This window comes from Frankia sp. CcI49, from assembly GCF_001983215.1.
Taxonomy (GTDB): Bacteria; Actinomycetota; Actinomycetes; order Frankiales; family Frankiaceae; genus Parafrankia; species Parafrankia irregularis.
Genome location: NZ_MOWP01000029.1, coordinates 115,344 through 173,014, shown reverse-complemented (window position 1 = coordinate 173,014; position 57,671 = coordinate 115,344). Strand labels below are relative to the sequence as shown.

42 protein-coding genes (2 of these 42 cut by a window edge) are annotated in these 57,671 nt (G+C 70.8%); 12 read left to right on the top strand and 30 right to left on the bottom strand.

The features are described from left to right. From CcI49_RS26805 to CcI49_RS26775, 7 genes are all read right to left on the bottom strand, one after another. Nucleotides 1-408, bottom strand: partial view of a TIR domain-containing protein gene (locus CcI49_RS26805; protein ID WP_076830479.1) — the 5' end (the start) only. 5,943 nt of this gene lie to the left of the window's left edge; only the first 408 of its 6,351 coding nucleotides appear in the window; the start codon lies at nucleotides 406-408; its stop codon lies beyond the left edge, outside the window. A 222-nt stretch (nucleotides 409-630) separates the two neighbouring features. Then, a complete protein-coding gene (locus CcI49_RS26800) occupies nucleotides 631-1,803 on the bottom strand; it encodes an acyl-CoA dehydrogenase family protein (RefSeq protein WP_235497534.1) in 1,173 nt (390 codons plus the stop codon). Nucleotides 1,804-1,805: 2 nt separating this feature from the next. Next, on the bottom strand, nucleotides 1,806-2,666 hold the full coding sequence (locus tag CcI49_RS26795; RefSeq protein WP_076830476.1) for an STM4011 family radical SAM protein: 861 nt from the start codon (nucleotides 2,664-2,666) through the stop codon (nucleotides 1,806-1,808). After that, complete coding sequence (locus CcI49_RS26790; RefSeq protein WP_076830473.1) at nucleotides 2,666-3,961, bottom strand: STM4012 family radical SAM protein; 1,296 nt, start codon at nucleotides 3,959-3,961, stop codon at nucleotides 2,666-2,668. The genes CcI49_RS26795 and CcI49_RS26790 overlap by 1 nt, the downstream gene beginning before the upstream one ends. After that, the gene (locus tag CcI49_RS26785) at nucleotides 3,958-4,758 is read right to left on the bottom strand and encodes an STM4013/SEN3800 family hydrolase (protein WP_076830470.1); all 801 of its coding nucleotides are present in this window, start codon (nucleotides 4,756-4,758) and stop codon (nucleotides 3,958-3,960) included. Before CcI49_RS26785 ends, CcI49_RS26790 begins: the two co-directional genes overlap by 4 nt. Before the next feature lie 21 nt (nucleotides 4,759-4,779). After that, nucleotides 4,780-5,859 (bottom strand): STM4014 family protein, encoded by a 1,080-nt coding sequence (locus CcI49_RS26780; RefSeq protein WP_076830467.1) that lies wholly within the window; start codon nucleotides 5,857-5,859, stop codon nucleotides 4,780-4,782. After that, the gene (locus tag CcI49_RS26775) at nucleotides 5,856-6,821 is read right to left on the bottom strand and encodes an STM4015 family protein (RefSeq protein ID WP_076830464.1); all 966 of its coding nucleotides are present in this window, start codon (nucleotides 6,819-6,821) and stop codon (nucleotides 5,856-5,858) included. Before CcI49_RS26775 ends, CcI49_RS26780 begins: the two co-directional genes overlap by 4 nt. Nucleotides 6,822-7,321: 500 nt before the next feature. Between CcI49_RS26775 and CcI49_RS43595 the strand changes: the two genes are divergently transcribed. After that, on the top strand, nucleotides 7,322-8,401 hold the full coding sequence (locus tag CcI49_RS43595) for an expansin EXLX1 family cellulose-binding protein (protein ID WP_241840252.1): 1,080 nt from the start codon (nucleotides 7,322-7,324) through the stop codon (nucleotides 8,399-8,401). A gap of 362 nt (nucleotides 8,402-8,763) precedes the next feature. On the opposite strand, the gene CcI49_RS26765 is transcribed toward CcI49_RS43595, so the two are convergent. Together CcI49_RS26765 and CcI49_RS26760 are read right to left on the bottom strand one after the other, a co-directional pair. Next, the gene (locus CcI49_RS26765; RefSeq protein ID WP_241840251.1) at nucleotides 8,764-9,972 is read right to left on the bottom strand and encodes an ABC transporter substrate-binding protein; all 1,209 of its coding nucleotides are present in this window, start codon (nucleotides 9,970-9,972) and stop codon (nucleotides 8,764-8,766) included. 89 nt (nucleotides 9,973-10,061) lie between these two features. Beyond that, entirely contained in the window at nucleotides 10,062-10,838 is a 777-nt protein-coding gene (locus tag CcI49_RS26760; protein WP_116437510.1) for an ATP-binding cassette domain-containing protein, read from the bottom strand. A 233-nt stretch (nucleotides 10,839-11,071) separates the two neighbouring features. On the opposite strand from CcI49_RS26760, the gene CcI49_RS26755 reads away from it, so the two are divergent. Further along, nucleotides 11,072-13,759, top strand: a complete 2,688-nt coding sequence (locus CcI49_RS26755; RefSeq protein WP_076830457.1) for an ATP-binding cassette domain-containing protein — start codon at nucleotides 11,072-11,074, stop codon at nucleotides 13,757-13,759. Nucleotides 13,760-13,980: 221 nt separating this feature from the next. Next, nucleotides 13,981-15,240: a hypothetical protein gene (locus CcI49_RS26750; protein ID WP_076830454.1), complete on the top strand. Its 1,260-nt coding sequence runs from the start codon at nucleotides 13,981-13,983 to the stop codon at nucleotides 15,238-15,240. A 123-nt stretch (nucleotides 15,241-15,363) separates the two neighbouring features. Here CcI49_RS26750 and CcI49_RS26745 read toward each other — a convergent pair whose 3' ends face one another. Together CcI49_RS26745 and CcI49_RS26740 are read right to left on the bottom strand one after the other, a co-directional pair. Continuing rightward, nucleotides 15,364-16,236, bottom strand: coding sequence for a hypothetical protein (locus CcI49_RS26745; RefSeq protein ID WP_076830451.1), 873 nt, complete (start codon nucleotides 16,234-16,236; stop codon nucleotides 15,364-15,366). 233 nt (nucleotides 16,237-16,469) lie between these two features. After that, nucleotides 16,470-17,636 carry an alkaline phosphatase PhoX gene (locus tag CcI49_RS26740; protein WP_054564506.1) on the bottom strand — a complete coding sequence of 389 codons (1,167 nt, stop codon included), beginning with the start codon at nucleotides 17,634-17,636 and terminating at the stop codon, nucleotides 16,470-16,472. Between the two features lie 668 nt (nucleotides 17,637-18,304). Here CcI49_RS26740 and idi point away from each other — a divergent pair. Then, nucleotides 18,305-18,955, top strand: a complete 651-nt coding sequence (gene idi / locus CcI49_RS26735) for an isopentenyl-diphosphate Delta-isomerase (RefSeq protein WP_054564507.1) — start codon at nucleotides 18,305-18,307, stop codon at nucleotides 18,953-18,955. A 76-nt stretch (nucleotides 18,956-19,031) separates the two neighbouring features. Here idi and CcI49_RS26730 read toward each other — a convergent pair whose 3' ends face one another. Continuing rightward, a complete protein-coding gene (locus tag CcI49_RS26730) occupies nucleotides 19,032-19,520 on the bottom strand; it encodes a hypothetical protein (RefSeq protein WP_083749740.1) in 489 nt (162 codons plus the stop codon). Between the two features lie 367 nt (nucleotides 19,521-19,887). On the opposite strand from CcI49_RS26730, the gene CcI49_RS26725 reads away from it, so the two are divergent. After that, nucleotides 19,888-21,093, top strand: coding sequence for an acyl-CoA dehydrogenase family protein (locus CcI49_RS26725; RefSeq protein WP_198955636.1), 1,206 nt, complete (start codon nucleotides 19,888-19,890; stop codon nucleotides 21,091-21,093). A gap of 155 nt (nucleotides 21,094-21,248) precedes the next feature. Next, on the top strand, nucleotides 21,249-22,481 hold the full coding sequence (locus CcI49_RS26720) for an acyl-CoA dehydrogenase family protein (protein WP_076830445.1): 1,233 nt from the start codon (nucleotides 21,249-21,251) through the stop codon (nucleotides 22,479-22,481). Nucleotides 22,482-22,518: 37 nt separating this feature from the next. Here CcI49_RS26720 and CcI49_RS26715 read toward each other — a convergent pair whose 3' ends face one another. From CcI49_RS26715 to CcI49_RS26695, 5 genes are all read right to left on the bottom strand, one after another. After that, nucleotides 22,519-23,037, bottom strand: coding sequence for a DUF3592 domain-containing protein (locus CcI49_RS26715; protein ID WP_131831188.1), 519 nt, complete (start codon nucleotides 23,035-23,037; stop codon nucleotides 22,519-22,521). 207 nt (nucleotides 23,038-23,244) lie between these two features. Beyond that, nucleotides 23,245-24,324 carry an acetamidase/formamidase family protein gene (locus CcI49_RS26710; protein WP_054564511.1) on the bottom strand — a complete coding sequence of 360 codons (1,080 nt, stop codon included), beginning with the start codon at nucleotides 24,322-24,324 and terminating at the stop codon, nucleotides 23,245-23,247. 115 nt (nucleotides 24,325-24,439) lie between these two features. Then, nucleotides 24,440-25,231: a ferredoxin reductase gene (locus CcI49_RS26705; RefSeq protein ID WP_054564512.1), complete on the bottom strand. Its 792-nt coding sequence runs from the start codon at nucleotides 25,229-25,231 to the stop codon at nucleotides 24,440-24,442. Continuing rightward, nucleotides 25,201-25,800, bottom strand: a complete 600-nt coding sequence (locus tag CcI49_RS26700) for a sulfite oxidase-like oxidoreductase (protein WP_076830439.1) — start codon at nucleotides 25,798-25,800, stop codon at nucleotides 25,201-25,203. The genes CcI49_RS26705 and CcI49_RS26700 overlap by 31 nt, the downstream gene beginning before the upstream one ends. 477 nt (nucleotides 25,801-26,277) lie before the next feature. Continuing rightward, nucleotides 26,278-27,558, bottom strand: coding sequence for an ABC transporter substrate-binding protein (locus tag CcI49_RS26695; protein ID WP_076830435.1), 1,281 nt, complete (start codon nucleotides 27,556-27,558; stop codon nucleotides 26,278-26,280). Between the two features lie 363 nt (nucleotides 27,559-27,921). Between CcI49_RS26695 and CcI49_RS26690 the strand changes: the two genes are divergently transcribed. Next, nucleotides 27,922-30,285 carry an ABC transporter ATP-binding protein gene (locus CcI49_RS26690; RefSeq protein ID WP_076830431.1) on the top strand — a complete coding sequence of 788 codons (2,364 nt, stop codon included), beginning with the start codon at nucleotides 27,922-27,924 and terminating at the stop codon, nucleotides 30,283-30,285. Here CcI49_RS26690 and CcI49_RS26685 read toward each other — a convergent pair. The 3 genes from CcI49_RS26685 to CcI49_RS26675 all read right to left on the bottom strand — a co-directional run bounded on the left by CcI49_RS26685 (nucleotide 30,254) and on the right by CcI49_RS26675 (nucleotide 34,907). Then, nucleotides 30,254-32,860, bottom strand: coding sequence for an ATP-binding domain-containing protein (locus CcI49_RS26685; RefSeq protein WP_076830429.1), 2,607 nt, complete (start codon nucleotides 32,858-32,860; stop codon nucleotides 30,254-30,256). The two genes, CcI49_RS26690 and CcI49_RS26685, sit on opposite strands and share 32 nt — an antisense overlap. Before the next feature lie 335 nt (nucleotides 32,861-33,195). Then, on the bottom strand, nucleotides 33,196-33,864 hold the full coding sequence (locus CcI49_RS26680; RefSeq protein WP_054564517.1) for a hypothetical protein: 669 nt from the start codon (nucleotides 33,862-33,864) through the stop codon (nucleotides 33,196-33,198). An 83-nt stretch (nucleotides 33,865-33,947) separates the two neighbouring features. After that, nucleotides 33,948-34,907: an alpha/beta hydrolase gene (locus CcI49_RS26675; protein ID WP_198955635.1), complete on the bottom strand. Its 960-nt coding sequence runs from the start codon at nucleotides 34,905-34,907 to the stop codon at nucleotides 33,948-33,950. 165 nt (nucleotides 34,908-35,072) lie between these two features. Between CcI49_RS26675 and CcI49_RS26670 the strand changes: the two genes are divergently transcribed. After that, nucleotides 35,073-36,284, top strand: coding sequence for an acyl-CoA dehydrogenase family protein (locus CcI49_RS26670; protein ID WP_054564518.1), 1,212 nt, complete (start codon nucleotides 35,073-35,075; stop codon nucleotides 36,282-36,284). Nucleotides 36,285-36,319: 35 nt separating this feature from the next. Here the strand turns inward: CcI49_RS26670 and CcI49_RS26665 are convergent, their stop codons facing one another. The 3 genes from CcI49_RS26665 to CcI49_RS26660 form a co-directional block, all read right to left on the bottom strand. After that, nucleotides 36,320-37,057, bottom strand: coding sequence for a class I SAM-dependent methyltransferase (locus CcI49_RS26665; RefSeq protein WP_076830425.1), 738 nt, complete (start codon nucleotides 37,055-37,057; stop codon nucleotides 36,320-36,322). Between the two features lie 9 nt (nucleotides 37,058-37,066). After that, nucleotides 37,067-38,281 (bottom strand): hypothetical protein, encoded by a 1,215-nt coding sequence (locus CcI49_RS41660; RefSeq protein ID WP_131831187.1) that lies wholly within the window; start codon nucleotides 38,279-38,281, stop codon nucleotides 37,067-37,069. Nucleotides 38,282-38,348: 67 nt separating this feature from the next. Beyond that, nucleotides 38,349-39,017, bottom strand: a complete 669-nt coding sequence (locus CcI49_RS26660) for a phosphoribosylanthranilate isomerase (protein WP_076830422.1) — start codon at nucleotides 39,015-39,017, stop codon at nucleotides 38,349-38,351. Between the two features lie 1,924 nt (nucleotides 39,018-40,941). Between CcI49_RS26660 and CcI49_RS26655 the strand changes: the two genes are divergently transcribed. Both CcI49_RS26655 and CcI49_RS26650 read left to right on the top strand, forming a co-directional pair. Further along, nucleotides 40,942-42,669: a DUF6461 domain-containing protein gene (locus tag CcI49_RS26655; protein ID WP_131831186.1), complete on the top strand. Its 1,728-nt coding sequence runs from the start codon at nucleotides 40,942-40,944 to the stop codon at nucleotides 42,667-42,669. Nucleotides 42,670-43,111: 442 nt separating this feature from the next. Next, nucleotides 43,112-45,292, top strand: a complete 2,181-nt coding sequence (locus tag CcI49_RS26650) for a protein kinase (protein WP_076830418.1) — start codon at nucleotides 43,112-43,114, stop codon at nucleotides 45,290-45,292. Here CcI49_RS26650 and CcI49_RS26645 read toward each other — a convergent pair. The 6 genes from CcI49_RS26645 to CcI49_RS26620 all read right to left on the bottom strand — a co-directional run bounded on the left by CcI49_RS26645 (nucleotide 45,210) and on the right by CcI49_RS26620 (nucleotide 54,478). Next, nucleotides 45,210-46,040, bottom strand: coding sequence for a hypothetical protein (locus CcI49_RS26645; RefSeq protein WP_076830415.1), 831 nt, complete (start codon nucleotides 46,038-46,040; stop codon nucleotides 45,210-45,212). The genes CcI49_RS26650 and CcI49_RS26645 overlap by 83 nt on opposite strands. A 332-nt stretch (nucleotides 46,041-46,372) precedes the next feature. Then, nucleotides 46,373-48,898, bottom strand: coding sequence for an ATP-binding cassette domain-containing protein (locus CcI49_RS26640; protein WP_054564522.1), 2,526 nt, complete (start codon nucleotides 48,896-48,898; stop codon nucleotides 46,373-46,375). A gap of 606 nt (nucleotides 48,899-49,504) precedes the next feature. After that, nucleotides 49,505-51,046, bottom strand: coding sequence for a DUF2993 domain-containing protein (locus CcI49_RS26635; protein ID WP_076830411.1), 1,542 nt, complete (start codon nucleotides 51,044-51,046; stop codon nucleotides 49,505-49,507). A gap of 324 nt (nucleotides 51,047-51,370) precedes the next feature. After that, a complete protein-coding gene (locus CcI49_RS26630) occupies nucleotides 51,371-52,210 on the bottom strand; it encodes an SDR family NAD(P)-dependent oxidoreductase (protein ID WP_076830408.1) in 840 nt (279 codons plus the stop codon). A gap of 46 nt (nucleotides 52,211-52,256) precedes the next feature. After that, complete coding sequence (locus CcI49_RS26625) at nucleotides 52,257-52,664, bottom strand: hypothetical protein (protein ID WP_076830405.1); 408 nt, start codon at nucleotides 52,662-52,664, stop codon at nucleotides 52,257-52,259. A 104-nt stretch (nucleotides 52,665-52,768) separates the two neighbouring features. Beyond that, nucleotides 52,769-54,478 carry an FAD-binding oxidoreductase gene (locus CcI49_RS26620; protein ID WP_076830402.1) on the bottom strand — a complete coding sequence of 570 codons (1,710 nt, stop codon included), beginning with the start codon at nucleotides 54,476-54,478 and terminating at the stop codon, nucleotides 52,769-52,771. 153 nt (nucleotides 54,479-54,631) lie between these two features. On the opposite strand from CcI49_RS26620, the gene CcI49_RS26615 reads away from it, so the two are divergent. Together CcI49_RS26615 and CcI49_RS26610 are read left to right on the top strand one after the other, a co-directional pair. Beyond that, complete coding sequence (locus CcI49_RS26615; protein WP_076830399.1) at nucleotides 54,632-55,372, top strand: TetR/AcrR family transcriptional regulator; 741 nt, start codon at nucleotides 54,632-54,634, stop codon at nucleotides 55,370-55,372. Then, nucleotides 55,369-57,039: a glycerol-3-phosphate dehydrogenase/oxidase gene (locus CcI49_RS26610; protein WP_076830395.1), complete on the top strand. Its 1,671-nt coding sequence runs from the start codon at nucleotides 55,369-55,371 to the stop codon at nucleotides 57,037-57,039. Before CcI49_RS26615 ends, CcI49_RS26610 begins: the two co-directional genes overlap by 4 nt. A 153-nt stretch (nucleotides 57,040-57,192) precedes the next feature. Here the strand turns inward: CcI49_RS26610 and CcI49_RS26605 are convergent, their stop codons facing one another. Continuing rightward, nucleotides 57,193-57,671, bottom strand: partial view of an acyl-CoA dehydrogenase family protein gene (locus CcI49_RS26605; RefSeq protein WP_076830392.1) — the final stretch only. 742 nt of this gene lie beyond the right edge of the window; the window shows 479 of its 1,221 coding nt (coding positions 743-1,221); its start codon lies beyond the right edge, outside the window; it ends in the stop codon at nucleotides 57,193-57,195.

Sequence of the window (57,671 nt, the reverse complement as noted above, 5' to 3'; positions counted from 1 at the left end):
TGCCGGTTTTACGTCACGGTGCACCAGGCCCCGTCTGTGAGCGAACTCAAGCGCGCCGGCCAGCGCCAACGCGACCGCACACGACCAGCGTGTCGACGTCGACCCTCTGCGAAGCCTGGAACGCAGATCCCCACCTGGCAGCAGCTCCATGATGATGAGCGCTGCGTCGTCCATGGACACGAGGTCGTAGACCTCGACGATGTGGGGGTGGCGCAGCTGCACAAGGGCGAAAGCCTCCGTCTCCGCCGCTCTCTCCCACCCCTCACTGACCGGCACCACCTTGACCGCGACCTTGCGGCGCAGCCGATCCGTCGCCGCGATGACCGTGCCAACTGCGCCTTGGCCGAACAGGTCACCCAGCTCATAGCCAGGTAGTGCCTCCTGAACATCAGCCCAGTCGAAATCCACAACAGCTACCGCCGCCCTACGTCGCTCACAGACTTCTCCGTACCAGCATCCCAGCCCGCCGAGCCGCAATTCTCGCAGGGCGGCAGCTCGTCAACAGGCCGGGCTTCTGCAGAAGCCTCGGAGCAGGGATGGCGCAGCTCGTCGGATGCCCTTTCCCGGAGCACAAGAACGCCTCCCATCGCCGTAATAGCGCCTGCGCCCCGTCGGCCTCTCGACGATTCCCTACTGGCCGAGCAGTCGGCGGCCCGCCGCCAGCAGCGCGGTGTCTTCCTGCGGCGGGTGGACCCGCACGCACAGGACGTCCCTCAGCAGACGCTCGAACGGGAGATGCCTGGTCAGGCCCGGGTTGCCCAGCACTGCGACCGCGGTTTCGACCGCGGCGATCGCCGACCGCGCGATCTGGACCTTCACCAACGGCAGCTGCGGCAGGTGGGCCGTCTCGCCGGCCTCGGCCCGCAGCTGCACCCCGAACAGGAGCGTCTCGGCCTGCGCGATCTGCGCGTCGATCTCTCCGGCCGCCGCCTGGATCCGCTCAGTCGTCGCGATCGGACGCCCGAGCGCGGCCGGCACCCGCTCCCGCGCGAACCGCGTGAACGCACTGCGGGCGGCCCGCGCCACCCCGACGTAGATCGCCGAATAGGCGAAGTTCGCCAGGGTGGTCATCGTCGACGGATCCCGGTACACACCGTCGGGCCCGCGCGGGATCTCGATGAACGCGTCGGCCGGCAGCCGGACGTCGACGTACTCCACATCGTGGGTGTTCGACGCCCGCAGGCCCAGATGGTCCCAGCTGTCACTCCAGCTGATGCCGGGCAGCTCCGCCGGGACGATCACCTGGCCGACCCGGGGCCGCCGCGGGTCACCGCCGGGTTCGTCCGCCACCACCCACACCACGTGGTACGACAGCGCCGCGCCGCCGGTGGCGTACGTCTTGCGGCCGTTGAGCACCCAGCCACCGTCGGGGTGGCGGCTCGCCGTGGTCCTCGGCAGCCCACCGCGGGACGGTGACCCCAGCTCCGGCTCCGACCGGACGGCATTGGCCAACGCCGGCCCCTGGACGCTGCGCCGCAACAGGTCGGCGTAGTAGTCCACCGGCCAGCTGTCGGCCGTCGCCTGCCGCTGATGGACGATGAGGTTGTTGGCCACGAGCAGCCCGACGGAGGCATCCCCCTCCCCGAGCGCGACCAGGATGCGCACGGTCTCCAACGCCCCGAGACCCGGACCGCCGTAGCGGGCGGCAACGGTCGCCGTCAGCAGCCCGGCCTGATGCGCCGCCTCCAACCCGCGCACCGGAATCGCCCCCGTGCGGTCATACTCCGCCGCGTAACCGGCGATCTGGGCCGTCACGGCCGCCAACGCCTCCGGCGAGAGGTCGGGCACGACCAGGTCAGGCACCCCTACATCATCGCGCCCTGAGGCCAGAGGGCGGGGATGCGTTCCAGGACTCCGCCGGCGAAGGTCCGGTACAGATCAAGCGTCTCCAGATGGACGTAGCCGATGTGGCAGTCGCAGACGTCCAGAGGGCACGGCCGGGGCCRCAGCGCCGGGCGGAACGAGCCGTCGTACAGATTCCCCAGCACGGCCGGGACGAAGTGGCAGYGCCGGACCGTGCCGGTGCCGTCCACGGACACGACGGTCTCGCCGGTGCGACAGGGCAGGCCACGGCTGGGGTGCGGGGTGCGGCTGTAGGCGAACAGCGGGTCGATCTGAGCCCAGTCGGCGGCCTCGCTGTCGGTGTAGGTGTGGCCGCTGGCCGCGTTCACCCACAGGTACACGTGCCGGGGCAGATCGGCGCGCAGGCGGCGGGCGGCGTCCAGGTGCTCGGGCTGGCCCACGATGCCGGCGCTGAAACGCACCCCGCGGGCGGCCAGGTCGACGCAGCGGCCGAGGAATCGTTCGTAGGGCACCTGGCTCGGGTGGTACGTGGCCCACAGCGCGAGCCGGGACGGATCAGCTTCGCTCGCCCAGTCGACGCGGTGGCTGAGGTTGGTCTGGATCGCGACGCGCTCGACGTGCGGGAGGTGGCTGAGCTCCACCAGCGCCCGCCGATACCAGGAGCGGGTGAGGCCTTCGCCCCACGGTGTGAACAGCACCGAGACGCCGTGCTTCTGCTCCCGGACCCAGCCGGTGAAACGCTCCAGCGCCGCCCGGTCCGCCCGCAGCTGCGCCGGGGTGTCGCGGCGCTTCGCGAACGGGCAGTAGGAGCAGTCGTAGTCGCAGCTGGCGAGCGGTCCGCGGTAGAGGATGGTCAGCTGCATCAGCGTGGGGTGTAGCTGGCCATCAGGGTCTTGACCCGGGGTGAGAAGAGCGCCGGGCCCAGGGCGTCGGAGTGGGCGAGGCCGTCGGGGGTCAGTCGGAGGCTGGTCGGGGTCTGCTCCAACCAGCCGCGGTCGGCGAAGGCGGTGAGGTCGAAGTCCGCGGTCACGTCGGTGTGGAAACGCTCCCGGTAGGCGATGCGGTCCAGGCCCTCGGCCTGCAGCAACGACTGGATCAGATGGCGCCGACGGCGCTCGTCGCCGGTGAGGGTGAAACCGACCCGGGCAGTGGTGAAGTCCGTCTCGTGCAGGTAGTCGTCCAGGATCGCACGCACCTGCCGGGTGCCCACCGCGTATTCGAACGAGTAGTGCAGATCCGAGGTGTAGGAGCGGGCTCCGCAGCCCAGGCCGACCATACCGTCGGTCTGGCAGCAGTACGCCAGCCCAGACGCGCTGTGCGGGGCGGGCTGTTCGTCGGTCGGGCGGCGGAACATCCGCATGGAGACCTGCTCGTAGCCGTGGGCCAGCAGGTGGTCTCGGCCGAGGCGGTACAGCCGGATGCGCAGGTCGTCCCAGTCGGTCTCGCGCCGGGCCAGGCCGGTCAGGGGACGGATGTACAGCGGGTACAGGTAGAGCTCCTCCGGGCGCCAGCCCAGTGCCGCGTCCAGGGAATGCAGCCAGGTGGCCGCGGTCTGGCCGTCGATGCCGTAGATGAGGTCGATGTTCAGCGTGGGGAAGCCGGCTCGGCGGATGCGTTCCAGGGCCGCCTCGACCTCGGCCCGCCGCTGGGGTCTCCCGGCCGCGCGGGCCTCGGCGTCCAGGAAGCTCTGCACGCCGATCGAGATGCGGGTGGTGCCACGTTCACGCAGGACGGTGAGACGGTCGGCGGTCGCGGTGGCCGGCGAGGTCTCCACCCCGAACGGGACGCTGCCCAGCGGTGCGAGGCGGGCGCTGATGTCGCAGAGCCGTTCCAGCTCGGGGGCGGCCAGGTAGGTGGGTGTGCCGCCACCGAAGGCGACGGTGGCGAACGCGGCGTCGCCCAGTGCGCCCGTGACCGCCGCGRCCTGGCGTTCGAGCGCGTCCAGGTAGGCACCCGTGAACTCCTCGGACGCCCCCGTGCGGGTGAACAGGTTGCAGAAGCCACAGCGCATCTCGCACAGCGGGACGTGCAGGTAGAGGAACAGCGCGGACCGGTCCTGCGCGGCCCACACGTCCCGCAGCGGGGGGCGGGGCGACAGCGGGCGGTAGGCCGTCTTGTGCGGGTACGCGTAGACGTACTGCTGGTATGGACCGATCATGCCAGCACGAACTCCCCGTATGGGACGGTCCAGACGACCTCGTGGCCGAGGCGGTGGCCGTGATGGCCGTCCTCGCCATACGCGGTCCCGTGGTCCGAGCAGACGATCACGAAGCAGGGGCGGCGCATCAGCGCGAACAGGCGGCCGAGCTGCCGGTCGACGTGGCACAGCGCCGCGGCGTGGGAGTCACGCGAGTCGCCCTGGTCGCGGGTGGCACCGGCCAGGTAGAACCAGTTGGGCTGGTGCAGCGCGGCCACGTTGAGCAGCAGGAACAGCCGCCGGTCGGGAGGAAGGCTTCGCATCACCTCGCCGACCCGGTCGATCTGGTGGGCCAGCGAGTCGGGGTCGGTCACGCCGAACCGGGGCTCCCAGTGGCTTTCGGTGAACAGGCCCGGCAGCACTGAGCCGAGCGGGCTGAGCTTGTTGAAGAAGCCCACACCGCCCACGCAGACAGTGTGATAGCCGATCTTCGCCAGGCCGGCCGGGAGGGCCGGGGCGTCGAACACCCAGGTGCCGGGTGCGGTGGTCTCGCTGCCGGGGAACCGCGCGGCGAACAGGCGCGGGTGTGGGCCGGGCCGCGCCGGGGTCGGCAGGAAGCCGGCGAGCATGGCGGCGTGTGCCGCGTAGGTGAAGCTGCCCGGGGTGTGGCGGCGTTCCCAGCGGCCGCCGGGCAGCAGGCCGCGGAGGGTGGGTGTCCGCCCGGCGGCGGCGAGTTCGGCCGCGACGTCGTAGCGCAGGGTGTCGAGCGTGACCAGCAGCAGATCGTGGGTGCCGACGGCCTCTTTCATGTCACGCATGCCGCCGTCGCCCCCGGCTGCTCATGCCGCCACCGCGTGTGCCGCCAGGGCCGCATGTACCTGAGCCGCGTAGGTGCCCAGGCCTTCGGCCCAGGTGCCCGGCAGCCCGGTGATGCCGGGCAGCAGATCGCCGAACGCGTTGACCTCACCGACCGCGACCCGCCGCCAGCCGATCTGCACAAGCAGGTCGACACCGACCATGAGGCTGCCGGGAAAGCACGCGGCGGCCCGCGCACACACGTCGAGCGCGCGCTCCCAACCGGTGGAGCCGAGGGCGTCGCGCACCGCGCTCACCGATCCCCGCGCCCCGCCGAGGTGCAGGTTGGTCATCGGGGAGCGGCTTGTCCGCACGACCACATGAGTCGGCTCGCCGGCGATCACCACCACCCGCAGGTCGAGGACACGCCCGCCGAGCGCGGCCTTGGGCAGCCACCGCTCCACGTGCAGCCCGTCCGGCGCCAGCTCGTCGATCAGCTGGGCCACCTCAGGCTCGGTCTCGTAGGCCCGGACCCGCAGCGCGTTGACGAGGCCGGTGCCGATGCGCGCGGCGGAGGTGACGGCTCTGACCCGCCCGCCGCGCGCGGCCCGCAGCGCCACGACGCCGGATGCGGACGAGCCGTGCGCCGGTTTGACGAACACCTGGCTCATGCCCGCCTGCGCCATCCGCGCCCGCAGGTCGGCATAGTCCTGGACGGGTGGCAGTGCCTCGGGGACGGGCACGCCCGCCGACCGCAGCCGGGCGTGGCAGCGCCTCTTGTCGCACATCACGGCGATCTCGTCGACGTCGCCGAGCGGCCGGGCGCCCGAAGCCGTGGCCGCGGCGGCGACGCGCCCCAGCCCCGCGGTGAAGGACGCGTACCACCGCGCGCCCCCGCCCACCCGGGTCGGATCACCGGGCCCACGCAGCAGTCTGTCCACCTCGGGGTCATCTCCCGGTGAGTCGATCCGCAGCAGCGAGCCGGGCACGATCCGCGGCTCGCCGCCGTGCAGCACCTGTGCCCAGCCGACGACCCGGGGTGCGGCCAGGCCCGCCGAGCGGCACGCGGCCGTGAACAGTTCGGTGCGCCGGTCGCCCGGGGCCCCCACCACGGTGAACATCATTCGGAGACCGCGGTGTAGAACCAGTCGTCCTCCGCCTCCTCCTGCTGACCGAGGTCGATCTCGACGCCGGGCAACGCGGCGCCGACACGGTTCATCGCGGCGTCGGTCAGGAAGTGATGGTGCAGGTCGAGCCGCTCGAGATGGGTGAGCGGCTGGCCGGACAGCAACGACTCGGCTCCCCGGTCGGTGAGGGTGCCCAGGGCCAGGCTGAGCGACGTCAGCCGCGCGACGATCGGCGCGCCCGCGACAGCCGCGGCGACCTCGTCCGCGATCTGGGCGTTCTCCAGCCCCAGATGCCGCAGGGCGGGCAGCCGCTCGCCGCCCAGGATCCCGGCGAGGTCGGCCACGGTCGCGTCACCGCCGTAGTTGTCGGTACCCAGCCACAGATCGAGGCGCTCCAGGGCGGGCAGGTCACTCCCGCCGACGGCCCGCACCACCGAGGCGGGCAGCCCGCCCGTCTCGAAGCGCAGCGTCCTCAGCGTGCCGCTGCGGACGGGGCTCAGCGCCAGCCCGTCGCTCCCGCGGACCCCCAGGTACTCCAGCGCGGGAAAGGCGCCGAACAGGCGGGTGACATCGGACTGCTCGATCCAGGAGATCTCCGCCTCCTCCAGCACGATGTCGCCCAGGAACAGCGCGCGCAGCGCGGGCAACCGGTCGGCCGCACCCACCAGCAGGTCCACCGGGTCGACGGTGTTCTTCGTGTCGTAGGACGCACCCCAGTAGCCGATGACCAGATGGGTCACCTCCGCGGGCGGGACCTCCGCCAGGAACTTCCCGAAGACGTCGCCGAAGCCGGGGCCCTCGAACCAGGTTCTGACCCGCCAGGCGACGTCACCGGTCGAGGCTCGCGTGCCCGGGTCGCCTGACCCGAAGTACCGATCCGACGACTCGCCTTCGTGCTCGTGCCGAAAATCGACCACCGGCCTGCCGGCGAGCTCGGTGAGATGCTCGTTGATGGTCATCTGGCCCCCTTCGCGGTGACTGTCGGGAACCGTCCTATCAGCTGCCACCGACTTGATCGGGCCGCCGGCCGCCCCGGCAGACCCGTCTGAGGCTCGAAGCCGAGGTCACGGGCACAGTCCCGCGGACACTCAGGACACAGGATGATCCGGGAGACGGCGAGATGTGGCGCCACACCGCTGGCCCGGCCACAGCCGCCCGGCCCGCACCGAGGCGGCGGTGCGCGGCGCCGCGACACGGCCGGCGGTGATGACGGCGGGTCCGGAACGCACCGGGTTTCCGTAGAAATGCCGAGCTCGTGGACGTCCTCGCCCGGCAGCGGGGGCCCACCGCCAGCTGAACACGACCCGCACCAAAATTCTCACCCAACGCGCCAGCCTGGGCACCGATGGTGCTCGACGGGGTGGATGCGGCAGGCTATTGTTCCGATCTCGGGAGGGGTCCCATCGCGTCGAGTCGTCTCGAATCGTCTCGACACCGCGGTCACGGAGGTTCCTCCCTGATGCTGCTTTCGTCCCCCTCCCCCTCTCCTTCCCGTGCTGCCGCGGCGCTTCTTCGCCGGGCCGTGATCGGCACGGCGACGACGGCGGGTGTCGCCGTCATGATCACCGGGTGCTGGCCCCTCGGCGACGGCGCTTCCGGCCGTCCCCTGGCCGCCGCCACCGCTGCTCCTGCTACCGGCACCGCGGCCGAGGTGCCGTCTTCGGGCTTCGGTGGGCACGCGCCGACGACCACGCCCGGCGACTCGGCGGGGGCCACGGGCGCGGTGCCGGGCTCCGATCCGGCGCTCGGTTCGGGGCAGCCGGCAGCGCCACCGGCCGGTTCCACGGCGACCGGTTCGACCGGCGGGCGGCCCCCCTCGTCCCCCGGCAGCGGTACCGGTACCGCCATCGCCACCTCGACACCGGCGGCGGCAGCACCGGCGCAACCGCCGGCCCCGCCACCGGCGCAGCCGCTCGCCGCCCCGGCTTCCGGGCGGATCCAGCCGGGCACCGTCTACCGGGGCCGCGCGACGCACTACGGCGCGGACGGCGGGGGCAACTGCATGTTCGACCGGCTGAACGACCCGGCGATGCCGGTGGTGGCGATGAACGAGGCCGACTACGAGACCGCACGCGCCTGCGGCGCCTACATCCAGGTCACCGGCCCCGGGGGAAGCGTGGTCGTCAAGGTCACCGACCGCTGCCCCGAATGCGCCCCGGGGCAGCTCGACCTGAGCGAGCAGGCGTTCGCCCGCATCGCCGGCGGCGTGCCGGGGCTGGTGGACGTCACCTGGCGCCTGGACAGCCCGTCGGGCCTCGGAGCCGTGCAGTACAAGGTGAAGGAGGGTTCGTCGGCCTACTGGCTCGCCCTCCAGGTCCGTCAGCACCGCAACCTGGTCGCCTCGCTGGAGGTGCGGGTCAACGGGGTGTGGACGCCGCTGCGGCGCGAGATGTGGAACTACTTCATCGCGCCGAACGGGCTCGGGCCGGGACCGTTCACGGTACGGATCACCGATGTCTTCGGTGAGCGGCTCGTCCACACCGTCAACCTGTCGCCGGGTACGACCCAGCAGGCCACCGGCCAGTTCGCCCAGCACTGAGTCCTGTCACAGATTGCGGCCGGGATCTGGTGATGATCTCCGATGACCCCGACGGGCGCCGCTGCCGGGCAAGATCTGCCCCATCGAGAATCCCGCACCGCCGCGCAGCACTGCCCTTTCACCTTGAAATGGACAAAGGGGGCGTCGATGCACCTGGCGACCCGCAAGAAAGAAGGGTTCTGGTTGTCGGCACGACCTGAATCGTTCACTCTTGCGACTCGCCAAACCGGGCAATCGGGTGCTCGGATGTCCGGCCGCGGTGGTGCAAGCGGCAGCCCCGGCCCTCCGCCGCGGTCGGCGCCCGGAAGGCGGGTACGACCCGCTTTCCCAGCGCCGACCCGGCGGTTCGCGCCGGCGTCACCTCAGGAGGACGGGGTGAGCTCCTTGCCGGTGCCGAACTCGCGGAGCTTGCCGTCCCAGGTGATCTTGCCGTCCTTCACGTGGGCGGTGGTGTAGGCCGGGTTGTAGATCGCGGCGTAGGGCAGCGTGCTCTTGGCGGTGAAGTCGACGGGTGCGGTCAGCCCACCGGTCTCGACCTTGTTCAGCTTCTTGATCCCGGCCAGGATGGACGCTCTGTCCACGGTCTGGACCGAGGACGCCACCTGCGCGAAGATCTTCACGCCGAGCCAGCTGTTGAGGCTGAGCTCGTCCACCTTCCCGTCGGGCTCATAGGCCTTGATGTCCTCGTTGAACTGCTTTCCATACGGGGTGGAGGTGTCCCAGGCCGGCGGGAGAACCAGGCCGATCGTGGCCGGGCCGTCGGCGCCCATGGTCTTGAGCTGATCCTGGTCGAAGGCGCTGCCCGCGAACGCGACCGTTCCCTCGTACCCGGTGGCGCGCAGCGCCTTGACGGCCACGCTCGTCTGCGCGGCGAAGGTCAGCCACACCACCGCGTCCGGGGAGTTCTGGGTGGCCTGCTGGGCCGGTGCGCTCAGATCCGCCGTGGACGGAGCGAGCTGGACGTTGTTGACCACCTCGACACCCGCTTTGCTGAAGACGTCGTTGACGGTCTTGCGGATGACGTCGGCAGTGGGGATGTCCAGGGTGACCAGGCCGATGCGCTTGGCCCCGCTCTTCACGACGTCCTGTGCCAGGCCGTGGAAGCCGACGACGACCGCGCCGTTGACGTTGAAGGCGAGCGAGTTGGTGAGGTCGAAGCCCGACACCGGGTACTGCCCGATGATCGGCATCTGGGCGGCCTCGATCTGGGCCTTGGTGGCGTCGTGGTAGTTGTCGGACCCGCCGGCGATCGCGACGATGTCCTTGTCGGCGAGGATCTCGCGGTAGCAGTTCGCCGAGTCGGTCGCGTTCTGGTGGTTGTCGCAGAGCTTCAGCTCGAGGGGCCGGCCGTCGATCCCGCCGTTCTTGTTGATCGCCGCCACCGCTGCCCGGGCACCCGTGGCGTACTCGGGGTTGCTGCTGACCCCGCCGCTCAGGCCCCCGATGGCGGCGATCTTGATCGGCTGACCGGTGAGGCCGCCGGATAAGTCGGCCTTCTCCTCGTCGTCTCCTCCGCCGCCGCAACCGGCCAGCACCGCCACGAGTGACAGCGCCGCCGCGAACGCGGCCACGGGCGTCCTCGCGCTTCTTCCGAGCATTCCTATCCCCATTCTTGTGGACGAGCGAGGTGGTTCAGCAGAGATGGTTCGGGTGAGGTGCTTCAGGAGAGGTAGAGGGCGGCCAGGCCGTCGAGGTCGGTGAGCCACCTGCTCGCGGGGCTTTCATCGACAATCTCGCCGCGGCGCATCACATAGGCCCGGTCCGCTCGGCTCAGCACTGACCGTGCGTTCTGCTCGACGACGACCACCGCGACGCCACGGTCGGCCGTCTCCCGCACGGTGTCAAGTAGGCGTTCACGTACCAGTGGAGCGAGGCCGAGCGACAGCTCGTCGATCAGCAGCAGCCGCGGAGCTCGGGCGAGCGCCAGCGCGAGGGCGAGCATCTGCTGCTCGCCACCCGACAGCAGCGCGGCGCGGTGCCGGGAGCGGTCCGCGAGCGCCGGGAACAGCTCGATCGACTCCGCGCCGCCCCGGACGAGCCGCAGCGACTGCCGGACGGTCAGCCCCGGGAAGACATGGCGCTCCTCGCCCATGAAGGACACGCCCCGGCGGGCACGCCGATAGACGGGAACCCGGTTGCACGGCTCCCCGAACAGGCGGATCTCCCCGCTCGTCGGCCTGCTGTACCCGGCCAGCGTGCGCAGCAGGGTGGTCTTGCCCGCGCCGTTCGGGCCGAGCAGCGCCACCACCTCGCCGGGGCGCACCTCGATGTCGATGTCGCGTAGAACCGGCACCCGCCCGTAGCCGGCCGACAGCCCGCGCGCCTCGATCGCGGCCGAAAGTCCGGACTGCGCCGAATCCGCCTGGGACTTCTCGGGAATCGTCGACACGCCACCGCGGCCGCCGCTGCGGCCGCCACCCGGGCCACCATCACCCATCCGTCATCCTCCGCACTCTGAGAGTAAGTGGCAGCGCCGACACCAAATAGCCCGCGGAAAGGGCCTGCCGGGCCGTCGACGTCCGCCCACCGCCGCATCCCACGGGGTCTTGCGAGTGAATGCTCACGACCTTACGCTGCCAAACAGGGGTCCGCAATGGCCTTCGTGGTGGCCGGCCGGCCGAATGCGCGCGGCCGGCCGGCCACCACTCGTTCCTGAGCTCTGGGGGTGTCATGGATCCGCGGACCATCCTGCAGTTCGCGTTATTAGGCCTCGGCGTCGGCGGCGTCTACGCGGTCAGCGCGGTCGGAATCGTCGCGATACACCGTGGGTCGCGAACAATCAACTTCGCGCACGGCGGCATCGCGCTGTGGGGCGCGCTTCTCTTCTACTGGATGCGCGACAGTCACGACGTACCAAGCATTCCTGCGGCGGTGCTGACCCTGCTGGCGGCGGCGGTGTTCGGCGCCGGGGTCTACCTGCTCGTCATACGATTCGTCCGGCACCGGACGCAGCTGTCCCGCATGGTGGCGACCCTCGGTCTGCTCGGGCTGCTGATCGGCCTGGCGCACACCGTGTTCGAGAACGCCCCGCGGGTGCCCGACAGCGCCTTCCCCTCCGGCGGGGTGGACGTGTTCGACCAGAAGATCCCGTACGAACGGATCATCATCTTCCTGATCGCCGTGGTGGTCGTCCTGGGGCTGGCGGCCTGGTCGGCGAGCGCCCGGCTGCCGCTCATGACCAGGGCGATGGCGGAACACGAGTCCGCCGCCCAGGCACTCGGCGCGTCACCGCACCTGTTGGGCAGCCTCAACTGGGCGCTCGGCTCGGCGCTGGCCGCGGCGAGCGGCATCCTCGTCGCGCCCATCGTGGGGCAGTTCGACACCGCGATGCTCCAGGTGATGGCGTTCGCGCTGGCCGCGGCCCTGCTCGGGCGATTCGACAGCTTCGGGCTGGCACTGGCCGGCGGTGCCGCGCTCGGCGTGGGCGAGAGCGTGGTGACGCACCTGGTGGCGGAGCATGTGCCGAGCCAGTTCCAGCTGGGCTGGCCGCAGACGGTGCCGTTCGTCGCCGTCATGGCGATCCTCGTGCTGCGCCGGGACGGCGCGAGCAACCGGCTGCCCGCGGTGCCCGCGGCTCCGGTCGCTGCCGGGCTGTTCCGGCCCGTCCCGGCGGTGATCGCGCTTGCCGGGGCGGTCGCCGTGCTGCTGTTCGGCAGCGCCCAGTGGCAGGACGCGGCGATCCTCTCCGTGGTCTTCGGAATCCTGGTGCTGTCGCTGGTCGTCCTGATCGGCTACGCCAACCAGATCAGCCTGGCGCAGATGACCGTGGCCGGCCTCGGCGCCTACGCCGCGGTCCGCCTCGATCTGGACATCCATCTGCCGTTCGTGCTCGCCCCGGTCGCCGGTGCCGTGGTGGGAGCCGTCGCCGGCCTCGTCGTCGGCCTTCCCGCGCTGCGGGTCCGGGGCATCAACCTCGCCATCCTCACCATGGGCCTGGCCGTCGCGGTCTCCGGAGTGCTCTTCGACAGCACCCACTACACCGGCGGCATCGCCGGTTCGCAGCCACACCCCCCGACGCTCTTCGGCCTCGACGTGGACGCGGCGCGCCATCCCGACCGGTACGGGCTCGTCGCGCTGTTCTGGCTGGTGGTCGCGGCCGGCGTGGTGGTCGCCGTCCGGCGTTCAGGGCTCGGGCGCCGGCTGCTCGTCGTGCGGACCAACGAACGCGCCGCCGCGTCCGTCGGGATCAGCGTCGCGCGGGCCAAGCTGTCCGCCTTCGTGATCTCCTCGGCGATGGYCGGCGCCGCCGGCGTGCTGCTCGGCTTCCGCAGTTCCTCGGTCACGTTCACCCAGTTCTCGTTCCTGGAGTCGATCAACCTGGTGAGCCTCGCCGTCATCGCCGGCGTCACGGCGGTCAGCGGCGGTCTGCTCGGTGGGGTGCTCGCTTTCGGCGGCCTGGTCTACCTGGTCATCGCCAAGCTGCACATCGGCTTCGTCACGGACAACTACGCGACGATCTTCGGTGCGGCGCTGGTCGTCACGGTGCTCCTGCACGAGAACGGCGTGGCCTGGCGGCGCAGCTTCCAGCATGACCCGGCACCGATCCCGTCGGGTGAACAGCCGGCGCGGGCCGGTACCGCACTGGTCACCGCGGACGTCTCGGTGCGCTTCGGTGGTGTCGCGGCCGTCAGCGACGTTTCCCTTCGTGCCCTGCCCGGTACGGTGACCGGCCTGGTCGGCCCGAACGGCGCCGGCAAGACGACCCTGCTCGACGCGATCGGCGGCTTCGCGGCCACCAGCGGCGGCCAGGTGCTGCTCGGCGACCGGACCCTCGACGCGGACGGCGCCGACGCGCGGGCCCGCGGCGGCCTGGGCCGGGTCTTCCAGGCCGGCGAGCTGTTCGAGGACCTGACCGTCGCGCAGAACCTGCGCGTCGCGGCCGAGAACGCGGGCGGTACTGACGGGCGGCTGACCGCACCGGCCCGGGCCGCGCTGGAGCGCTTCGGGCTGACCGAGGACCTGCCGCGACTGCCCACCGAGCTCCCGATGGCGAAACGTCGCCTCGTCGGCATCGTGCGTGCGCTGGCCAGCAATCCCGCGGTGGTGCTCCTCGACGAACCGGGGGCCGGCCTGTCCATCACCGAGATCAGCCAGCTGGCCGCCCACCTGCGCGACCTCGCCCACGACTGCGGGCTCACCGTGCTGGTCGTCGACCACGACATGGCGCTGGTGATGTCGGCCTGCGACCGGATAGTCGTGCTGCATCAGGGACGGGTCCTCGCCGAGGGCACCCCGGCGGAGATCCAGGCCGACGCCACGGTCCGGGAGGCGTACCTGGGCGACCCGACGGACCCGGCATCGGCATCGGCATCGGCATCGGCATCGGCGGATGCGATACCGGATCCGTCCCTGGCCTGAGCTGCCCGGCCGGGTGACCCCCGGACGGGGTCACCCGGCGTTGCCTGTCGGGCTGTCGGCGTTTGACGGGGCTGCTGGCGATCGCCACTCGACTCTCTACGGAGAGAGTTCAAATGGACACACTGCGCCACTAGGCTACCGATGGTCACGGGTTCGCGACACCGCAAGAGCCGGGCCGGTCATTCGCCGCATCCACGAGACAGGTAAGGAACCGGTGCAGTATGTCCACTTCTGTCGTCGACGTCTGGGGCCAGCTCGCCCCGCAGGCCCGTTCCTCGTTCCCCCCGGCACCGGAGCCGCACGATGAATGGCCCCTTTCCGGCGGAACTGCCTGGGTGTACTACAGCCCGCTGAACCGTAGGCAGCTGATCAGACCCGTGATCCTGTCCGACGGCTTCTCGGGCGGGGCCAGCAACCTTGACCAGCTCTGGAACGGTCTGGAGGAAAACGGCGACTTCCGCTTCGTCAGCGAACTGCATGCGATCGGGCGCGACGTGATCATCCTCGGCTACGAGGACCGGACGGCATCGATCACAGCCAACGCCGACACTGCCATCGACTCCATCCGCCGGGCCATCGCCGAGCGCGTGGGCCAAGCCAGGCTGACCGTGGGGGGCTTCAGCATGGGCGGGCTGGTCACCCGATACGCCCTGGCCAAGATGGAGCAGGACCCCGGGCTCCCCGATCACGAGACCGCCGTCCACCTCTCCTACGACTCCCCCCACCACGGCGGATGGCTCCCGGTCTCCCTCCAGGCCTTCACACATTTCGCCGCGGACAACTGGGGGGACAACCCCCAGCTGGGGCCCATCCTCCGCCAGCTCTCCGGCCTGCTCAACAGCCCCGCCGCGCGGCAGATGGCACGCTGGCACATCGCGAAGGTCGGCGACGCCCCCGGGCAGGCGCCGGAGCGGTTGGCGTTCCTCAAGGAGCTCGACGAGCTCGGAGGATGGCCGCGCAACGTCCGCAGGATCGGTGTCGCGAACGGAGTGAGCACCGGCGTCGGGAACGGCATCAAGGCCGGCGCGACAGCCGTGCGGGGTGACGGCCAGACCCTGCGTGACACCTGGCTGAAGGCCCAGGACAGCGGCGATCAGATCGTCGCCAACCTGCAGACGGTCGACGGCAGGCCCACGCCGGTGCGCACCAGCGGACTCCCCGACATCGACGGCGCCCCGGGCGGCCTGTTCACCTTGCCGTCCGCCGCGGGAGACGCCGGCAGCTTCGGCCTGGTGGCCGCGCTCATGGCGCTCCTCGGCAACACCGTCGATCCGGACGTCATCAGTACGTCCTGCTTCATCCCCAGCATCAGCGCCGTCGCGGCCGGCGACATCGCCGACTCGGGCGCGCTCTACCGTCCGATCACCGCGGACAGCAGCGCGCTTGACGCCTTCACGTGCGCCAGCCGCAACGAAGGGCACACCACGATGACCCAGGAACTCGGTGAGTGGATCATGAACGAGATCGCCGCATCCGAATGACCGCCCGGGTGGGCGCGGGCGTTGCCCCAGCGGCCCCGCCCACCCCAGCTCGCCGTCGTAGACGTCCGGACCGCCGGAGGAGCGGGACCGCGGATTGCCGGCGGGCGTGGTCGCGGTCGTGGGTCAGCTGCCGGGGAACGCGCCGGGGTCGACGGAGCTCGTCGACGCGTTGCCGCTGATGACGCCGTACAGAGTCAGCTCGTAACTCGTGTACCGGTCATATGAGAGCGTCTCGTCGAACTTGCTGAAGTCGCAGTCGCGGGTGAAGCGGGCGTTCACGTCGTCCCAGTCGGTCCCGACCGTGTAGAAGACCTCGTAGGTCCCGTCGGGGATCTCGTCGGCGGTCGCCGAACCGCCGGCCTGGACAAACACGTTGCGGATGACCTCGGTGCCCTGGGTCAGCTTCACCACCGCGTCCGCGTCCGACGACGCGTTGACGGTCAGCTCCCCGCCGCCGCCACCGCGCCCGCCGGGCAGGCTGCCGTTCGCGGGACGACGGGTCTGGTCCGGCGTGCCGACGGGAAGGAACGCGCCGACCGTGAAGGCACGGCCCGAGTCGGCGGTGGTCAGCTCCTGCGCCGCCTGGCGCACCTGGTTGGCGCCGTCGGCGCTGGCCGCCCTCGGCAGCCCGGAACCACCCGTGCACAGCTTCTTGTCCTGCGCGTCCTGGGACAGCGAGGTGAGGTCTCCGGCCAGCTCGTCGAGCGCCGTGCGCAGCTTCCCGTGTGCGGCGTCGACGGTCTCCGGCGGGCGCACCTGCGCGAGCTTGTCGGCCTGGCTGGTCAGGCTCGTGGCGGTGGCGGTGAGCGCCTTCGACAGGTCCTCGGGGGTCAGCGCCGCCCCGACGCCGTCGAAGGCGGGATCGAGCGACTTGTCCAGATCCGTCAGAACACCCTGGTAGGCGTCGGGTGTCAGCCGCGGTTCGTCGGAGCCGCACGCGACGAGGCCGGAGGCGAGAACCGGGAGCAGGACCAGCAGGAAGGTGTGGCGTCGCACCGTTGGAACCCCTCTATGTGCAATACGGGCACCGAGAGGATAGTTCCGGTCACCTTCCGCAGATGAATTTGTCACGTTTTCGACACATCAGGCCACGAAAGGTGGCATCGCCGGGACAGCTGATCCGTCCCGGCCAGATCGGAGAACACCGGGGGACGACGGTGCCGCGCGGCCGGCGTGGCACGGCACCGTCGTCAGATCACGGGGTCAGATCACGGGGTCAGATCACGGGCTCAGGTCCGGAACGGCCCGGTCACCTCGAAGGTGATGCCACCGGAGGAGGAGCCGGTGGTGCCGCGCTGGGAGGAGAAGTAGAGCCGGGTGCCGTCCGGGGAGAACGCCGGCCCGGTGATCTCCGACGAGCCGTGGCCGGACAGGCGCAGGATCGGCGCGACGACCTCGGTCGGCGTGATGATGCAGATCTCCAGGTTGCCGCCGTCCTCGGCGACGTACAGGTCGCCGTAGCTGGAACCGGTGATGTTGTCCACGCCGGTCAGCGGCGCGGTGCCGCCGGTCACCAGCGAGTCGTCGTAGGTCAGCTCGAACGCGTTGGTGGCGCAGTTCAGCTTCCATACCCGGTTGTCACCCTTGGTGGTCCACCACACGGTGTTGTTCGCGTAGTGGACGCCCTCGCCGCCGTTGAAGTGCTTAGCGGCGGAGACCTGGTTGCGGGTCGCGGTCGGCGAGCCGTCCGGGTCGGGGACGGTCTGCCAGGTCGCGGTGCCCGAGGTGGCCGACGCCGAGGCGCACAGCACCTCCAGGGTTCCGCTCGACAGGTTGCCCCAGGTCGTCGGGCGGAACCGGTAGAAGCAGCCGCTCGTGTTGTCCTCCGTCAGGTAGATCACCTGGCGGACGGGGTCGCAGGCCGCGGCCTCGTGGGTGAAGCGGCCCATGGCCGGCCGGGCGACAGCGGTGGCGCCGGTCGCCGGGTAGGTCTCCCACACCCGCCCGGTGGAGGTCTCCTCGCAGGACAGCCAGGTGCCCCACGGGGTGGCGCCACCGGCGCAGTTGCTGCTCGTGCCGGAAAGGATGCGCTGGGCCGAGGTGACGGTCCCGGACGAGTTGAAGCGCAGTACCGAGGCGCCGCCGGAGCTGCTGCCGACCTCCGAGTTCGACACGTACATCCAGCCGGTGCCATTCGCGTAGCAGGCCCCGCCGTCCGGAGCGTTGTGCCAGGTGTAGCTCGTCCCGCTCACCGTCTGGCCGGACCTCGCGACAATTCTGCTGGTGAATCCGGACGGCAGCAGAACACCATTGGCATCCGCCGCGAGCAGAGCCCCGTAAGGGCTCGTTCCGGGCTGCGCGGGGGCCGCCATGGCGACCTCCAAAGCAGTTCCGGAGAAGGCCATAACGCCCGCACCGACAAATGCGGAACGTATGAATGACCGCCGGTCGACCATCGATCCTCCTGGATTTTGGGCAGCGATTGTTCACGAACTCCGGGCCGCCCGAGGGACGATAGTCACCCCGCAATCACGCCACCAGCCACCGTCTGGTGAACATTCGGCGCCCCCAACGAAAATCCGCTGAAACATCACGCTAATCACCAGCACACACCGAGTTCACCTACTCCGCGGGACCGAGGTGGGGTCGAGGCGCCGGCGCGAGCCACGAAACCGTGCCGGCGACCGACTGTCTTCCACCCGACACCCCCCTTCCCAGCTGGCACCAGGGCCACGGAGGGGAAGGACAGGCCGCCGAGACGCGCCGGCGCGCGCCGGCGCGTCTCGGCGGTAGCCGGGTGCCACGCCGCCGCCGGAACACAGCTCCGGAAGGCCGACGAGTCGCCGTGAGTGCAGGTACGGTCACCAGCGCAAGCTCGATGTCTCGGTCGGCAACAACCCGGGCACCACAGCGGAAGGCGATTCGGGACAGGTCGGCACGAGCCCCGCGGAATGAGGCCGCCGCACCGGCGGCGAAACGCTGGCGCACGGCAGCCGGACCGCCACCGGAACCATAATTGGCGCGAACCCTCACCCGACGTCGGTGCGGAAAATCACGCGCCCTCACAGCATGACCTGGATAACATGCCCCCATGGCTACCGCGAATCATCCTGGTTCCCAGGACATGATTTCTCGTCCACGTGACTCACACAGGTCGGGCGGGGCGGCAGTAAAGGCGCCGGAACTCGTCATCCTGCTCAGCCCGTCCGGCGACATCATCGGTACCACCCCAAAAGCCACCGTCCACGGGCCGCAGACTCCACTGCACCTCGCGTTCTCCTCCTACGTGTTCGACGACCTCGACCGTCTTCTCGTCACGCGGCGAGCGCTGGAGAAGACCACCTGGCCGGGCGTCCTCACCAACACCTGTTGTGGGCACCCCGCCCCCGGCGAGGATTTCCGCGAGGCCATCACACGCCGGCTTGTGCAGGAACTCGGCCTGCGGGTGGGGCGCATCGACCTGGCGCTGCCGAAGTTCCGCTACCGCTGCGTGATGGACGACGGAACGGTTGAGAACGAAATCTGCCCGGTGTTCTTCACCCGCACTTCCGGACCTTTCCAGATCAACCCCGAAGAAGTGGCTGAGGCATTCTGGTTCCCCTGGTCGAACTTCGTCGAGGACGTCATGAGCGGCGCACTCGCGATCTCGCCCTGGGCGCGGCTTCAGGTCGAGCAGCTCCGCGCGCTGGGCCCCTCACCGCGGAACTGGCCGTCCGCTCCCGACGAGGAGCTGCCCGCGGCCGCCCGCCAGAACACCGCAAGCCTCGCCAGCTGACGACGGACAGCGGTCGGGGTCGGGGTCGGGGTCGGGTGCCATGGTCAACCCGACCCCGACCGGCGTCGGATCAGGCTCAGTCGAACTGGACATTGCGGATGAAGCACCGCAGGTCGTCCCCATCCGGGGCACCGGCGACCGACCAGTCGGCGGATGCGCCCACCTGCACGTCCGGCACCTCGACGACCTTCGTGTCGACAACCGTGCTGTGGTCGTCGGTCACGAAATCAACGACGATCCGGTAGGCACGCGGCTGCCTGCCCTGGTTCCTCACCAGGCCACCGAAAAGCCAGGCGCCGTTGTCGCGGTCACAGCTGCCTGCGACGACATCCGTGCGAGCGCCCTTCTTCGGGTCGTGACTCGGCACCGCCGCGGCGGGAAGAGGCCTGCTGTGCGGCACCGCGGACGTGTCGCGCCCGGGCACGGACACGGACGCGGAAGACGGGCTCCCGCTGGCACAGCCGGCCAGCGCACCGACCGTGAGGACACCGGCCACCGCGGTCGACCCGGTCCGCACCAGGCGCACCCGGGCCGATGGCCGCCGCCTCCCGCCAGGCCCGCTCATCCGTTGCTCCCCACCTCCGCCGCGCGCGGCGTCGCCCATCCGGGGACCCGGGTCGTTCAGGTCTCCCGGAGGGGCATTGCGCGACCAAACGCCAGCACTCAGAGTGATGAAATGTCGATCATTTCGTGACAGCGCCGGCTGGCTGAGGATCAGTGCCATCCCGGCGGCGGGAGCTTTCCGCCGCCGGGCGCCGGCTCAGCTGGCGATCAGCCTCACAGCGTCACGAGTTCCTCTTCGTGTTTCCCGGGTGTCCCTTCGGCCGCACGGCAGGTGACGGCGGGCAACGCCGAGGCCACGGCCCGGTTGGCACCGATTGCCGCTCTGCGGCGGACCGGTTAGGTTCCGGGCTGGCGGAGAGGAGCGCGCGGTGTCCCAGACCATGACAGCGCAGGGCCTGACCAGCATCGTCGATGATCTCCTGGCCACACATCCACCGGCGGCCACGGACCCGCGCACGTTCCTGGGCGCCCGGTTCGACGCCGGCCTCGCCTGGGTCTGGGTCGGCCGCGACGACGGTGGCCGCGACGCCGATCCGGCGCTACAGCCGCTCGTCGAGGCACGGCTGGCCGCTGCCGGCGCCCCGGCCCCGTTTCGATACAACCCCATCGGCATCGGGATGACCGGGCCCACCCTGCTCTCCCACGGGACGGCGCAGCAGCGCACCGCCTACCTACGCCCGCTGTTCACCGGCGAAGAGGTGTGGAGCCAGCTGTTCAGCGAGCCATCCGCCGGGTCCGACGTCGCCGGCCTCGCCACCCGGGCCCGACGCGACGGCGCCGGCGGCGACTGGATCATCGACGGGCAGAAGGTCTGGACGTCCTTCGCCCACCTCGCTCGCCGCGGCCTGCTCCTCGCGCGGACCGACCCGAGCGTGCCGAAGCACGCCGGGCTCACCGCGTTCGTGGTCGACATGGCCGCGCCCGGCGTCGAGGTGCGTCCGCTGCGGCAGATGACCGGCGAGGCCGAGTTCAACGAGGTCTTCTTCACCGAGGTCCAGGTTCGGGACGCGGATCGGCTCGGCGCGGTCGGTGACGGATGGCGGGTCGCGACCACCACCCTCATGAACGAGCGTGTCTCGCTCGGTGGCGCCCTCGGCCGCGGCGACTCCGGGCCAGGGGCGGCCCTGCTGGCCGCCTACCGTGAGGCGACCGACCGGGGCGACGGCAACGCGGTGCGCAGGGACGAAGCGGTGCGTCTGTGGATCGAGGCAAACGTCAACGCGCTGACCGCCGCCCGGGCCGCGGCGGGCGGCGCCCGCGGGCGCCCCGGGCCCGAAGGATCGGTGCTGAAGCTGACCGGCACCGAGCACAGCAAGCGCGCGGCGGCCTACCTGCTCGACCTGCTGGGCAACGCGGGCGCGCTCATCCCGGAGTACCGGATGGCACGCCCGGACCTGCCGCTCGGCGGCGACGGCCCGCGTGACGCCGCCCAGATGTTCCTGCGCTCCCGAGCGAACACCATCGAGGGCGGAACGTCTCAGATCCTGCGCAACATCCTGGGTGAGCGGGTGCTGGGCCTGCCTGGCGATGTCCGTGTCGACAAGGGCGTGCCCTGGCGCGACGTCCCCCGCTGACCTCAGCCCTCACGGGCACCCCCGCTGACCGTGACGCCCTCGGCCTGCCGCGGCCGCCTCGGCGACCCCTGCCGACCCGCGCCCGACACCGAGCCCCGACCGAACCCCGAACCCGACCCGACCCGACGAACTCATCAGACCTGTGGAGGAGCACCGTGGGCCTCGTGTTCTCCGACGAGCAGGAGGAACTGCGCCGCACCGTGCGGTCCTTCCTCGAACGCACCTCGCCCGAGTCCGAGGTCCGTCGCCTGATGGAGACCTCCGACGGCTACGACCCGGCGGTCTGGCGCCAGATGGCCGAGCAGCTCGGGCTGCAGGGACTGCACGTGCCCGAGGAGTACGGCGGCTCCGGCTCCGGATTCGTCGAGCTCGGGATCGTTCTGGAGGAGATGGGCGCGTTCCTGCTGTGCGCGCCGTTCCTCGCCTCCGCGGTGCTCGCGACCGGCGCCCTGCTGGACGCGGCTGACCCGGCCGCCCGCGCGGAGCTGCTCCCCGGGCTCGTCGACGGCTCGTCCATCGGCACACTCGCCTTCGCCGGCCCGACCGGGCGCCTGGACACCACACCATCACCATCACCGGCACCGGCACCGGCACCGGCAACGACGGAAGGCGGCGGAACCACCGGGGTCGCAGGGACCGCGGGAGCCGAGGGGGCGGCGGGGCACGGCGAGCCGCTGATCGTCGCCACCCGTTCCGGTTCCGGCGACGGTGGCTACACACTGCGTGGGACCAGGCATTTCGTTCTCGACGGCGCAGTGGCCGATCTCCTCCTGGTCACCGCCTGGGCCGACGGGGGCCTGTCGCTCTTCGCGGTCAGCGGTGACGCGCCGGGGCTGGTCCGGTCACCGCTGCCGGTGATGGACCTGACCCGCAAACAGGCCGATCTGACGTTCAGCGGGACGCCGGCCCGGCTGATCGGAGCCGAAGGGGACGCCGGGCCACTGCTGACCCGAGTGCTGCGGCTCGCCTGCGTGGCGTTGGCGAACGAAAGCGCCGGCGGTGCCAGGGCCGTCCTGGCGCAGGCCGTGCGGCACGCCCGCGAGCGCGTCCAGTTCGGCCGGCCGATCGGAAGCTTCCAGGCCGTGAAACACAGCTGCGCCGACATGCTGGTCGCGGTCGAAGGCTCCCGGTCGGCCGCGTACCACGCGGCGCAGGTCGCCGCGTCCGGTGACGCCCGGTTGCTGGCCCGCGCCGCAGCGATGGCGAAGGCCTACGTCGGCGAGGCGTACTTCTCGGCCGCCGCGGAGAACATTCAGATCCACGGCGGCATCGGCTTCACCTGGGAGCATCCGGCGCACCTGTACTTCAAGCGGGCGAAGACCTCGGAGCTGCTGTTCGGCGACCCGGTGCATCACCGGGGCCTGCTGGCCGACGAGCTTGAGATCTAGCGGGAGTCATCGCCTGCCGGCAGCTGTGCCAGCAGTGTCAGTACGACGCGGGCAGGACGGTGAGAATCGGCGGTGCGTCGAGGTCGTCGGGCGGGTCGAGGAAGGACAGCTCGGGGACCGGCAGCCCGACGGCATCTCCCAGACCCATGAGACCCGTGCCGATCAGAACCAGCCCCAGCCCGACGGCAAGCGGCGACGTGGCCGCGACGAGCAGCAGGTCGCGCCGGTCCGGGACCGCCGCGTGCGAAGGGTCGCCGGGCCGGTAGACCACCGTCACGAGGCTGCCGACGGCAAGCTCCCGGCCCACCGAACTGCAGGCCTTCACCACCCGCCGCTCACCAGCGCCGGTCACGAAGCTCACCCACGGGGTGCAGGCGACGGAATCGGTATCCCGCTCGACATCGACCCCGACGACCAGCGCCTCGGCTACAAAACCCCGGCGGCGCAGCCGCCGCATCTCGAAGTAAAGCCGGAACGCCCTGGACGTCGTGACGAGCACCGCAATCCCGAAAAGAATCGCGAGAACGCTGCCCGGCGGACTTCCAAAAAATTCCATATTGAGCCCTTTCCATCTCACGGCGCATGGTCAGGGGCACCGGGGTCCCGAGCCGACGACGAAAGGGCTCATTCCCGATGATGCTCCCGGTCCGGAGGCCGTGACCGGTGTCTGGGCGTCAGGTGTTTGGCAGTCGGCCGGGGGACAACTGTCGGATGCTTCTCCTCGCACCCACCAGGTGGCGGGCCCGATCCGGCGCGGCGGCGTTTACCAGGCGGGGAAGTCGCGCTTGCGGATCAGGCAGTGCACGCCCTTCACGTCGTCGACCACCTGGCTCACCATGAAGTCGGCGGCGGCGGAAAGATAGCTGTAGGCGACCATCACCGGCACGTCCCGAACCTGGCTGAGCACCCGCAGCGCCTCCCGGACCGCCAGCCGCATGGCCTCGTCCAGGTCGGTGTGCAGGCCGACGGCGATCCAGTGCTCGGGCGTCTCACCGAACGGCCCACCCACCCCCGCGCCGAACGGTGCCGCCTCGTCACCGGTCAGCACGGTGAGGCGCACGGTGGTCCGCAGCGATGCCTCCAACGCCGTCAGGGAGACCTCCCCGTGCCCCTGGGCGAAATGCGGATCCCCGGTGTAGAAGCCCGCGCCGGGGACCTGGACCGGCAGGTAAAGGGCCGTTCCGGTGACGAGGTCGCGAACATCGAGGTTGCCGCCGAACGGGCCGGGCGGAACCGTGTTGAGCGCCTTCTCCCCCACCGGGGTGACGCCGGTGAGGCCCATGAACGGCGCGATGGGGAAGGAGATCTGCCGCCCCGCGCCGTACCGCATCACCGCCCGGCCGGTCGCCACGTCCACGTCGCAGAACTGGCTGTAGCGGTCGGTGAGGACGCCGTCGTCGTCGATGGGCAGCTCACCGGGCAGCGCGCCCCGGCCGTGCCGACTGGAGACGAGCCCGTAGGGAACCCGCGGGATCAGCTGCAGGTACTCGACCTTGAGGACGTCTCCGGGCCGTGCTCCCTCGATGTGAACCGGCCCCGTCACCACGTGCGGGCCGTCCAGACCGCGGTAGTGCTCGACCTCCCTGGCGATGTCGATCGCGTCCTGGAGCACGGCGTCGCCGGCCACATCATGACCCGCCCAGAAGGCCTTCGGGTCCCGGCCCTGATCCTCCATCAGGCCCTCATGGGACACGGTGTCGATGGTGATCGTGGCACCGGAGGCCACCTGCAGCACCGGCTCGGTCACCGCGGTGGGCAGGCGGCCCCAGGTGACCGTCTTCGGCGACGAAGGCAGGTAGTGCTGCCCCGGCCACTCCCCGGTTCCACACTGCAGTACGGACATGATGACGCGCTCCCTAGTAGCTCGTCCGGGCTCGGAGCACAGGCTTACCGACCACGGTCGATCCACCCAATCCCACCAGGAAACCGCATGTCACGTCCCATATGAGCGCCCCGTTTCACACCTTGGAGGGCCCGGGGGCGGCGCTCGAACCACTCGGCCCGAAACGTTCGGTTCGGATCCGTTCGGATGCGTGGCCGATCTCGACCAGCGCGTCAGCGACCGCCTCGACGAAGCCGGTCGGGCCGCACACGTAGCAGGTCGGCTCGAACTCCGGTGGCCAGCCGGCCGCCGCCAGATCCTCGACGCGCAGGCGGCGCGGCGGCGACGTCCAGTGCTCGGGGACAGCCCTGGTGTAGGCGATGGTCACGTCCAGCCCGGGATCACGGCTCGCCGCCGCGCGCAGCTCGGCCGCGTAGTAGAGATCGCTCGGGGTGCGCACGGAGCAGACCAGGCGGAACGGGCTCCTGCTGCCGGCGGCGCGGCGCGCCCGCACCATGGCCATCAGCGGCACCAGGCCTGAGCCGCCCGCCACCAGCAGCACCGGCGCGGTGTCGGTGGGCCGCCAGACGAACCAGCCACCGATCGGACCACGCAGCTCCACCGGGTCACCGATGGAGTAGGTCTCCGTCAGGTACGGGGAGACCTCGCCACCCGGCACCCGCTGCACCGTCAGCTCCAGGCGATCACCGTCGGCCGGTGCGGCCAGCGAGTAGCTGCGGCGGGTGCTGTAGCCGTCGGCGGCGGTGAGGCGCAGATCCACCCGTTGGCCCGCGAGATGCCCCGGCCACCCGGGCACCTCCAGCACAAGGGTGCGGGCGGTGTCGGTCTCCGCCCGGACGGCCACGAGGCGGGCGACCCGCCAGGCGAGGCGCTCGCTCAGTCGCCCTGGTAGCGCTGCTCCAGCCACGGATCACCTCGATCATGGTATCCGGCGAGCTCCCAGAAGCCCTGTTCGTCCCGATCCAGCAGGCGGATGCCGCGCACCCACTTCGCCGATTTCCAGAAGTACAGGTGCGGCACGAGCAGCCGCGCCGGGCCACCGTGCTCGGGTGCCAGCGGGGCGCCGTCGTAGCGGTGCACCACCCAGGCCTGCCCGTCGAGGAGATCGGCGAGCGGGAGGTTGGTGGTGTACCCACCGTACGAGTGCACCAGCGCGTACTCCGCGGCCGTCTCCACGCCGCCGAGCAGAGTGTCGAGGCTGACGCCCTCCCAGGTGGTGCCGAGCTTCGTCCACTGGGTCACGCAGTGGATGTCCACCGTCGGCGACTGACTGGGCAGCCGCAGGAAGGCGGCCCAGTCCCAGCGGTGCTCGACGCCGGTCTCCGTCGTGATGGTGAACTCCCAGTGGGCCTGCTCGACCCGGGGAGTGGGCCCGGCGGACAGCACTGGAAAGTCCTCGGCAATGTACTGGCCGGGAGGCAGCACCGCCCCGGCGGAGCGAGGTCGGCCCTGAAAGCCCGGAGACACGATTCCCACCTCAGGACTCCTATCACGCAACCCGCACTCGAGCTCGGGCCACTGCCGCGCGGTCACGCGGGCCACCGCGACACTCAGACCACTGTGCTGCTCAAGCCACTGTGCTGCTCAACCCGCCGTGCTGCTCAACCCGCTGTGCTGCTCAACCCGCTGTGACGTTGTCGCCAGCCTTGCCGGCCCTCTGATGAGGTTGTCGACCTCTGATCCGGCCCGGCCGCGGCGCGGGGCCTGTCGGCTGCCGGTCACCGATCGGGAGCCGGTCACCGATCGGGATGAGACCCGTCGCGTCGCCCGGGGTCGGGGGGTCCCCGGGCGACGTCTCGATCTTTTCATCACCGACGGCGCATCGGCAATGACGGACAGGTGCGATCCCACTACCTTAGGACGTTAGTCCCAGGACGAAGGTCCCCGGGCGACCTTCTGTAGGTCCTACGAAGGCCGCCGTTTGATTCTGATAGTCGATACGCGACGCGGAAATCAGCTCCTGAGCGTCCCACAGCGCGGCGCGGGCCGCAGCACCTCGAACCGGGTGCCGTCCGAACTCACCCGCATGAAGGTGTAGCAGCGCCCGAGCTCGCCGAACGACGTGGCGAAGTCGATCGGTTCGGGCAGCAGGCCGTCCGCGGAATAGTCACGCACAGCACGCAGACCCTCGACGAAGCGCTGCCGGGTCGGGCACGGGCCAGCCGCTGAGAGACCACGGAGAAACATGTCGGCCGTGATCCACCCGGACAGCGCCGCCTGCTGGTTCGCCGTCGGCAGGTAGGGCGCGTAACGGGCCATCGCCTCAAGGAAAGCCCGATGACCGGGCAGCTCCAGCTCGAACGGCTGGTAATCCACGAACAGATTGACCCCGGCCAGGATCGGCCCGAAAAGCTTGAGCATGCTCTGGTCGTAACCGGAGGGCGTCAGGATCACCCGCAGCTTCGCCCCGGCGGCGTGGGCGCCCAGCACGACCTGGCCGAACGCCGTGCCGGTCACCGCGCCCACCAGGGTGTCGGCCCCGCTGTCGCGCACCTGGTCCCCGATCGCGCGAAGGTTGATGGGGCCGGTCGCATCGACGGTGCCGACGACTCGCACGCCCGCGATCTCCAGACTCGCTCTCAGCTCGTCGGCGAACTCACCGGAGGCGGCGGAAAGGCTCGTCAGCACGATCAGTGCGGTGCGGCCGCCCTGCTCCGCGACGAAGTCCCCCCAGGTGGAGACGGAGCTACCGTCCGCGATCATGTTCGAATAGCTGAACATGTTGTCGTAGACGGTCCAGGCCGAGTCGAGCGACGTCCCCGTGACCGGCACCCCCTTGCTGTGCAGGTACTCGGCGGAGCCCGCGGACGCCGTGGTCGACTCCATGATCCCGAAGACCTGGCGCTGCTCGACGAGCGTCCGGGCGGCCGCGCGGTTCGTGGCGGGCTGTGAACCGTCGTCCTGGCGCAGGTAGGTGACGCGGCGCCCATGGACACCGCCGGCGCTGTTCGCCACGCCGAGACGGGCCTCCACGCCGGCGCGGAACGGAGCGAACAACGAGGCCGCGTTGCCGGAGTCGGGATAAAGCAGCCCCACCCGCACCTCGTCCGCGGTCACGCCCGGGGTGCCCGGGCACGCGGCGCCCGTGCCACTCGGCGACGGAGGCTGCGCGCTGCTCGCGCCGAGAACGCACGACGCGGCGGAACCGCCCAGGACCGCGGCGAGCAGCGCGGCCAGCACCGCCCGCACCCCGCGGCCGCGCGCTCGCGGCACCCGGCCGCGGACTCCCGGCATCCGTTCACGCGCTCGCGGCAGCGGACCGCATGGTCCGGACCCGGCCGTCACTGCGGCCGAGGCTTCGGCACGGTTCGTCCCAGGTCTGGTACGCACAGCACCACAGTGACCCACCAACGTCACCGCCTTGCGCCAATCCGTGTTATCTGTGAACTTCCACTATCAGGCCATATATGACGCAACCCTTCGGCAAGGCTCCGCGTGGGATGTGTCCGCTCGTAGTCGCCGTCGCACTACCGCCGATTTCTGTCGCACCCGCGGGGGACGATCTCCGAGAGCTGATCGACTGGATCTCCCAAGGAGTGATCATGTCGTTTGCGGCAGTCCGCGCCGTCGGCCACGGCAGGTAGGAGGGCAGCGGCGATGAACAGCCGAACCTCACCGGCGCCCACCGGTGGTCGCGGCGAGGAATCCCGCGGCGTGCCCCTGGCACCACGTCTGATGGCTCTGTTGTTGGCCCGCCTCACCGCCAGTGACAGCGCCCGGCGCGGAATCCGCTTCTTCGACGACCAGGGCGGCCGGCTGCTCGCCATCGTCGGTCTCGACCTGGTCGGTGCGTTGTCGATGGCCGTCGCGCCCTTCGTCCTGCGCGCCGTCGTCGACGACGGCCTGCTGGAGGACGGCTCCGCGCAGGGCCGGGCGGCGCTCGTCGGGCAGGTCGCGTTGCTGCTGCTTGCCTTTCTCCTCCAGGCCGCGCTGGGAGCCGCCTCGACCCTGATCGGCGCGGGCGTGGGCGAGCGGGTCTCGATGCGGGYGAACGTCGCTGTTCATGACCACCTGCTCCGCCTCCCGTTCTCCTTCTTTCCAGGCCAGCGGCACGGTGACGTGCTCACTCTCTTCGGGGCCGACATCACGGAGGTACGCAGCGCGGTGTCGCTGTCGGTCCCGCGCGCGATCAGCGCGGCGGTGACAGCAGTGGTGGGGCTGGTCAGCATCGCGGTGCTCGAATGGCGCCTGGCTGTGGTCGCCGTGTGCCTTTCACCGTTGGTCTTCGGGCTGATGACGCTCGGCCGGCGGCGCGGTCGCGAACTCACCCGAGAGCACATCAAGCTGCGGTCAGCGCATTTCGCGGTGATCACCGACACGACGGGGGTGTCGGGGGCACTGCACGTGCGGCTGTTCGGCCGGAGCCTGTACGAGTCCGACCGCCTTGCCGGCATCGCCGAGCAGACCAGCCAGGTCGCCCTGGAGCGGATCAGGGTGTCCGCCAAGGCACAGCTCATGTCCTCCGGCGGTGCGGCCTCGGCCATCGTCGCGGTCATGAGCGTCGGGATCTGGCTCGTCAGCACCGACCGCACGACCGTCGGCACCCTGATCGCCTTCGCGAGCGCGCTGTTGTTCGCCTACCGCCCGGTCACCGGTCTGGCCGAGAGCCGTGCCGATCTCATCGAGGCCGGCGTGGCGTTCGACCGGATCTTCGGCCTGCTCGATCTGCGACCTGACCTGCGGAATCTGCCGACCACCACTACCACCGGCGGCGGCCCGGTCGTCCCTGCCCGTTCCAGGCCGCGCGCCGACCCGGCGGCCCCGGGCAGGCGGGCCGTCGGCCCTCCAGCGGCCGGTTCGGGTTCGGGTGCGGCTGTGGGTGGCCCCGTGGTTCCGGCCCCGCGAGCCACGACCACGCCGCAGGTGCGAACGCCGCTCGGCGAGCAGCGGTCCGTACCAGGCCGATCACCCGTGCCGGATCCAGGCGCGATGCCGGGTGCGGGCGCGATGCCGGGTGCGGGCGCGATGCCGGGTGCGGGCGCGATGTCGGGTGCGGGCGCGATGCCGGGTGCGGGAGGCCGGAGCCCGGCACCACGCGATTCCGAGACAACCGGCCCGGCGCTGCAGGCACCGGAGATCACCGTCGACGGGGTGTGGTTCCGCTATCTCGGTGGCCGTCAGAACGCCTGGTCCGCGGCGGGGCGAGACGTGCGGCGCCGGTGGTGGTACGTCGAGGATGAGGACGAGGCGGAGGCCGAGACAGCGGAGCCGGCCGGCGACGAGGTCCGGTGGGCGCTTCGTGATCTGCACCTGACCGCTCGCGCCGGTGAGAAGACGGCGATCGTCGGAGCGAGCGGCGCCGGCAAGACAACCCTCGGCTACCTGCTGTCCGGAGTGCACCTGCCCGACCGGGGCCGGCTGCTGCGCGACGGTGCCGACTTCGCGGAACTCAGCTGGGGCGAGCTCCGCGCGACCATCGGCGTCGTTCCCCAGGATCCGCATCTGTTCAACGACACCATCGCCGCGAACGTCCGCTACGGGCGGCTGGGCGCGAGCGACGAAGAGATCACCGAAGCCGTCACCGACGCGGGCCTCGGTCCGCTGCTGACCCGGCTGCCCAGGGGCATCGCCACCAAGGTCGGGGCTCGGGGCTACCAGCTCTCCGGCGGTGAACGCCAACGGCTGGCCCTCGCCCGAGTGCTCATCGCCGACCCACCCGTGCTCATCCTGGACGAGGCGACCTCGCAGCTCGACGCGGCGACCGAGCACACCGTCCAGGAGGCACTGGGCCGGCTGGGAGCCGGGCGCACCCGCATCGTGATCGCACATCGCCTGTCCACCATCGTCGACGCCGACCGCATCTACGTCATGGGCGACGGCTCGGTGGTCGAGCAGGGCCGCCATGTCGATCTCGTCGAGGCTGGAGGCGCCTACGCGCGCCTGTACAACCGTCAACTCCGCGGAGATGCGGACAGGGCCGCCGACGATGTCACCAGAGCAGATGAAGCTGGCGTCCCGTGATGGTCTCCTCGCCCGCTTCGGCCGCCGGCGCCACGCGCCCGAGATCGGTTGCCGCGGCCGCTGTCGCCACGCTGTTCTCGCCCGACCCCGACCCCGGGCCCAGCCCCGAACCCGGGCTTGGGCTTGGGCTTGGGGCGCAGGGCGACAGACTGTGCAGCACCTCGGGAAGGTCCTGGGCATGCACCACGGTGAGAGCCCGGGTGGCCCGGGTCAGGGCCACATAGAGGTCGGCCAGGCCCCGCGTCGGCCCAGCCACGATCTCGGCTGGTTCGACCAGGACCACCGCGTCGAACTCCAGCCCCTTGGAATCGGCCACAGTGAGGACCACGACCGGGGCGTCCAGCAGGTCAGGCTCCGGGCGGGCCCGACCTGCACGTGCGTGACCCGACCCGTCTGTCTCGGGCTCGTCAGGCTGGCCTGGTGCCGCGAGCGCCGGTGCCGCGTCACGCAGAGCCGCCCTGAGGGCCGCGACCCGCCCGGGTGTGCTGATCACCGCGACCCGCCCGCCACTCACCTCCGCCGCAGCGTCGATGGCGGCCGCGACCACGCCGCGCACAAGCTCGCCCTCGGCCGCCGGACCACCCGCCGCTACCGAGGAACTCCCAGCCGCTACCTCCCCCGCGCTCACGGCGATCCGCACGGCGCGGGGACGCCGCCCCACCGAACGGACCGAGCGCGGGGCCACGGCAGCCGGGTCGGCGGCGATCAGGACGTCGGCCGCGACGTCCATGATCTCGCTGGGCGTGCGGTAGTTCACGGTGAGCCGCTCAACGGCGTAGTGGGTCACCGCCGGCCCCAGCAGCTCGCCCCAGCTGGTCGGGGCCCCCGGGCGGGCACCCTGGGCCAGATCGCCCACGAGGGTCGCCGTCCGGCCGGGGCACCGCCGCCACAGCAGGCGCCACAGCATCGGCGAGACCTCCTGCGCCTCGTCGACGATGAGATGCCCGAAGGTCCAGGAGCGATCACCGCTCGCGTGCTCGGCGGCGGCCCGGCGCTGCCGCGGTGCCGTCCAGCGCTGCGCGATCGTGTCCGCGTCGATCCTGTCGTTCAGGCCGAGCATCTCCAGCACCCCGTGGGCGTACTCGCGCTCCGCCGTGCGCTCCGCCTCCGCCCGCCGCTCCTCCGCCCGGCGGGCCTGTTCGTCGAGGTCGCCGAGCAGTTCCGCCGCCTCGTCGAGCAGCGGAACGTCAGCCGGGGTCCAGCGGACCTCCTCGGCCTTGGCTCGGCGCAGCAACGCACGCTCGGCCGCGGTGAGATGGGTGCCCGCGGCGCGACCGAGCAGGTCGGGCGAGGCATAGAGGTCGGCCAGCAGCCGGGCAGGGGTGAGCACCGGCCACAGGTCGTTCAGCGCCCGGCGCACCTCGCGGTCCGTCCACAGGTCCGACCGGATCTCGCCGCGCTCCTCCTGGTCGAACAGCCCCTTCGGCAGCTGGGTCACGACCTGGTTCGTCAGCACGTTCAGCAGCTCGCGCAGGAAGATCCCACGGGCGGAGTTGTGCGGGCGGCGGCTGCGGCGAGCCCTGGTCCGGGCCCGGGCGACGGTGTCCCGATCGAGGTGGAGCTCGTACTCGCCGTGGCGCAGCCGAAGCCCGCGGCCGGGGACTCGCTGCCGGTCCCGGACCGCGCCGGCGATCACCGCGGCCATCCGCTCGTCGCCCTTGAGCACAGCCACCGCGACCGGTTCCTCGCCGGTCGCCTCGATTCCGGGGAACAGCCGCGCCGGCGTCACGAACATCACCCCGGTCTCGCCGAGGGAAGGCAGCACCTGCTCGATATACCGCAGGAAGACGGGGCTGGGGCCGACCACGAGCACACCGGAACGCAGCAGCCGGTCGCGGTGGGTGTAAAGCAGGTAGGCCGCCCGGTGCAGAGCCACCGCGGTCTTTCCGGTGCCAGGTCCGCCGTCGACGACCAGCACCGCGTTCGCATCGGCGCGGATGATCCGGTCCTGCTCCGCCTGCAGGGTCGAGACGATGTCGTGCATGCGTCCGGTACGGGGCGCGGAAAGCGCCTCCAGCAGCATCGTGTCCCCCGACTCGGGCACGTCGCTGCCAGCACCAACTCGAGCTCCAGCGCCGGTGCCGGTGCCAGCATCGGTTCCGGCGCCGGTGCTCGCGGCGGCCATGAACGCCTGCGGGTCCAGCGGATCGTCCGCGATGCCGGTGACCCGCCGGCCGCGGGTCCGCAGATGGCGCCGACGCACCAGCCCGCGTGGGTCGGCGATCGTGGCCTGGTAGAAGGCGGTCGCGACAGGTGCACGCCAGTCCACCAGGATGGGCTCCTGCTCCTGGTCGGAAAGCCCGATCCGGCCGATGTAGGTACGGCCCCCGTCGACGTTGTCCATCGCTCCGAAGCACAGCCGCCCTTCGGCGGCATCGAGCCGCGAAAGCCGGTCGGCATGCGTCGCGGCAAACACGTCGCGCTCCACGATCGACTGCGGAGTACCGGTGCCGGCCTCCATCAGGACCTGCCTGAGCTGGGCACGCGTGGTCTCGCGGATCTCGTCGAGTCGCGTGTAGAGGGTGTCGACGTAGGCCTGCTCGCGCGCAAGCTCCGCGTCACGTGTCGTCGGCACCTTGTTTCCTTCCCCACGGCTGGCTGGCCGAGGTCGAAACGGGCGGCGGATGGCCGATGGTGGGCCCGGACAGCCCACCACACTCAGATCATCCCGTCTGATCATCCCGTCTGACGACGCCCCGGCCAGGACGTGTCCTGGAGGCCCGACCGCCGCCAGGCGGCCGTCCAGGCCAGCACCCCACACGCCGACACACCGACCACTGCGGGGCGAGGCATCGACGCGCGGCCGCGGACGCGACTTTCGTCCCACCACACACGCTACGTCCGTCCGGCCGGCGGGGGACGGATGGAAGACGTGACGATGAACGTTTTCTCCCGGACGCCCGGCCGGCCTCATCCTCCGTGGGAGGCCGCCTGCCTGCGCACCTCYTCGGCGTCGTGTTCAAGCCGGGTGCGCACCAGCGCCGCGACCAGCCGCGGGATGTCCTCGCGCTCGACCAGCGCGCTCAGTGTCCGGACGTCTCTGGGCAGCCCCAGGTCGCCCGCCGACTGCAACGCACGTTGATCCGCATAGGGCACCAGCTCGTCCCAGGCCGCCTGGGCTTCGCGCAGGAAGATGTCCGCGCCCACCGGCCCGATCCCCTTGATCTTCTGGAGCAGCAGCCGTTCACGTTCCGGCGTGTGGTCCGCCTCGTCCCGCAGGCGCCGGATGTCGCCGTCGTAGGTGTCCAGCAGATAGCCGCACGCGTCGGCGAGGATGCGCGAGGTGCTCTCGTCGTAGCGCGCATAGCCGCTCTGGTTGAGCACGCGGGTCCGGTCGGCCCAGCTCGTCTCGCTCATCGCGGCAGCGGTGGTGGTCCAGCCCTGCTCGCGCAACGCCCGGAAGGCGTCGACGGCGACTGACGTACGGATCCGCGCGCTCGCCAGCAGAGCGAAGAGCAACAGCTCGAACATCGCCTCGGCCGTGTCGGCGGGGACGTCCACACCGAGCTCGTCGGCGAAGGTGCGGCCGTGCCGCGCGAGCAGCTCTCCCACGACCACCTCGGGGTCTGTTCCAGCCATGAAGCTGGGTTACCCGCCGTCAGGCCGGCCGACGCTCGGCTGTCAAGCCCAGGTGCCCCCGATCCTCAGCCAGCCCGGACGTCTCAGCCGGCCCAGAAGTCCTCGATCAGCCGGACGAGCTCGTGCGGCCGGTCGCTCTGTACCGAATGCCCCGCACCGGCCACCACGACGGTACGCATCGACGGCAGGCGGCGGCGGAACCGCTCGACGTCCTCGTCGTGCACGAACGGCGACTCGCCGCCCCGTACGAGCAGCAGCGGAGCGGTGATCGCGCCCACCTCCTCCCACAGCTGCCCCATGTCGAGGACACTGTTCTTTCCTGTGCTGGCGTTACCCAGGTCGTAGCGCCACGCCCACCGGCCGTCGGGCCGCTGGTAGGCGTTGTGACGCACCCCGCGGCGCACGCCCGACGCCGGGCGGTGCGGGCTGAGGCTGATCGCGGCCTGCGCCATCTGTTCGAACGAGTCGAAGGTGGGCGGGCCGCCGACCAGCGCCACCGCGCCACGCTGTGTCGTGCTCATCGCCTGGACTCTGGCGGCCGACTCCGGGGTGACGTCCACGAGCACCACCCGTGGGCACAGGTGCGGGCGGGTTGCCGCCAGGCGGATGGCGGTCGCGCCACCCAGCGACATCCCGACGACGAGCTGGGGTTTCGGCGCGACGGCCACCATGCCCGCCGCGATCGCGTCGGCGTTCGCCCACGGTCCGTAGTCCCGGTCCTGGCGCCAGGAGGAGTGCCCGTGCCCGGGCAGGTCGAAGGCGACCGCCGGACGGCCGAGCGCCAGCACCACCGAATCCCAGGTGTGGGCGTTCTGCCCGCCGCCGTGCAGGAAGACGACCTCGGGTTCGGCCGAGCCCCACCGCAGGTAGCTCAGCCGGCGCCCCGGCTCGATCTCGAGGTGACCGCGGCGGACGTCCGGCCTGCCATGGTGCGGAAGACCCAGCTCCTCGGCGTTCTCGTGGAGCAGCCCGAACTCGTCGTAGTCGATGGTGGCGTCAGGGTGCTCGACACCCGGCGCGTTCGTACCCGGCGCATCCGTCACGTTGCCGCCTCGCTCTCGTCACCGTCAGTTCGGTCGCCGGGAATCGCGGCCAAGGCTACCCGACGGTAGGTTCAAGGAGTTCAAGGAGAATGTAGGACCTGTCGGGCCTTTCACGTGTCGATCCGGGGCGCGCCGGAACGCCGGCCGGGATGACGGAGGGACACCATGAGCTTCAGTCTCGACCTCACCGACGAGCAGACGGAGCTGCGATCGTGGGTGCATGGCTTCGCCGAGGAAGTGGTGCGGCCCGCCGCCTCCGAATGGGACGAACGGGAGGAGACTCCCTGGCCGGTCATCCAGGAAGCGGCGAAGATCGGCCTCTACAACTTCGACACGCTGTCCACGCTCTGGTTCGAGCCGACGGGGCTGTCCCTGCCGATCCTGTCCGAGGAGCTGTTCTGGGGCGACGCGGGGATCGGCATGTCCATCATGGGCACCTCCCTCGCGGTCGCCGGGATCGCCTCCTCGGGCACGCTGGAGCAGGTCGGTGAGTGGGTGCCCGCCTGCTTCGGCGACGCCGCCGATCCGAAGGTGGCCGCGTACTGCGTCTCCGAGCCCCACGCCGGCTCCGACGTCTCGTCGATGCGGGTCCGAGCCCGTTATGACGAGGCCACCGACGAATGGGTCCTGAACGGCCAGAAGGCGTGGATCACCAACGGCGGCATCGCCAACGTGCACGTCGTCGTCGCCTCGGTGGACCCGGCGCTGCGGGCGCGCGGCCAGGCGTCGTTCGTGGTCCCCCCAGGCACTCCCGGCCTCAGCGCCACCCGGAAGATCAAGAAGCTGGGGCTGCGCGCCTCCCACACCGCCGACGTCTTCCTGGACGACGTCCGCGTCCCGGGGCGCTGCCTGCTCGGCGGCAAGGAGAAGCTGGACGAGCGGCTCGCCCGCGCCAGGGAGGGCACCGGTTCGGCGGGGCAGACCGCGCTGGCGACCTTCGAGATAAGCCGCCCCACGGTCGGTGCCCAGGCCGTGGGCATCGCCCGCGCCGCCTACGAGTACGCACTCGACTACGCCCGCGGCCGCGAGCAGTTCGGGCGCCCGATCATCACCAACCAGGCCGTGTCGTTCGCGCTCGCCGACATGCGGATGGAGATCGACGCGGCGCGCCTGCTGATCTGGCGCGCGGCCTGGATGGGGCGCAACGAACGCGAGTTCACGGCCGGCGAGGGCTCGATGTCGAAGCTGAAGGCCGGCGAGGTCGCGGTATGGGTGACCGAGAAGGCCGTCCAGATCCTAGGCGGAGCCGGCTACAGCCGCGAACACCCCGTCGAAAGAATGTATCGAGACGCAAAAATTTACACGATTTTCGAGGGTACGTCGGAAATTCAGCGGCTCGTGGTCGCCCGAGCGATCTCCGGAATGCGCCTGTCCTGACCCTTCCGCTCAACGGTCGCGTCCAGGATGATCCGTCACCCCTTGGACGCGACCAGCCCACATGCGCGTCCTCTAATATGTAGAAAACGTGGCCATGAGTCCATATCCGCCATCCCTGGGAAGCGACTCACCATCTCATGGGTGGGCCTTGGCTCCGCCATATAGTCACATATCAGGCCGGCGTCCGACAGCATTGAGAAGTAGCTCTCAATGGGGCGGTGAGCACTATGAAGATGAATTGACCTGTCTCGTATCCACACAAATTCATCAAAGTCTCGCTCGTCAAAATAGCTGGCCCCCGACGTGTCCTTCGACCCAGCTAGGACCGCCTGCCACGATGACAATGGGTGGACGATCGACAGGCACAGTGCACCACCGGGCACGAGAACTCTAGCAGCCTCCTCGACAGCGGTCGCCGCGTCTACCATGTCGTGTAGCGACATCGAAGCAACCACAAGATCGAAGCTGTCGCTTTTGAACGGCAGCTCGGCACCGCGGCCGAGAACTCCGTGGAAATCCGGTGCGGCATCCACCGCTTCTCGTACAAGCATCGGAGACATATCCAGACCGACGACCTCCATACCGGCCTTTAGCAGCTCCCTGCCGACGCGACCCTCGCCGCATCCCAGATCGAGTACTCGTCCTGCGCCCGGCGGGATCATCCTCAGCAGCGACGGAAGATTGAAATGCCAGAAGTAGACGTCGTGCTCAGGGTCCCGGGCCCAGGCGAACCAGTCCCTCGCGAGTTCGTTCCATCTATCGAGCAGGGACATTGCCACCTCTCATGTCACCAGGTATGTAACCAGTGGGAGCACCACGGCAGTGACAGCTCCGTAAATGCCGAGAGCAATATGCCGATTAGATGTCTGCGACAGGCGGGCGGCCGGATATCCGTACCATCCGACGGCAAGGAAGTAGACAAGCAGGCAGGCGAGGATCTTGCGTGAGACATCGGTCACGGCGACGCCACCGAGGACAAACGGCGCAAACATGGCAACGAGTGCGGTAAACAGTATCCCGACCGCAAGCCCAGCGGTACTGTTCATCAGAATTGGGCTCCCACCGGGACCAGGAGCGATCTTCTGACTGTCCGAGTGATGACTTCCGTCAAGCTGACAGAATAGCTCCAGAAGATCACCGGGTGACGTCCGGACGAAGGCGTCACGAACCATGACCATCGTCTGAACACCATGAGTCGTCGAATACGTAGTGATCGGACCAGCACCATTCAATGTGAAGGCGCCTTCCGCACCCAGCGGATCCGTCAGCTGATGGCTCATCAACTGGATGAACTGGCCGCGCAGCGCTGGAGTGAAGAGTCTAGGAGGATCAGTCTTGAGAATCGCCTGAATGACTACGGCGAGGTTCGGATGTCTCCACTTATCGCGTATAGGTCCACGTACGAAGGCCTCCTCCTCAATCGGGATCGGCTCTTCAAGCGCCTCCAGAAGACGCCGCAGACCGGCCTGTACCGCGCGCCGGTAGGCACTGTTCCGCCACCGGGCAAAGGGTAGGCCGGACAATGCCAGCAAGGCCCAGGAGGTGTGTGCTATCGGACACTCCTGGTTTCGAGGCCGCGCAAGGTTGTCCAACAGCCAATTCCACGATTCAATACACCGATCGGCGAGTTCCGGAACGAGATCCAGATCAGATGCCTCCCCGATCGCCAAGAGCGCGACGCTCGTAACGAACGCCGACTCCCCCTGCTCAGGCGCAAGTCGCCAGCCACGACCAGTGAACTGAGCCCACAGAGCATCCAGGGTCTCTCGTATCAGTCGGTCACGATTCAGGCTCGGGGCTAATCGGCATAGCCCACGCAGCCGCCAGGCATGATCTATGGGTGTGTCGAAAATCCATACGCGACCGTCCGGCCAAATAACTTCCAGCCGGGCCAGCGCATCTGCAAGACCTTCGAAACCGGCACTCGGTCGACCGGCATGCGCCAGGGCTACTACGACCTCAGCGGTGTTCTGCGGGTTGGGAATGACGTCAGCCACCCATCCCCAGCCCCTGCTTGGCGATTCAGAGGCCTCTAACCAACGGCACGCGATATCAATACGCCAGTCAATCGCAAGCTGCATTTGCACCTCGCACAAAACCCTCGACCAGGTCCCTCATCTTCACCTCGCCCCGTTCGACCCCACTGTTCACGTTGACACCCCACGGCAAGACCGCCCGCACCGCTTCACACACATTCTCGGGACGGAGTCCCCCGGCAAGAACGACTGGGACTTTTGTAGCTTTGATGATCCGGGCCGAGATCGACCAGTCATGAGTCAGGCCAGTTCCACCGATCCTGTTTTCGATCTTGTTGACCGAGTCGAGAACCAGCCCTTCCACCAACCCTTGCCAGCGCTCCGCCATCGAAATCGAGCCTTCGTCGACGACATGTATCGCCTTGAGCAGACGAACTCGCGGGAAACCCCGACGGATCTCCGGAATGATTGCCGGATCAATATCCTCGTGCAGCTGTATCGTGTCGATCGCAAGGTTACGAAGATCGCATATCTCACGGATCTCCGTGGCGTGGGTAACAGCATATCGTCCCACGTATGGAGGAACCATATCCATGAGGTTCGCAGCATGGTCCAGATCGATCGCGTCCTCCGCTCGGTGCTTCACCTGGACCAGCACCCCTACAGCATCAGCACCACCTTCAACGCACGCAGCCACGTCTGCGGCCGTCTGGTTGGCACAAACAGAAGCGCGAATCCTCCTCGCGGGACGATACATATCTGGACTAACCTCCGCACCAGGAACTGAAAGTTTGGTTTCCCGGGACACGACAGCCCCTCCAGACGTCGCTCTCCGTTGCGACATCCGACAGCACGACCCCAAAGCCAGACACCGACACCGTGCTCCTGCGCCCCAAGGCCGTCACCGGCCAACACCCCGCCATTTGTCCTGGTCACCCACCATATGACGAACTTCCGAAGATACGGACACGGTCAATCGATGCTCATCGTCACCAACCTAGCAAAGGTACACACCAGCTTGCACCACATACCCCGATTTAGCCCGGCCATCGCACATGACGCCTGGTCACACACATGATGCCAGGTCAGATGTCCCGCTGAGCAGCCGTTTCCCCAGCGGGAGAGTTCGTCCCGATCAGGAGCATTCACGGCGCCGGCCGCCCGACACCTGCTGCAATTGCATCTGCATGGCTACCGGCGGCGCGCGGAGCGGGAGGCCTCGGGACTCAGAACCAGCCTTGGACGAGCCGCCGGCCCGCTTGTCCGCAGGCAGCCATACGCACCGGGGCCCGCGTCGTCCCAGTTCACCTTCACAGCCAACGGCGTCGTCAGCCTCGCGAGGCCAAGCACCTGATACGCACCAGCCACGATCACGCCGTTGCCGGGGACACCGCACCTACGCGACCGAGCCGGACCCCGATGGCCCGACGGCGTCGACCCAGTTGAACGCCTCAGCGGATGTGCCGTTCCGGGCCCGGCCCACCATGCGGATGGAGAGTGACACAGCCCGGCGACGCCCCGGGGCCGATAACCGGCCAAGACGGTACAAATACTCAACAAGGCCAGCAGGGCAAAACACTTTGCGGGCCAGGCTTGCCAAAGCAGGAAAATTTACGCGACTTGCAACGTATTGCGGAAATCCGGAAGCCCAGGGTCGCCCGAGCGATCTCCGGAATGCGGCCATCCCGACCCAGGGCGCCACAACAACCGGGAGCGACACCAATCAACAACACCTGGCCGATGCAAGATCCATCACTCATCCACGATCGCACCGCAGGTGCCGTGACCGAGGTATCACTCGCCACACCAGTCGCTGTAGAACAATTTTCCCCGCGAGATGGACAAAAACCGGCAAGGTACGAGGTTCGGCGGTCCAATCCCGTCTTGGATCAGACTTGTCGGACCGCCGATGCGGGACGGGGAGGGTGTTCGGGGGCACCTGCCGCGTCGGCGGTCCGACCGCGACCGACCGCGAAGCACCAGCCCCAGCGCCGCTGGTGACCGCGGTCGTGTCATCCCCGGCCGACTCATCCAGGCCGATTCATCCTGGTCGTCTCGTTCAGGTCCGCTGCCTCCCGTGTTCTTCCGCGTCTGGATACGCCGAAGCCGGCGGGCCCGGGAACCGGCCATCGGAGCGGGATCCATCCCGCGCAGCGCCGAATTGTCGGTGGCGCCCGCTACGTTCACGCCATCGGGGAACGGCCCGACCACCAGGAGCAGTCGATGGTCGCCGGCCGCTACAGATGACGACGATCGGGAGCGATGCAGTGACGGACATGGCGGCCTTCGCTGGCCCTCCGGACCCTGCTCAGTACTGGGCGACCCGCAGGCCCCTGCCCGTCGACAGCGGCCCTGCCTCGGCCGCCGATCGGATGCAGGCTCCGGCACCGGTGCTGGCTGCTCTCGCGGTGGCCGTCGCGGCGGTGCTGCCAGATCTCGCCGGGCGGGTACCGCTCGGGCCGGCCGCGAAGCTCGGGCGCCTCCGTGTGCAGGCAACCGAGGCCGGCATCCGGCCGGGATCGCGGCGGGCCGGGGCACCCCTACCTCCACGACCATGGCCCCGCGGCGTTCAGACCGGCCAACTCGGGTCGGTGCAGCCGAGGCCCGCACCCACCCCGCGCGCGCCCGGGCCAGAGGTGGTCGTGCCGCCGTGGCCGGCAGGCTCCGCAGAGTCGCCTGTCGTGCGGGCTCTGCGCGCGCTCGGGTCGCCACTCGTCAACCGTCTGCTCGGCGCGCTGGAGCTGGCCGTCGACGTCCTCCCCACCGCGGGCGCCCCGACCGGGGTGGCCGGGCTCCTGCCGCCTCCGCCGTCGGGCTCGGTTCTCTACGCCGGTGTCTATGTCGGCGAGGACGATGAGGCGGGCCGGGCCGTCATCACTCTCGATCAGGTCCGTCGCGGCGCGACCACGCTGGTGGCGGACCTGGCCTGGGCACTGGCCGGGCATCCTCAGATCGCACCGCTGCTGACCGCCGCACCCGACGCACCCACACCCACGCCCGACGCACCCGCACCAACCGTGCCGACCCGGGACGCGGCCGCTGCCGCTGCCGAGGCGGCGGTGGCGGCGCGGCATGGTGCGGCCCATCTCGCCCTCGGGGTGGCCACCGCGGCCGTGGTGCTGCGCGAGCTGGCCGTGCCCGGCGTCGGAGCCGACGCACCGGCGGTGATCGGTGTCGGGCTGGGCGCGGCGGTCGAGCTGCTGACCAACACACCGATGCCGCCCGCCTACGCGCAGGCGGCCCTCGCCAGGCGGCGCGCCGAGTACCTGCTGCCACGCACGGCGCACGGGCAGGTCCAGCTGGCCGGGCACTGCTTCGGCCTGCTCGAGGGCGCCTTTCCGGTGGCGGCGGTTCCCGGGGACGGTGCCTTCGCCGGCAACGGCCTGGTTCAGGTGGTCCCTGGCGGTGCTGTCATCCGGGCCGGTTCCGCCGCCGCGGTCGTCCACGTGACCATCAAGGTCCTCGCGGGTCCACCGGAGCAGGTCGAGGTCGTCGGGTGGGACGAGGTCGTCGACGTGAGCTGGACCGCAGCGGCCGGCGCGGCCTCGGTACTGGGCCCGGCACAGCCCGGGGAGCCGGTGGAGCCGGGCGGTCTCGCGCAGCAGACGCCCCCCTGGCCCGGCGAGTACCGGCTGCGGGTACACGCAACGGGCCGCGACGACGCGGTGGAGGCGGCGGACGCGGGGGCGGCGGACGGTGACGTCGCCGCGACGCAGGCACTGGCGCCGGCCGGCGGATACATCGTGAGCCGCGCCGAGTCATACCTGCTGACGGTGTGGGCTGCGCCGGCCACCGCCCCGATCGTGCACAAGCGGACCGACAGCCTCGGTTACCGGCTTCGCGGGGAGCAGGAGCCGGTAACCCCGCCGCGGCCGGAGAAGACCTACTCCTGGATCGGGCGGAGCGGCCTGAGCGAGGCCGCCACCATCACCGTGATCACCGGCCTGGGTCTCGATGACGTGGTGCGTGCCTTCCAGGCCGACCCGCAGTCGGCCACGACCCTGCAGTCGGCCCGGGACCAGGYCGGCCACCGGTTCTCGGTGTCCTTCCTCGCCGTGGACGGCGCCGTGCTCGCCGTCGAGGACAACGGCTTCATGGGCAGCGCCGCCGAGGTACTGCGCCCGCTGTCTGCGCAGGGCCGCGCGGCCAGCATCTTCTGGAACATCAACGCGGTCCGACGGCTCAACCTTGCCGCGGGCGGCGAGCTGCTCGCCACGCTGGAGCTTCCCCACGACGGCCCGGTGCCCGCCGCCGCGGCTCCTTACCTCGCCGACCTGGACCTGGCCGACTACCGTGACGGGGCCGCCAAGGGCCTGGCCGCCGTCGCACGCTTCACCGGATACCAGGTCCGGCCGGCCGACCTCACCCGCATCGAAGAAGCCGACCGCGCCTACCTCATCCGGTCGTAACGCCCCGACACCCGCCGGAGGCTCGCCGCCGGAGGCTCGCCGCCGGAGGCTCGCCGCCGGAGGCTCGCGGCCAGCACCGTGCGCCGGCATGGTGCTGGCCAGCACCATGCACTCCAGCACCATGCACTCCAGCACCGCGCAGCCGGCGACGCCCTCCTGCCGGCATCGCCCCACACCGGCAGGAGGGCGAAAAGAGCCAGTCTGCTCGTTGAGGAAGGACTGGGCGCAGACAGCTTCCGGACAGCGGGGTCGGTGCACCGCCATCACCGCGCCCGCATACAGTGTTGCCTGTTCGCGGCGATTTCCTTTCCGGATTCCGCCGGAACGGTACGGCGGCCGCTTGTGGTGGCATTGTTTACGGCAGGATCAGGAACCGGAACGCGGCGGCGGCCCTCCTGCGGTGAGGCACCGAACCCCGCCGCCACAGGTGAGGGTGAATTCGATGTCATCGGATGCCGGCGTGACCGCCCGCACCACTCCGCTCGGCAGTGGCGACCCTCGCCAGCTGGGTTCCTACCAGCTGCTCGGCAAGCTCGGCCAAGGCGGCATGGGCACGGTCTACCTGGGCCGGTCGCAGCAGGGCCGACTCGTCGCGATCAAGGTGATTCGTGCCGACGTGGCGGACAACCCCGAGTTCCGTGCCCGGTTCTGGTCGGAGGCGGAGACCGCGCGCAAGGTCGCCCGGGTCTGCACCGCGGAGGTGCTCGAGGCCGAGCCGCACGCCCCGCAGCCGTACCTCGTCACCGAGTTCATCGAAGGCGAGACGCTGGCCCGGTTCATCGCCCGCAACGGCCCGCTGGCCGCCGCCAACCTCGAGCAGCTCGCGGTCGGTGTCGCCGCGGCACTCACCGCGATCCACCGCGCCGGCATCGTGCACCGCGACCTCAAGCCGTCGAACGTGGTGCTCTCCCCGTTCGGCCCCCGCGTCATCGACTTCGGCATCGCGCGCGCCCTCGACGCCGCGACGAGCATCACCGGCGACCTCCAGCAGCTCGGGACGCCCGCCTTCATGTCCCCGGAGCAGATCCAGGGCGGGGCGGTCACCCCGGCCGTCGACATCTGGGCCTGGGGTGGTCTGGTCACCTTCGCCGCGACCGGCCGTTACCCGTTCGGGGAGGGCACCTCCCAGGTGCTGCTCTACCGGGCGCTGAATGACGATCCCCAGCTCGACGGCATCGACCCGGCGCTGCGTCCCATCGTCTGGCAGGCGATGCGCAAGGATCCGGCGGGCCGGCCCTCCGCGCAGCAGCTGATGCTCCGCCTGCTCGGTGACTCCGCCGCGGACCCGGACGCCACCGTCGACCCGAGCCAGGTCACCCACGTTCTCGAAGGCTGGGACCTTCAGGCCGCCGCCGGTGCCGCGCTCGGCGCCACGCCGACGCCCCGGTCGCCGACGACCGACCCGCGGGCAGGCACGGGCCGGCACGCCACGGCCGGCACGCAGACCCCGGATGACCGCACCGCCGTCACCGCCCTGGCCAGCGGCGCCGGAGTCCGGGCCGGAACGGGCCCCGGGGCCGGCACCGAGACCGTCGATACTCCGACTCAGTCGCGGACCCGGGTCGGTGGATCGCCCACGGGCGGCAGGCGCCGTACCGCGATCGCCGTCGGCGGCGCCGCGGCCGCGGTCGTGGTGGCGGTCGCCGCCATCCTGATCACGCAGACCGGCGGCGACAAGAAGGACGACACGACCACCGTCGCCGGCAGCAGCAGCGCACCGCCACAGAAGTTCGCCCTGCCGCAGGCGAAGGTTCCGCTCGATACCGAGACGATGGTCTTCGCCACCAAGGACAGCGGAAACTACGACCTGTACACCGGCCGGCTGCCGGACCAGGGCGAGCTCACCGCCGTCAAGAAGATCACGACCGCGCCCCAGGACGAGCTGCTGCCCTCGATCAGCAGGGACCGCCGGACGGTCGTCTTCTTCCGCAAGGAATCCGAGACCGAGAACGCCCTGTACGCGGTGGCAGCGGACGGTTCGCAGGACCCCGTCAAGCTGTTCACCAGCGGTAAGGCCACGAGCCTGACCATCGCCGACGACGCCCGGCCGTCTCTTTCTCCTGATGGGAAGTTCGTCGTCGTCAGGTCGACGACGAACGCGGACGGCCTGCCGGACGCCGGGCTGTACGTAGCCAAGCTCGACGGCAGCCAGGTCTTCCGACTCGACACCGCACAACAGGCGACCGACCCGGCCTGGTCACCGAGCGGCGAGCGCATCGCCTACTGGGCCTCCGAGTCGGAAAGCGACCGGGGCTTCATCGTCACGATCCTGGCCACGCCCACCGCCACCCCGACACCGCTGACGAAGGGGCAGGGCAATCGTGATGCCGACCCGACGTTCTCCCAGGACGGCCAGCGAATCGCCTTCAGCCGCCAGGAGAAGGACGGGGATCTTGAGATCTACCAGATGAACACCGACGGCACCCAGGTCACCCGGGTCACCGCCGAGAAGGGGCAGGACCAGGACCCCGCCTACTCCCCCGACGGCAAGTGGCTGGTGTTCACCGGCGAGCGGGGTGGTGCGCCCCGCAGGATCTTCCTCACGGACCCGGCTGACACGACCACGCCGGATCGTCAGCTGACGACCGTTCCGAGCTTCCACGTCCGCTGGTCGACCGGCTGATCTCGCCACCGCCACGGCCGGGCCGGTGCACCTGATCRGCCTGGTCGGCCTGGTCGGCGTCGCCGGGCACGGCCATGCCGGCCTGGACCAGCCGCCAGAACTCCGGACCCCCACCCGGCCCGGCGCCACCGTCATGGCGCCGCAGGACAGCGTCCTTGAGAGCCACGAAGTGAGGGGAGGGATCGGCTCCCGGCCGGCCCTCCCCCACCGGCACGGCGGCCCGAGGTGGGTGCCCGCCGGCTTCCCGCAGCCAGCCGTGGCGCAGCACCGCCCGCAGCATCGGCACGGCGATCGCTCGATCCAGCCACAGGACGACGTCCTGCAGGGTGCGGTGCACCGCTGTGACGGTGATACCGCCCAGATCGGTCACCTCTGGCGGGGACAGTGTCATGAGATGGCGGCGGCAGCCGCGCCGACGCCGCACCGCAACCGCGGGATCCTCGAACGCGACATCCACCGGCTCCGCGGCCTGCCACGGCGGTAGGCCGGGGACGCCGTGCAGCCGGGCCGCGGTCAGTAGGCAGATCACGCCGCCCGCGGCGGCGAGTGCGGCTCGGGCATACGCACGCACCCGGTCGCGCACGGGCGGGACGAGCAGGGTTCCCCGGATCGGAGCCCACCAGCCACCCGTGCGCCGGCGCGAGGCGATCGCGGCGTCGGACATGCCGAGCCGCCGGGCCTCGCACCGGGTGACCATGTCGTCCTGCCGGCGGGCGAGGGCGACGACGTGTGCGTAGGCATCGGGCATGGGCCGAGTCTGCGGCGCCGAGCGGCGCCCGGGCGGCCGACGCCGGCCGCTGTGGACGAACGAAAGTGGAACCGGCTTATCCACCGCGCCCGCGCCCGCGCGGCTCGCGGGAGCAGCGGACGTCGGCGGACCGGCGACCGGCGGGCCCGCGGACCCGCGACCGGCTCGCCGGGCACCGGCTACCGACTATCGGCCACCGACGCCGTCTGCCCGCCGCCCGGGAGCGGGAACGCCGAAGGGGCGACGCCCGCCCGCATGGTGCCGGGTGAGCGTCGCCCCTTCGGATTCGTTGCTGTGACCACCCACGGCGGCCCGCCGCGGGCGAGCCCGCGTCAGCGCGTGGGAGCGGCGGCCGGGCGGCGCTTGTTGGTCTTCGGGTCCATCCTGCGGACGAGCAGGGAGGTGATCACTACGCAGACGACGCCGACGGCGAGCGCACCCCCCATGTCGATCGCGAACTGGGTGGTCGTGAACCTGTAGAGCGGGTCGGCCGGGAAGTCCGGATTCAGCGGGCCTCCGAAGCCGGAGATCTTGTTCAGGTCGATCACCGAGGACAGCCCCGCGAATCCCCATCGTGCGGGCGCGATCCAGCTGGCCTGCTCCAGGCCGGCCGTTCCCTCCGCGGGCACCAGACCGCCGGAGAACACCAGCTGGGCCATCGTGATGAGCACCAGCAGCGGCATCGTCTTGTCCGCGTTGTCGACCAGTGCCGAGATGACCAGACCGAGCATGGCGGAAGCCAGTGACAGCGCGATCACGGCGACCATCGCCTCGAAGAACGGGAAGCCGAAGAGGCCGTCGCCCATCTTCCGGCCGGCGAGACCGATTGTCGTGAACACCGCGGCCTGCAGGGTGGTGATGAGGATCAGCACCACGATCTTCGAACCGATGTAGGCCGTTCTGGACAGACCGATCGCCCGTTCTCGGCGATAGATGGGTCTCTCCTTGACGATCTCTCGCACCGAGTTCGACATACCCATGAAACAGGCACAGAGAGTCAACACCAACAGCACGGTTGGCGCGTCTCTGTTGGGCCCGTCAGCCACCACCTCCAAGTCCCCGGGAATCGCTCTGGGAATGGCTCCCAGCAGGAACGGGAAGGCGATGATCAATCGGAGATAGGACTTGTCGGAGGCGACGACGGCCATCATTCGTCTACTCAGCGTGACAAGCTGGGAGACCACCGACTGCTGCCGGATCGACGGCAGGTCCTCCGGCGCGGGCCGCGCGGAGGGCGCCGTGACCGACGCCGGCACGTAGTACCGCGACTGGCGGAAGCGGGCCGCGGACTCGGCGCCCGGGGTCGCCTCCAGCGTGAGGAAGACGTCGGGGTAGTCCCTGGCCTGGAAGAAGGGCAGCGCGTCCGCCGGCGGGCCGAAGTAGGCCACGTAGCCGCCGGGCGCCAGGACCAGGACGTAGTCGCAGAGGTCGAGCTGGGCGACGCTGTGCGTGACGACGATGACCGTTCGGCCGTCGTCCGCCAGCTTGCGCAGCGACTCCATGACGTTCTTGTCCATGCCCGGGTCGAGGCCGGACGTCGGCTCGTCCAGGTAGAGCAGGGTCGGCTTGGTCAGGAGCTCCAGGGCCACCGACGTCCGCTTCCGCTGGCCACCGGACAGCCTCGAGACCTGGGTGTTCGCGTGGTGGGTCAGACCCAGCTCGGCGAGCACCTCGTCAACGCGCTGACGGCGCTCGGCCTTCGTCGTGTCGGGCGGGAACCGCAGCTCCGCACCGAACTCGAGCGCCTTGCGGACGGTCAGCGAGGTGTGCAGGAGGTCCTCCTGCGGCACGTAGCCGATCCGGCGGCGCAGTTCGTCGTACTCGGAGTACATGTCCCGGCCGGCGTAGCGGACGTTGCCCTTGTCGGCGGGACGGAACCCGGTCAGCGCGTTGAGCAGCGTCGACTTGCCGGCACCCGACGGGCCGACGACGCCGAGCAGCGCACGCCCGGGAAGCTTGAAGGTCATGTCGTGCATGAGCTGCTTCTCGCCGGCCCAGACGTTGAGGGCGTCGACCTCGAAGCTGACGTCACCGGAGTCGAGGTACTCGACGAGCAGGTCGCCTTCGAGCTGGAAGACGTGGTGGCCGACGGCGATCACGTCGCCCTGGTTCACGTTCGCCCGGTTGATACGACGGCCGTTGACGAAGACACCGTTCGCGGACTCGAGGTCGGCGATCTGCAGGCCGGAGCGGCCGATGTAGAGCTCGGCGTGCCGCCGTGACGCGAGCAGGTCGGTGATGACGATGTCGTTGTCGCGGGCGCGGCCCATCGTCATCGTTCCCGGGCGCAGCCGGTAGGTGGTCCGCCGCTCGTGCTCCTGGTCGAGGCTCGTCGAGCCGGACGGGGTCTGCGCCGGGTCGTAGCCCTGCTGCGGGGCACTGCCGCGGCCGGCCGGTACGCCCTGCCCCACCTGAGCCGACTGCCCACGCCCGCCGCCCTGGCCTCGGGTCGGTGCGGTGGGCCGCGGCGGCTGGTAGTTGCTGGAGCCCGGGAGCATGGTCTCCATCTCGTAGGCGCCCGGGTCGTAGTCGCTCTCGCCGTACCCGCCGCGGCCGGCCGGGAACTCGGGCATGACGACGACCTCGGGGCCGCTGGGCGTGCCCAGCCTGAACCGGACCTCGCCCTGGACGCTCACCGACTCGGGCATCCGCTGCCCGTCGACCCAGGTGCCGTTGGAGCTGATGTCGCGGACGGACCAGCCCGCGCCCGTCTGCTCGACCAGGAGATGCCGGCGGGAGACGCGACTGTCCGCGATGACGTAGTCCGCGGTACGGGCCCGGCCGATGATGAACGGCTCACCTGCAGGCACAGTGGCGGCACCGGCCTCGGTGACGACTCTCAGATACGTCGTCTGCACGTCTCTCCCCCTTCGCGACGGGACGCAGGCCGGGATGCCCCGCCGAAACCCTCTTCAGCACGTCGTCCGGATCGGTCTCCGAACAGGACGGGCAACGGTGCCACCACCGATGGATCCTCACTACCTTGACCGATCTTGCGGGATGTCGCAGATCGTAGCGTTGCGCACCGACCTTGATCCAGCCCGGGTGACGCGGACACCGTCGAGCGGACCGCCTCAGCCGATTCTGGGGTCGACACCTCTAACCTTCCTCACGTCGTTCGTTCACGCCCGGAGCCTTTCCTATCCTGCCGGCACCGGATCCGTGACCGGGTGTGGCAAGTCAGGCACGGCCACCGACGAGGCGAGCCGCTCCGCGCGCCACCGACAATGCCCGCTGGGAACTGTCGGAAGCTACTTCTGTCGCCGATCTGACCCGCTACCGTACGCGCCCGACCGAGGGGCCGGGCGGCCGATCGCACCGGCCGTCGGGAGGCCCGCACCGGCGCCGCCTCGGCTCGCCGCGGTGAGCCGAGGCCGCCGTAGCGATCCCGGCGGACGCTCATCCGCACCCCCGAAAGGGGGACCAAATCGGATGATCCACCCAGATCGACCACACCGCGTGTCTCATTTGCCGCCGGTCGACTCGGGAGCCGCCGGGAGCGTGACGTCCTTCGCGGTTGCGGTCAGTGACAGCCCGTCCGCCCCCGTCGACGCCTGGACGATGTTCAGGTCGAACGGGAGCCCCGCGATCGGGATGGGAATCGAGTCAATGGAGACGCCGCCCGGCAGCGGGATCTCGAACCCAAGCACCTTGATCTCGGACGGAATGAGGGTGAGCTTGTTCTCGTCGACCTGGAAGGTGGTCACGCCGCCGACCTGCTGGCCCGCGACACTCGCCGAGATCTCCACCTTCTTGCCGCCGTCGACCGGCGTGACCTTGGTGGGTGGATCCTGCTTCGCCAGGTACGCGTTCAGGTCGTCATAACTGATCCGGACCGTCGCCCGGACATCGTCCACCGGGACCTCTCCGATGTTGTCGGAGATCGCGTCCTTGAAGGGGACATGAAGACCCTTCAGATTCGCGTCGACGGACGATATCCGCGGACCGGGCGTCGGAATTCCGTCGATCGTCACGCCGATGTTGGTGAACTTCCCGAACAGCACCTGGGTGAGGAACGGGAACCCGCCGATCGAGACCTTCCGCACCGTCGGCTGGGTGTCACCCGGCTCCAGGCTCGCCGCGACGCTTTCGGCGATCTGCTTTTCCATCTGGTCCTTGGCGATCGCGACCGCCACCCGGTCCGCCACGACGAAGAGCACCAGCAGGACCACGAGGACGAGCGTGAGAACGCGGCCACGACGCCGTTTGCGGCGGGCGGGCGGCCCGGCCGCCGCACCGTCGCCCTGACCACCTCGTCCCGGGTCGCCACCGGAACCTCCACCCGGCCCCCCGGGCGGCTGCTCGGCGCTCAGGCCCCCGGCCAGCACGTCGGCCTCCGCGGGACCACGACCCGCCTCACCGAACCCACCGCCGCCGGGCACCGGCCGGACATGGCCGCCGCTGTCGGTGTAGCTACCACCGGTGTGCGCGGGCCGGTCGTAACCGGGCCCCGGGCGCTCGAACGACGTCGTGGCCCGGTCGGGAGCCGGCGTCGGCGCCGACCAGTCGTAGCCCGGACCCGGCTGGCTCTGACCCGGAGCGGGCTGGTTGTACCCCGGGGCGGGCCGGCGGTCATAGCCGAGACCCGGAGCGAGGCCAGGCTGGGCATGCGGCCCGGACTGCTCGGGGGCCGCAGGCCGGCCACCGGCGGCCCGCGGGACACTCCCCCGCCGAACCACCGTGGTCGCATCGCCGACCACCGCATCGCCGAGCACCCCGTCGCCGAGCACCTGGGTCGCGCCGCCGGCCGGGTCGTCCTGATCACCCTCGTCCGCGGGGCGCACCGGGCGGCCGGGGCGAAACGCGTCCGCCGGCGGCGGCGGGCCCGCGGGCCGGAAGGAGGCGGCGGGCGGYGGGGGCGCCGAGGGGGCGCCGGGCCGAGCCCGACGCTGCACGTCCTGGGTCGGCCGGGTTCCGTGCTCCCTCCCGGCGGGCCCGCCGGGAGGCATGACATGGGTGACGTCCGCAGGGTCCTGCGCGTCGTCGTCGCCGCGGCCGTGGTTCACCGGAACATCTCCCGCTCCGCGCCGCACCGGGCCCCCCGGCATGGCGCCGCCGTGTCACAGTCGGTCATGTCGAAGAGCGTCCGACCCGCCAACCGGCGTCCAATCCGTCGGCCCATCAAAGGATGGTCGCACGTGGAAGGGGCGGACAGTGAAGTCGGGTGCGATCATCTGTGTCTCGCCCGTGTCGGATTTCCGACCCGCTGGCACACCAGTCACGCACCGTCCCGAGACTTCGTGACAAGCCGCCCAATCCGCTGACAGCGGGTAATGGGCAGAGCGGGCGCAGTGGCGGGCAGCGTCGAGGCAGGGCAGCGTGCGGCGGGCTCAGACCTCGAGGGGCAGCTGGGTGTTGGCTCGCCGCCGCCGCGCCGCCGGCGCGAGCCGGAACGCGGTGCCCCCCGGCGCGGCGAACGCGTCGAAGAAATGATCCGCGACGGCGTCGGGCAGCAACGGTCCGGCGGGCCCGACCCGGCCGTCGATGACGACGGTGCGCAGACGGATGCCCTGTGCGGCAAGCAGCGGYGCCATCGACTCGCCCATCGCCGCGACGCCTGCCTTGCCGACCGCGAGCGCGAACCGGCCCGCCGCCGGCTCGCTGCGCGGGCCCGCGACCGTGAGCAGGATGGTCGCTCCCGGCCGGTCCGCCATCAGCGGCGCGGCGATCTGCACGGACATCAGCGCCCCGGTCACGTTCACCGCGAGTGTCTGGTTCATGGAGTCGGCCCGCACCGAGAAGGCCGTCCCCCGGATACTCAGCTTCGCGTTGTAGACGAGGACGTTGAGACCACCGATCTCCGCCGCGAGCCGGCTGACCGCCGCCGAGAACGCACGTTGGTCGGTGACGTCGGCGACGGCGCCGGCGATCGGATGCCCCGCTTCGCCCAGTTCGGCGCTCACCCGGGAGATGGTGTCGGACGAACGGGAGATCATCCCGAGCGCGAAGCCCTCACCGGCGAACCTGCGCAGCAGCGCCGTTCCGAACGCGGCACCCGGGCCGACGACGACCAGCCCTCGGGTCGCCCCGGCCCCAGCCGCCGCCCCGGCCCCCGTCGTAGCCCCGGCCCCCGTCGTAGCCCCGGCCCCCGTCGTAGCCCCGGCGGCCCCTACCGCAGTCCCGGTCGCGCTGCCGTCCGCGGCATCCGTCGTGACCGCGCCGTTGTCCATGCAGCCATCCTGACGGGCGCCGACGGAGGCCGTGGCGCGATGTCCCTCATTCGCCCGGTCGGGGCCCCGATCCGGTGCTCACGCTGTCCCTCCGGCCTGCGTCCTCGACGCGACCGGCACGGCGGGCACGGGTCCGGGAGCGGCTTCGGCCGACCGTGCGACGCCCGGCGCGCAGCCCCTGGGTTAGCAGCCGGCGGCGCCGCGACACCCGGCCGCGGCCACCGCCGCCCCTGCGCTCGACCGGCCGGGCGCCGGCCGCGGCGCGGCCGCGTCTGCCGGGGGCGGTGGTCGCGGCGGTGGCGGTGGCCGCCTCCGCGGCCGCCTGCCGGGCCGCCGCGTTCCTGGTTCGGGTGGGTGCGGCCTTGCGGTAGGCGATCATGAGCGCGGTCAGCACCAGGCCGACCACCATGGAGATCAGCAGCAGCGCCACAATGACGGCGGCGAATGTCCTCACCCGGCATATGTACCCCTGGTACCAGGTACGTCACTCCCCGGCGGTGAAGGTCGGCACCGAGGAGTGACCGGCGCCCACGGGGCTGCTCGGCCTGCGGCGCGGCGCTACTCGGCCTGCGGCGGAAGCAGAATGCCCGGGTTGAGGATGCCGGCCGGGTCCAGCGCGGCCTTCACCGCGCGCAGCACCGTGACGCCCACGTCCCCGATCTCGGCCCGCACCCAGGGTCGGTGCTCCGTCCCGACCGCGTGGTGATGGGTGATCGTCCCGCCGTTCGCCATGATCGCGTCTCCGGCGGCCTGCTTCGCCCGGCTCCAGCGGGAGATCGGGTCGGGTCCCTGGGCACAGACGATCGTGAAGTACAGCGATGCTCCAGCCGGGTAGACATGCGAGACATGGCACAGCACGACGGCCGGTGACCCGTCGGACTCGATGGCGTCGGTCACCGCCCGGCCGACGGCCGCGTACAGGCGCGCCACGTCCCGCCAGTAGGCGGCGGTCTCCAACGTCTCGGCGAGGATGCCCTCGTCGAGCAGCGCGTCGCGCAGATAGGGCGCGTGGAAGCGGCCGGCGAGCCAGTCCTGCCCCACTCCCTCGCCCAGCGGCAGGCCACCCGCGGCGGTGATCACCGTCCCGACGGCGGTGGCCCGCTCGGTCACGTCCGCGTCGCCCCCCTCGTAGCCGGTCAGCAGGTAGCAGCCGGCGATCACGGGCAGCGAGGTGGGGGTCACCGCCGACGTCGCCGGGACGGTCACATCCGTCCCGGCGGTGACGGCGTTGGCCAGGCCGGCGGCGGTCTCCACCTCGTCGGAGAGCCGGCAGACCGTGGGCAGCAGGTCCCGTTGGGCCAGCTCGCGCAGCAGATCCAGCCCGGCGGCCAGGTTCGCCACCCGCCAGCCCTCGAACCGGCGGCGCCGCGGCAGTGGCCGCACCCGGACCGTGACCTCGGTGATCACCCCGAAGGCCCCTTCGGAACCCAGCGCGAGCTGGCGCAGATCGGGCCCGGCGGCCGAGGCGGGCCCCCGCCCGGGCTCCCAGGTGCCCACCGGGGTCGCCACCCGAAGACCGGTGACGAGCTGGTCGAACCGGCCATAGCCGGCCGAGGCCTGGCCGCTGGAGCGGGTCGCGGCGAAGCCGCCGATCGTGGCGTACTCCCAGGACTGGGGAACATGCCCGAGGGTGAGCCCGTGCTCGGCCAGCAGCGCCTCCGCGGCCGGCCCACGCAGCCCCGCGCCCAGCACCGCCGTGCCCGACACCGGGTCGACCTCGCGCACGCTGTCGAGTCGGCGCAGGTCAAGAGCCACGACACCGATGTGGGTGTCCGCCGGACCATCGGCCGGCGACGTCCCGGCCGGTGTGCTCGGCACCAGCCCGCCGACGACGGACGTCCCACCGCCGAACGGGACGACGATCACCCGGTGGTGGGAACAGATCCGCAGCACGGCCAGGACCTGGGCGTGATCGGCGGGGACGACCACGACATCCGGCGCGTCCGAGGCGTCGCCGGCGCGTAGCCGCAGCAGGTCGACGGTGGAGCGCCCCCGGCAGTGGCGCACCCTCGCCTCGCGGTCCTCCAGCACGTGGTCGGCGCCCACGACGGCACGCAGTTCGATCAGCACCTCGACCGGGAGCCGCACCGGGGCGAGAAGGACGTCCGCGAGGTCCACCGGCGGGCTCGGGCGTGCCGCGATGCCGAGTGCGGCGAGCAGGTCGCGGACGGCGGCGGGCAGTGGATGGTGCGCCTCGGCCGCCCCCCAGCCCCACCAGACCGGGTCGCCGCCCGGCGCGTCGCTGTGCTCCCCCGACTCGGACGTCATCTGCGCTCCCGTGCCCGCTCGCCCGCTCTGCCTGGATCGAGACGGCGCCGTCGATACACTGTGACACCTGACGGCACAGTGTCACATACGATCGCTTCGGGAGCACCCTCAACACGGCAGGCCGGCACAGCGGCGGGGGGAGGAGCAGGACCGATGGATGGACCGACCCACCCACACGCCGGCACCGCCGCACCCTCCGCCGCCCAGCGCCCCGCGACCTCAGTCGTTCCCGACGATGTCGTCCTCGACGCCGCGGCGGCGTTGTTGATGACCATCGGGGTGCGCCGGACGACCCTCGCCGAGGTCGCCCGGCAGGCCGGCGTCAGCCGGATGACGCTCTACCGCCGCTGGCCCGACCTGCGCTCGCTGGTCCGTGACGTGATGACCCGTGAATGGGCTCGGATCGTGGTGCCGGGGGCGATGGCAGCCGGCGACAGCGAGACCGRCACCGATCCGGCCGCGACGCGCACCGAGCTGGTGCGTTCCCTGGTCGCGACCGCGCAGGCCTTCCAGTCCAATCCGCTGTTCCTGCGGATCTGTGCCACGGACGGCGAGCTGCTGGCGCCCTACATCCTGGAACGGCTGGGCACGACCCAGCTGCTCGTGCTCGACCTGCTCCGTGAGCGCCTCGCCGCGGCGCGGGCGGTCGGCGCCGTACGGGCCGGCGACCCGGCGGCCCAGGCGCGGATGGTGCTGTTGGCGACGCAGTCGTACGTTCTCTCCGCGGGCGCGCTGGGCGACGAGGTGGCCAGGGAGACCCTGGCACACGAGCTGTACCTGATGTTGGACGGATATCTGTCACCACCGGAAGGTCCTCCTCCGGCCGTCGAGGGCCCACCGCCAGGCGGGAGCCGGCCGGCCGAGCATCGCGAGCACCCTGGAGCGCAGAAATGACCGGTCTTCTCGAACGCGCGTCGCTGACCGCCGAGCGCCGCACCCGCGAGCTGGCCGAGCTGGCGGGCGGTGAGGTCGTCGACCTCCTCGTCGTCGGCGGCGGCGTCACCGGCGTCGGGGTGGCGCTCGACGCGGCTTCACGTGGGCTGTCCGTCGCCCTGGTAGAGGCCGGTGATCTCGCTTTCGGCACGAGCCGGTGGAGCTCGAAGCTGGTGCACGGCGGGCTGCGCTATCTCGCCTCCGGCGACCTGCGGCTGGCGCGGGAAAGCGCGGCCGAGCGCGAGATCCTCATGCGCCGCACCGCGCCGCACCTGGTGCATCCGCTGCCGATCGTGCTGCCACTCACCCCGGACGTCCCGGCCACCTCGGCGCTGGTCACCCGCGCGGGCCTGGGCTTCGGTGATCTGCTGCGCCGCGGCGTCCGGACGCCGAGCACGGTGCTTCCGCCGCCGCGGCGACTGTCCGCGGTCGAGACGCTGGGCATGGTCCCCGGCCTGCGCGAGGCGGGGCTTCGCGGTGGGCTTCTCTACTGGGACGGGCAGCTCGTCGACGACGCCCGGCTGGTCGTGACGATCGCCCGGACGGCGGCGGCGTTCGGCGCCCGGATCCTCACCCGGGTCCGGGTCCTCGCGGTGCGGGACGACGCGGGCACGGGCACGGGCCCGGACACGGACACGGGAACGGGCACCAGGACGGGAACGGGCACCAGGACGGGAACGGGAGCGGGCGTGCGCTCCGGCGGTGGTCTCGGGTCCGCCCCGATCGCCGTCCAGGCACTCGACACCCTCACCGGGCGGCACTGCCGGCTACGGGCCCGTGCCGTGGTGAACGCGACCGGGGTCTGGGCGCCGGGCCTCGCGCCGGAGATCCGGCTGCGGCCCAGCCGAGGGACCCACCTGGTGCTGCCCGCGGCGGTCTTCGGCGGCACCCCCACCGCGCTGTCGGTGCCGATTCCCGGCGAGCGCAACCGGTACGCGCTGGTCCTGCCGCAGGGTGACGGCCGGGTGTACGTGGGTCTGACCGACGTGCCGACCGACGAGGTCACCGAGCAGCCCGTGCCGGACCACCAGGAGATCACCCAGCTGCTGAACGTGGTCTCCGGGGTTCTGGCCACCCCGGTGGATCGTGCCGACCTGCTGGGAGTGTTCGCCGGCCTGCGGCCACTGCTGGACGGACCGGACGGGCGCACGGCAGACCTGTCCCGCCGGCACACCGTCCATGTCGGGCCCAACCGGGTGATCACCGTGGTCGGCGGCAAGCTGACGACCTACCGGAGGATGGCCGAGGACGCGGTGGACGCCGCGGTCGCCCAGGCCAGCCTGGACGCCGGCCCCTGCCGGACGGGCCGGCTCCCGCTGGTGGGCGCGGCCTCCCGCCGCACGCTCGCCAGCGTGCCGGCCCCGCGCCGGCTGGTCGCCCGCTACGGCACCCAGGCGCCGGCCGTGCTGGAACTGGCCCGGCACGACCCGCGGCTGCTCGAGCCGGTCACCACCGGGGTGGACGTCACCCGCGCCGAGCTGGTCTTCGCCGTACTCCACGAGGGCGCCCTCGACGAGGGTGACCTGCTCGATCGGCGGACCCGCATCGGGCTCGTGCCCGCCGATCGAGCAGCCGCGCTCGACGCGGCCAGGGACGCCCTGTCCTACCGCGCCGCCCACACCAGCTGAGCCGCCCGCACCGCCGCCTGAGCCGCCCGCACCGCCTGCCGCCCGGCAGGTCACCTGGCCGGGCAGTCAGGCGCGGCCACCGGTCCGTGGTCGGCGGTCGACGGTTGGCGGGCCGTGGTCGGCGGTCGGCAGGCCGTGCTCAGGCCAGCGTGGTCAGACCACCGTGTCGACGGTCAGCGCCGCGACGCGCTCAAGGTGCGCCGTCGGGTCGCCGAACGCCCCGTACAGCCGGCGCGCCCGCTTGTAGAAGAAGTGCGCGTCGTGCTCCCAGGTGTAGCCGATGCCGCCATGGAACTGGATCATCGTGCTGGTGGCGTCACGCGCCGCCTGGCTCGCCTTCGCCTTCGCCACGGCGACCGCCAGCAGCAGGTCGGGCAGCTCCGCGTCGATCGCGTACGCGGCGTACATCACCGCGTGCTCGGCCATCGTCACGGCGACGTGCAGATCCGCGAGCTGGTGCTTCAGCGCCTGGAACGAGCCGACGGCCCGCCCGAACTGGATCCGTTCCTGGTCGTAGCGCACGGTCCTGGTGAGCGCCTCACGGGCGATCCCGGCGAGGTCGGCCGCGGTGAGCACCGCGCCGCGGCGCAGGAGATCGTCGAGAACCACGGTCGACGACCCGGGCAGCCGGC

Bases quoted from the DNA above. Each gene is read 5' to 3' on its own strand.
- CcI49_RS26620 (WP_076830402.1), bottom strand. From the start codon at position 54,478: ATGACGTCCGAGTCGGGGGAGCACAGCGACGCGCCGGGCGGCGACCCG.
- CcI49_RS26670 (WP_054564518.1), top strand. From the start codon at position 35,073: ATGAGCTTCAGTCTCGACCTCACCGACGAGCAGACGGAGCTGCGATCG.
- CcI49_RS26715 (WP_131831188.1), bottom strand. From the start codon at position 23,037: ATGGAATTTTTTGGAAGTCCGCCGGGCAGCGTTCTCGCGATTCTTTTC.
- CcI49_RS26665 (WP_076830425.1), bottom strand. From the start codon at position 37,057: ATGTCCCTGCTCGATAGATGGAACGAACTCGCGAGGGACTGGTTCGCC.
- CcI49_RS26780 (WP_076830467.1), bottom strand. From the start codon at position 5,859: ATGATGTTCACCGTGGTGGGGGCCCCGGGCGACCGGCGCACCGAACTG.
- CcI49_RS43595 (WP_241840252.1), top strand. From the start codon at position 7,322: ATGCTGCTTTCGTCCCCCTCCCCCTCTCCTTCCCGTGCTGCCGCGGCG.
- CcI49_RS26775 (WP_076830464.1), bottom strand. From the start codon at position 6,821: ATGACCATCAACGAGCATCTCACCGAGCTCGCCGGCAGGCCGGTGGTC.
- idi (WP_054564507.1), top strand. From the start codon at position 18,305: ATGATTTCTCGTCCACGTGACTCACACAGGTCGGGCGGGGCGGCAGTA.
- CcI49_RS26710 (WP_054564511.1), bottom strand. From the start codon at position 24,324: ATGTCCGTACTGCAGTGTGGAACCGGGGAGTGGCCGGGGCAGCACTAC.
- CcI49_RS26730 (WP_083749740.1), bottom strand. From the start codon at position 19,520: ATGAGCGGGCCTGGCGGGAGGCGGCGGCCATCGGCCCGGGTGCGCCTG.
- CcI49_RS26760 (WP_116437510.1), bottom strand. From the start codon at position 10,838: ATGGGTGATGGTGGCCCGGGTGGCGGCCGCAGCGGCGGCCGCGGTGGC.
- CcI49_RS26740 (WP_054564506.1), bottom strand. From the start codon at position 17,636: ATGGTCGACCGGCGGTCATTCATACGTTCCGCATTTGTCGGTGCGGGC.
- CcI49_RS26650 (WP_076830418.1), top strand. From the start codon at position 43,112: ATGTCATCGGATGCCGGCGTGACCGCCCGCACCACTCCGCTCGGCAGT.
- CcI49_RS26695 (WP_076830435.1), bottom strand. From the start codon at position 27,558: ATGCCGGGAGTCCGCGGCCGGGTGCCGCGAGCGCGCGGCCGCGGGGTG.
- CcI49_RS26610 (WP_076830395.1), top strand. From the start codon at position 55,369: ATGACCGGTCTTCTCGAACGCGCGTCGCTGACCGCCGAGCGCCGCACC.
- CcI49_RS26785 (WP_076830470.1), bottom strand. From the start codon at position 4,758: ATGCGTGACATGAAAGAGGCCGTCGGCACCCACGATCTGCTGCTGGTC.
- CcI49_RS26660 (WP_076830422.1), bottom strand. From the start codon at position 39,017: ATGTATCGTCCCGCGAGGAGGATTCGCGCTTCTGTTTGTGCCAACCAG.
- CcI49_RS26750 (WP_076830454.1), top strand. From the start codon at position 13,981: ATGTCCACTTCTGTCGTCGACGTCTGGGGCCAGCTCGCCCCGCAGGCC.